At 46.4% G+C, this 46,789-nt stretch carries 34 protein-coding genes; 17 read left to right on the forward strand and 17 right to left on the reverse strand.

Going from position 1 to position 46,789, the window contains the following annotated elements:
- Nucleotides 1-187 (forward strand): hypothetical protein (locus IS446_RS15435; RefSeq protein ID WP_235996452.1); only part of this gene is annotated, 187 nt, incomplete at its 5' end.
- 151 nt (nucleotides 188-338) lie between these two features.
- Here IS446_RS15435 and IS446_RS08690 read toward each other — a convergent pair.
- From IS446_RS08690 to IS446_RS08715, 6 genes are all read right to left on the reverse strand, one after another.
- A complete protein-coding gene (locus IS446_RS08690) occupies nucleotides 339-3,599 on the reverse strand; it encodes a VCBS repeat-containing protein (RefSeq protein ID WP_203059887.1) in 3,261 nt (1,086 codons plus the stop codon).
- 458 nt (nucleotides 3,600-4,057) lie between these two features.
- On the reverse strand, nucleotides 4,058-6,043 hold the full coding sequence (locus IS446_RS08695; protein ID WP_203059889.1) for a putative porin: 1,986 nt from the start codon (nucleotides 6,041-6,043) through the stop codon (nucleotides 4,058-4,060).
- Nucleotides 6,044-6,170: 127 nt separating this feature from the next.
- Nucleotides 6,171-7,586, reverse strand: coding sequence for a RagB/SusD family nutrient uptake outer membrane protein (locus tag IS446_RS08700; RefSeq protein ID WP_235996453.1), 1,416 nt, complete (start codon nucleotides 7,584-7,586; stop codon nucleotides 6,171-6,173).
- Between the two features lie 17 nt (nucleotides 7,587-7,603).
- Nucleotides 7,604-10,723 carry a SusC/RagA family TonB-linked outer membrane protein gene (locus IS446_RS08705; protein WP_203059893.1) on the reverse strand — a complete coding sequence of 1,040 codons (3,120 nt, stop codon included), beginning with the start codon at nucleotides 10,721-10,723 and terminating at the stop codon, nucleotides 7,604-7,606.
- Nucleotides 10,724-11,332: 609 nt separating this feature from the next.
- A complete protein-coding gene (locus IS446_RS08710; protein ID WP_317192190.1) occupies nucleotides 11,333-12,844 on the reverse strand; it encodes a RagB/SusD family nutrient uptake outer membrane protein in 1,512 nt (503 codons plus the stop codon).
- A gap of 9 nt (nucleotides 12,845-12,853) precedes the next feature.
- Nucleotides 12,854-16,075, reverse strand: coding sequence for a SusC/RagA family TonB-linked outer membrane protein (locus IS446_RS08715; protein ID WP_203059895.1), 3,222 nt, complete (start codon nucleotides 16,073-16,075; stop codon nucleotides 12,854-12,856).
- Nucleotides 16,076-16,650: 575 nt separating this feature from the next.
- Between IS446_RS08715 and IS446_RS08720 the strand changes: the two genes are divergently transcribed.
- Both IS446_RS08720 and IS446_RS08725 read left to right on the forward strand, forming a co-directional pair.
- Nucleotides 16,651-17,247 (forward strand): ribonuclease HII, encoded by a 597-nt coding sequence (locus IS446_RS08720; protein ID WP_203059897.1) that lies wholly within the window; start codon nucleotides 16,651-16,653, stop codon nucleotides 17,245-17,247.
- A gap of 31 nt (nucleotides 17,248-17,278) precedes the next feature.
- The gene (locus IS446_RS08725; protein WP_203059898.1) at nucleotides 17,279-19,717 is read left to right on the forward strand and encodes a ribonuclease HII; all 2,439 of its coding nucleotides are present in this window, start codon (nucleotides 17,279-17,281) and stop codon (nucleotides 19,715-19,717) included.
- A gap of 17 nt (nucleotides 19,718-19,734) precedes the next feature.
- On the opposite strand, the gene lipB is transcribed toward IS446_RS08725, so the two are convergent.
- A complete protein-coding gene (lipB, locus tag IS446_RS08730) occupies nucleotides 19,735-20,448 on the reverse strand; it encodes a lipoyl(octanoyl) transferase LipB (RefSeq protein WP_203059900.1) in 714 nt (237 codons plus the stop codon).
- A 312-nt stretch (nucleotides 20,449-20,760) separates the two neighbouring features.
- The gene (locus IS446_RS08735; RefSeq protein ID WP_203059902.1) at nucleotides 20,761-20,919 is read right to left on the reverse strand and encodes a YqaE/Pmp3 family membrane protein; all 159 of its coding nucleotides are present in this window, start codon (nucleotides 20,917-20,919) and stop codon (nucleotides 20,761-20,763) included.
- Between the two features lie 187 nt (nucleotides 20,920-21,106).
- On the opposite strand from IS446_RS08735, the gene lysS reads away from it, so the two are divergent.
- Nucleotides 21,107-22,789 carry a lysine--tRNA ligase gene (lysS, locus tag IS446_RS08740; protein WP_203059903.1) on the forward strand — a complete coding sequence of 561 codons (1,683 nt, stop codon included), beginning with the start codon at nucleotides 21,107-21,109 and terminating at the stop codon, nucleotides 22,787-22,789.
- A gap of 800 nt (nucleotides 22,790-23,589) precedes the next feature.
- On the opposite strand, the gene IS446_RS08745 is transcribed toward lysS, so the two are convergent.
- The 3 genes from IS446_RS08745 to IS446_RS08755 all read right to left on the reverse strand — a co-directional run bounded on the left by IS446_RS08745 (nucleotide 23,590) and on the right by IS446_RS08755 (nucleotide 26,335).
- Nucleotides 23,590-24,210, reverse strand: a complete 621-nt coding sequence (locus tag IS446_RS08745; RefSeq protein ID WP_203059905.1) for a hypothetical protein — start codon at nucleotides 24,208-24,210, stop codon at nucleotides 23,590-23,592.
- 367 nt (nucleotides 24,211-24,577) lie between these two features.
- Nucleotides 24,578-25,198 carry a hypothetical protein gene (locus tag IS446_RS08750; protein WP_203059907.1) on the reverse strand — a complete coding sequence of 207 codons (621 nt, stop codon included), beginning with the start codon at nucleotides 25,196-25,198 and terminating at the stop codon, nucleotides 24,578-24,580.
- Between the two features lie 516 nt (nucleotides 25,199-25,714).
- The gene (locus tag IS446_RS08755; protein ID WP_203059908.1) at nucleotides 25,715-26,335 is read right to left on the reverse strand and encodes a hypothetical protein; all 621 of its coding nucleotides are present in this window, start codon (nucleotides 26,333-26,335) and stop codon (nucleotides 25,715-25,717) included.
- Between the two features lie 190 nt (nucleotides 26,336-26,525).
- Here IS446_RS08755 and IS446_RS08760 point away from each other — a divergent pair, with 190 nt between their 5' ends.
- Nucleotides 26,526-27,008 (forward strand): hypothetical protein, encoded by a 483-nt coding sequence (locus tag IS446_RS08760; protein WP_203059910.1) that lies wholly within the window; start codon nucleotides 26,526-26,528, stop codon nucleotides 27,006-27,008.
- A gap of 45 nt (nucleotides 27,009-27,053) precedes the next feature.
- Here IS446_RS08760 and hemL read toward each other — a convergent pair whose 3' ends face one another.
- Genes hemL through IS446_RS08780 form a run of 4 tightly spaced genes read right to left on the reverse strand, consistent with a single transcriptional unit; the run spans nucleotide 27,054 to nucleotide 30,423 of the window.
- Nucleotides 27,054-28,331, reverse strand: a complete 1,278-nt coding sequence (gene hemL, locus IS446_RS08765; RefSeq protein ID WP_203059912.1) for a glutamate-1-semialdehyde 2,1-aminomutase — start codon at nucleotides 28,329-28,331, stop codon at nucleotides 27,054-27,056.
- A gap of 23 nt (nucleotides 28,332-28,354) precedes the next feature.
- Nucleotides 28,355-29,164 (reverse strand): glucosaminidase domain-containing protein, encoded by an 810-nt coding sequence (locus tag IS446_RS08770; RefSeq protein ID WP_203059913.1) that lies wholly within the window; start codon nucleotides 29,162-29,164, stop codon nucleotides 28,355-28,357.
- A complete protein-coding gene (locus IS446_RS08775; RefSeq protein WP_203059915.1) occupies nucleotides 29,161-30,054 on the reverse strand; it encodes a 1-aminocyclopropane-1-carboxylate deaminase/D-cysteine desulfhydrase in 894 nt (297 codons plus the stop codon). The genes IS446_RS08770 and IS446_RS08775 overlap by 4 nt, the downstream gene beginning before the upstream one ends.
- A gap of 30 nt (nucleotides 30,055-30,084) precedes the next feature.
- Nucleotides 30,085-30,423 carry a hypothetical protein gene (locus IS446_RS08780; protein ID WP_203059916.1) on the reverse strand — a complete coding sequence of 113 codons (339 nt, stop codon included), beginning with the start codon at nucleotides 30,421-30,423 and terminating at the stop codon, nucleotides 30,085-30,087.
- A gap of 74 nt (nucleotides 30,424-30,497) precedes the next feature.
- Here IS446_RS08780 and IS446_RS08785 point away from each other — a divergent pair, with 74 nt between their 5' ends.
- From IS446_RS08785 to IS446_RS08815, 7 genes are all read left to right on the forward strand, one after another.
- Nucleotides 30,498-30,662 (forward strand): DUF5522 domain-containing protein, encoded by a 165-nt coding sequence (locus IS446_RS08785; RefSeq protein WP_235996454.1) that lies wholly within the window; start codon nucleotides 30,498-30,500, stop codon nucleotides 30,660-30,662.
- A gap of 193 nt (nucleotides 30,663-30,855) precedes the next feature.
- Nucleotides 30,856-32,856 carry a urocanate hydratase gene (locus IS446_RS08790; protein WP_203059918.1) on the forward strand — a complete coding sequence of 667 codons (2,001 nt, stop codon included), beginning with the start codon at nucleotides 30,856-30,858 and terminating at the stop codon, nucleotides 32,854-32,856.
- Nucleotides 32,857-32,926: 70 nt separating this feature from the next.
- Nucleotides 32,927-33,493, forward strand: a complete 567-nt coding sequence (locus tag IS446_RS08795) for a DUF4136 domain-containing protein (RefSeq protein ID WP_203059919.1) — start codon at nucleotides 32,927-32,929, stop codon at nucleotides 33,491-33,493.
- Nucleotides 33,494-33,596: 103 nt separating this feature from the next.
- Nucleotides 33,597-34,181: a DUF4136 domain-containing protein gene (locus IS446_RS08800; RefSeq protein ID WP_203059920.1), complete on the forward strand. Its 585-nt coding sequence runs from the start codon at nucleotides 33,597-33,599 to the stop codon at nucleotides 34,179-34,181.
- A gap of 133 nt (nucleotides 34,182-34,314) precedes the next feature.
- Nucleotides 34,315-34,881: a DUF4136 domain-containing protein gene (locus tag IS446_RS08805; protein WP_203059922.1), complete on the forward strand. Its 567-nt coding sequence runs from the start codon at nucleotides 34,315-34,317 to the stop codon at nucleotides 34,879-34,881.
- 1,010 nt (nucleotides 34,882-35,891) lie between these two features.
- Nucleotides 35,892-37,652: an aromatic amino acid hydroxylase gene (locus tag IS446_RS08810; protein WP_203059924.1), complete on the forward strand. Its 1,761-nt coding sequence runs from the start codon at nucleotides 35,892-35,894 to the stop codon at nucleotides 37,650-37,652.
- Nucleotides 37,649-39,382 carry a hypothetical protein gene (locus IS446_RS08815; RefSeq protein WP_203059926.1) on the forward strand — a complete coding sequence of 578 codons (1,734 nt, stop codon included), beginning with the start codon at nucleotides 37,649-37,651 and terminating at the stop codon, nucleotides 39,380-39,382. The genes IS446_RS08810 and IS446_RS08815 overlap by 4 nt, the downstream gene beginning before the upstream one ends.
- A gap of 6 nt (nucleotides 39,383-39,388) precedes the next feature.
- Here IS446_RS08815 and IS446_RS08820 read toward each other — a convergent pair whose 3' ends face one another.
- Together IS446_RS08820 and alaS are read right to left on the reverse strand one after the other, a co-directional pair.
- A complete protein-coding gene (locus tag IS446_RS08820; protein WP_203059928.1) occupies nucleotides 39,389-40,339 on the reverse strand; it encodes a GSCFA domain-containing protein in 951 nt (316 codons plus the stop codon).
- Nucleotides 40,340-40,395: 56 nt separating this feature from the next.
- Nucleotides 40,396-43,005 carry an alanine--tRNA ligase gene (gene alaS / locus IS446_RS08825; protein WP_203060220.1) on the reverse strand — a complete coding sequence of 870 codons (2,610 nt, stop codon included), beginning with the start codon at nucleotides 43,003-43,005 and terminating at the stop codon, nucleotides 40,396-40,398.
- A gap of 116 nt (nucleotides 43,006-43,121) precedes the next feature.
- Here alaS and IS446_RS08830 point away from each other — a divergent pair, with 116 nt between their 5' ends.
- From IS446_RS08830 to IS446_RS08850, 5 genes are read left to right on the forward strand one after another with little or no spacing between them, the layout of a single operon-like run.
- Nucleotides 43,122-44,099, forward strand: a complete 978-nt coding sequence (locus IS446_RS08830; RefSeq protein WP_203059930.1) for a M23 family metallopeptidase — start codon at nucleotides 43,122-43,124, stop codon at nucleotides 44,097-44,099.
- Nucleotides 44,099-44,428, forward strand: a complete 330-nt coding sequence (locus IS446_RS08835) for a MerR family transcriptional regulator (protein WP_203059931.1) — start codon at nucleotides 44,099-44,101, stop codon at nucleotides 44,426-44,428. The genes IS446_RS08830 and IS446_RS08835 overlap by 1 nt, the downstream gene beginning before the upstream one ends.
- Before the next feature lie 18 nt (nucleotides 44,429-44,446).
- Nucleotides 44,447-45,046, forward strand: coding sequence for a LemA family protein (locus tag IS446_RS08840; RefSeq protein ID WP_203059933.1), 600 nt, complete (start codon nucleotides 44,447-44,449; stop codon nucleotides 45,044-45,046).
- Nucleotides 45,047-45,054: 8 nt separating this feature from the next.
- Complete coding sequence (locus IS446_RS08845) at nucleotides 45,055-45,492, forward strand: TPM domain-containing protein (RefSeq protein ID WP_203059934.1); 438 nt, start codon at nucleotides 45,055-45,057, stop codon at nucleotides 45,490-45,492.
- Nucleotides 45,493-45,521: 29 nt separating this feature from the next.
- Nucleotides 45,522-46,301, forward strand: a complete 780-nt coding sequence (locus IS446_RS08850) for a TPM domain-containing protein (protein WP_203060222.1) — start codon at nucleotides 45,522-45,524, stop codon at nucleotides 46,299-46,301.
- Nucleotides 46,302-46,789: the final 488 nt, after the last annotated feature.

Raw genomic sequence — 46,789 nt, forward strand, 5'->3', positions numbered from 1 at the left:
TCCCCTGGCAGGGGAAGAGGATCGTTCGATAATTACACAGACGTTGAATTTGAGGAGAACCACCCCGCCTACACCAGGCAGATTGCCGCGTCGGCCTTCAGCCTCCCTGCCTGTCGTTAGGCAGGCTCGCAAAGACACCCTTGCTTCTCGATACGATCGCTTCGCGATCACCATACCTTCCATATGAGCGCATATTTTCGGTAGACAAGCTCGAGGTGACACCAACTTTACCTCTTTACCTCTTTACTTCTTCCCCCCCTATTACCTGTAACTTTCGCGAATAAAAAAAGCCCCTCATAACTATGAAGGGCTTTACATATCTTATACAACCGATATCTTTATTCGGGAATACTGTAATAGCGCGGCTCTCCATTATTGGACACGACCACCATAAGCTGCCCTTGCTTTTGACCCACAACAGGCGTAGCTACCACCCCGGTATCGAAAGGCGCCATGCCCCAATCTGCTACATTCAAAGCCTGGCCTCCCGCTTTTAATAGAAGTCCTTTTAAAGAAGCATACCCCCCGTGATAGGTATTCACTCCAAACCAGTTTCCGGCCACCAGGAGATGAGGCTCATCATTAAGCATAAAATGCTCAAAAGATCTAACAGGTGCTTTTTGAAATTCTTCAGCAAAAGGCACGAATACTGAAAAATCGCCATTGCGGTTCTCCAGATATCCGGAAGCCAGGGTAGCAACCTCATAGATCACCGCCCTTTCAAGAGCTGCCTCCCCGATAATATCCGGAACGGTTTGCATGGCAAACTCCTTATGAGAAGGGTATTTTTTCTGAATATAATTCATTTGAGACGCCAGCTCCATCTTGGAATGCAGCGGATAATAACCACCGTCAAGATCATAGGCAATAATGGTCTCGGTTTTGCCATCGGCATTAAAGTCGCCATAATACATACGCAACGGACGCTGTTCATCGGCATAGAATCGGGTATTCAATCCCCAGTTACCGAGTACGACATCCTGATCGCCATCGCCATCGACATCGAAGAAATCAACCTGCTGCCACAAGCCAGCGAGGTCTGCCGACAAAGGAGACAGGGTTAACACCCCTTCTTTGTTCATATATAATTTTGGTGTATCCCACTCGGTTGTTACCACCAGGTCAGGATAACCATTACCATCCAGATCATTCCAGGCAGCATCGGTCACGTGGGCCGTGAGTTCGAAGCGCTCATCTGCACGGAACACTCCCTTACCGTCATTCACCAAAAGCATTGAACCAACGGACTTTCCAAAATCTCCCGGAGCCGACAGGTTCCCGACAAAAAGATCGAGATCCCCATCCTTATCGTAATCGGCAGCCTCAACAGTAGTTGTATTCAGGGCATTATCGGGAATCATCCCTTCTGATCTTTTAAAAGATCCTTTATCGTTTATATAGAGTCTATCACTCGAAAAACCTGCCAGATCGAGGCCCTGTATTCCCGTAGCCACATAAAGATCGAGATCTCCATCGCCATCAGCATCAAAGAAAAGCGCATCATTATCTTCAAAAATAGCATCTTCGGCTATAGCCTTTAACGACCCATCTTGCAATTCGCTTCCTGAATTCATCAGGATCGATCCCGGTTTCCCGGAAGCGTTACCAAGGTAAAGATCTTCATATCCGTTACCATCAATATCCCCTACAGCCACAGCAGGACCGAGAGCAGAGACCCTGTAAGGGATAAGCTTTTCATTGTGAAAATCGTCAAAGCCATCTTCCTGATGCACATAAGAAACATTCATTTGCCTGGCGACAGCCAGGTTATTCAGAGCGGTATTCTGCGAGGTTAGCTGCGGAAGACCTTCGCTGTATTTCACGGTAAGCAGGGTATCGATCTGCGGACTCATTACAGTTTGTACGGAGTTATCAGGCCACACGATACGAACTGAATCGATCTTCGCTCTGTCTCCGATCCCAAAATGCAACCTGGCATCGGTAGCCGATAAAAATCCGCGGGAGGTATGAAGTTGTTTGAACTGAGTCAGGCTATCGGCATAAACCGTTGCCTTGGCTCCGATCCCGGAAGCATTTCCTCCTGCGTAGGAAAACTGAAGCCCAAAATAATGTTTACCTTCCTTATCTGTATTATTCCTGTGAATCTCTGCCTCACCATTCAGGTTATTGAGTACCAGATCCAGATCCCCATCGTTATCGAGGTCTGCATATAGCGCACCATTGGTAAGCGTAGCCTCATCGGTCATCCAGTTTCCAGTCTTACTTTGAAAGCGTTTTGAATCGCCCATAAAGATCTCATTAGCGACGTCTCCTTCAGGCATATTATCCTTCGCATTATAGAGCCACTCCACCCCTTCTTTTTGCGACCTGTTTCTAAAGGCACTCGATACATAGTTTTTAAAGTCCAGGTCGTTGGGACGTCTCAGGATCCCGTTAGCGATAAAAAGGTCCTGATGGCCATCATTATTAAAATCGGCAAACAGTGGCCCCCAACTCCAGTCGGTCGCCTCCACTCCATTAAATATAGCCTCTTCGCTAAACACGTTATTCCCCATATTTACCTGAAGCATATTACGTGCATACTGATCTTTATAGCCCAGTCTGTTGAGGCGCTTTTGCATGTTGTACATAGCATCATCCCCTTCACTTTCCTTAATGACTCTCTCATTTTTAGGGAGCATATCCAGGGTAATTAGATCCAGGAGTCCGTCATTATTAATATCGGCCACATCACTACCCATAGAAAAACGGCTGATAGTCGCAAAAGACCCCTCCAGCGACTCGGTAAAAGTACCGTCTCCATTGTTCAGGTAGTAATAATCGTCTTCATGAAAATCGTTACACACATAGATATCGTCCCATCCGTCATTATTGAGATCGGCAACAGAAGCACTAAGTCCGTACCCATTCACCCCTCCATAGATCCCTGACTCCTCACTTACATCGATGAACTTACCATTGTCATTTCGAAGCAACACATCGCCCACCAGTGGCACCCTGTTACTTCTCACATCGGCTTTACCATGAGAGAGAGTGGTATGAATAGCGTGGTTTACGATATATACATCGAGGTCGAGATCCTTGTCGTAGTCGAAGAAATAGGCCTGGGTAGAAAACCCTTTATGATCCAGGCCGAATTGGGCGGCACTTTCGGTAAATGTACCGTCTCCATTATTGAGGAATAATTCGTTCTTTCCTTCAAAATCGAGGAGTCCGGAAACGCTACACAGGTAAATATCCAGGTAACCATCGTTATTCACATCGGCCATAGACACCCCGGTATTCCAGCTTGATGCACTTTGCACATTGGCGGAAGCGGTGATATCTTCAAATTCCATACCTCCCTTGTTCAGGAACAATTTATTAGGCCCCATATTCGAAACGAAGTAGAGATCCGGCAGACCGTCGTTATTGATATCTCCCGCAGCCACACCTGAACCGTTGTAATAGTAGATATAATTGATAATGCTGTGTTGAGGATCTTCGGTGATCTCATTGGTGAAATTCACCCCGGTTTCCTCCGGAGGCAGTTTTTCCAGCAGGTAATCGGCCTTCGCCTTTTCTTGTTCATCAGATCCACCACAACCAAGGGTAAGTGCACCCAGAAGGACCGCAGTAATTCTCGCAGGTAAGTTCATTATTTGTTAAGCTAGTTAGGCCTCTAAAATATGGAGTTTTAGCAAACCCTTAAAAGAATAGGAGATAAAATTGTTGAGGGTGTATTGAGGAGGCGTTGAAGTTTTAAGCAACCCCTTCCGTCAGCACTTGTAGCGCTGACACCCCTCCTTGGGAAGGAGGGAAATAAATTCCGTATCGTATCAACTACCTCCTATTCCCTGGCAGATTGCCACGGCGGCTTTCAGACACCTCGCAAAGACGAAAGCATGTAATTATCATGTAAACCCTCCCTTACCTCTCGATACGATCGCTAAGCGATCACTCGAGGTGACACCTACTAAAACCTTTACTTCTTTATCCCTTTATCCCTTTACCCCTATTATCTGTTACCGGTCACCCGTTACTCTTAAGCATAAAAAGCCCCACGCAATTGCGTGGGGCTCAACTATATTTAGCAACCCAATATACAGGCAGTTGATTACGTAAAGAAGTTCCAAACGAATCCGAAGCGTATCACAAAGTCTCTGTACGGATAATTCGGTGCGGAATAGAAATTATATCCGGTAAAAGAGGAATTAAAATGTTCTGCTTTCAGGTAAAAACGCGTACGTCTCACCTTGGCATTAATAAAGAAATCCAGCATCGGAAAGTCTCCGATCTCTTCCTCTCCTTGCGAATAGAGCTCTCCAAGCACAGGATTATATCCGTTAAGGTAAAATGAGGTGAAGTACTTCAGCGTTATTCCTGTCTGGAGGTAAAGCGCCTTTTTAAACAAGTGATTCTCGTAATAGAGGGTATTTCTGGTCACCAGGTCCGGAACATTCATCACCGGCTGGTCCTGCTGCACATTTTGATACATGACCGTATTGTACAAGCCGAAGTGCCCTACGCGAAACTCATTTTCGAACTTCACTTTCAGATAGCTTATGGTCTCATCGAATTGATACGGCTTTACCACCATCTGCTCTTCCGGATTGAGCACATTCAGCGAATCGGTTGGATTGGTCGCAAAATAGGCCTTATTATCGATCAGGGAATACGAAGCTTCCAGGCGCCCCCACTTCTCAGAGTTCAGGGCTACACTAATCGTATTATAAGATTCCTTATCGAAGGTATCTGAATTCTGCCAGTTGTACTCCCGGTAATCACTTTGGTACAGGAGGTAATTAAAGTCGGCCATCCTGCTGGAGCGGTGCAGTGCCGCCTCCAGAGTCAGATCATCTGTCAGACTGAGCTCCATAGAAGCATCCAAAAGGTTTCCACCAAGGTCACCTGAGATATTCTGCATAACGCGGGCTTTTAACGAGAGCGGCCCCCAGGCCTTTGCCCACTGCCCACCTACCGCAACCTCGTTACCCTGAAGCTGATTATCGATCACCCCATCAGGAGTGATCACGACGCTATTAAAAAAATAGTTGTAATTATACCATCCTACCTCTGCGGTAATATCGCCAAGCGCTTTTGACTCCCACCCCAGGCGCAGGTTATTTCTCATCACCCTTAGTTTCGCAAGGTCACTAATGTCATCGGTAGTAAATGCATCCCCAAAATAATCCTCCGGACGGTCCTGAATAAAGGTGTAATTCTTTGTTTCGTAATTAAAGGTATGCCCGATTCGCACCCCTCTGTCGCTTACACTGTCTTGCGGACGGATCAACAAATAATCATGATCCAGAAAGTAGCGTTTTCCCACCAACTTATTCTCTGCATTCTCAAAAAGCAGATCGACACGGCCACGGTCTGTAAACTCTGTATCACCCGAAGTAAATTGCTCCGGCACGAGCAACCCACCATTCTCCTGATTGAGCACATCCTGAGAGGTCATATGCACCCGCGCACGATACCTTCCGTTCTTACCTGAATACGAGAATCCCGTTTGAAAATTACCATTACTGGCCAGGTAATGCCTGTACTTACCCAGTGAGCGCATTCCCTTATACCCGATAAACACATTGAATCGCTCAGAGGTATTCAACGTAAACAGGGCATCCATGGTTTGCCCTTGCTCCATTACGGTCTTAAAGAAGATCTCTGTGGTAGGTGTAGGTACGTGGTAGTAGTTGATATCTTCCACCTCAAGATATCCATTACTTTTGGCACTGGCCCCTAATTCGGGATATAGCCCTCTTCCGGAAAGTGGGGCTCCGAGTATGTTATAAGGGTGACCGACATTAGAAAAAGGTAAGAGTTCAAAATCGTCTCTCCTCAAGTAATTGTGTCGGTATTCTTTTTGTATGGTCAGGGTCGTATCGAAAACCGTTGTATCGCGACCAATACTTATGATCTTATACGCCTCTATTTCTGCAGCGATAAGATCCTTTGTTTTCTTCTTATCTCCTTTTTTTTCACCAAGGGCGATCGCTGTATCCTGCTGCACCCTTGGACGTCCTGAGAGCTTCACCTGAGCATTGATCACAGTTACGCCTCCGATAAAAAATAAAAGCAAGAGATATACGGGTCTCATTAAATAATTTTTGAACAGCAAAGGTAGAATATTCTCATAAATATCTTTACGCGAGCCAGGGCAATTCATAAAAAAACCCTGATCGGTCGATCAGGGTCTCTTTGTATGACAAAACGAACGGATATGCTTATCGATTCGCGTTAACAGAGTCGTCGATACTATCATTTGCATCGATCTCCGACTGAGGCACTTTCAGGAAGAAACGCTTATCGTCAGGAGCAAGATCTACAGAAACCCTGTGGTTTCCGGTTCTTGTAATTCCTCTTCTCAAACGTTTTGCATCAAACCATTCTACACCGATCTCAGCATAGAGCTCTTTTCGTCTTTCCACAAGGATCTCCTCAATAAGGTCCTCACCGGTATTTGCAGACCTAACCGCATTAGGGTCACGATCAGACTGCACCATGAAAAGCAGATCATGAGCCTCAGCTTCCTTACCCTGACGGGCCTTGGCTTCAGCTTCGACAAGCATGAACTCAGGAGTACGCATGATCGGGTGATCAGAGTCAAAGGCAAAAACAAACTTATTGGTCGTATAGTAGAACCAGTTGTCTTCATTTCCACCAACGGCACCTTCAACAAAGATATTTCTCACATCACTATCGCTAAACAGGTTTACAAAATCCCTGTTGACGTGGGTAGCCATATAACTCAAGGTGTTAAAATCGGTAAATGAGTGAGGGGCTCCCCAATAGTAGTTCGACTGATCAAGGGTTTGTGGCATAGCCCAGATCCATTCCGGATTCGCCATATCACTAAATCCGTCATCATATCCGTCGGCGTTAAGTACAAATCCCTCATAAGCGGCATTTGCAGCAGCTTCAGCCTCTGCCCAGTTCTCCATTACCAGGTGAACATTAGCAAGCATACCATTGATCACATTGATATTCACATACGACTTATCCAGACGGTAATCTGAAGCCATAGCTTTTGCAGTGTTCAGGTCGCTAAGGATCAGGTCGTACATTTCCTGTACTGTGGTCATCGGCTTCCCTTCAAGAGAAAGCTCGGTATAGATCGGAGGAGCCGGAAGGCTTGGATCGTAGCTATAGGTATGCTGGAACTCCATCACTAACTGGAAGTAGTAATAGGCTCTAAGCGCATGTCCCTGAGCAAGCAGGTAATCCTTATCTTCCTGCGCAAGATCACTGGCATTCACCCCGTTGATCAGGGTATTGGCCTGGTTGATCATAAAGTACGGAAACTCCCAGGTAAAGCGCACACGACGGTAGAAAGGCTCTCTGTTATCATGGGCGTAATCAAAGCGGAACCAGGAAGAAGCCTGGATCAGGTCGTTACCCTTTACATCTCTTGCAAAGAACAGCGAATTCAATCCACCTGTATCGGTAGCTTCAAATTGCCCACGGGTAACACGCATCATCCCAGAGATCAGGGCCTCTGCTCCTTCTCTCGAGCTAAATACCACCACATCGGTAACCGAATCGGTAGGTTGAGGCTCATTCAAAAATTCCTTGGTACACGAGGTCAGCATCAATACTGAAGCCAGACCGTAGGCACATATCTTAAATATTCTATTCATCATTTCTTCTTTTTGAGCGATTAAAATTTGGCGTTAATTCCCACAGACATGGTTCTCAACTGGTACGAACGGCTATCGGTTACCCCGTTAAGGTCCTGCTCAGGATCGATACCGTCGTGCGACTGCCAGGTAAACAGGTTATCTCCCTGGAAGTAAAAACGCACGTTTGAAAGTCCGATGGTCTCGGTTAACTCCTGGTTCAGGGTATACCCGATGTTCAATGAACGAAGGCGAACATAGTCGTTTGCAAAAAGGAAACGGGTAGACGATGCGTTCAGATCCTGGTAATTTGCTTCCAATCTAGGCACATCGGTAACATCTCCAGGCTGTTGCCATCTGTCGGCGATATCGGCGTGTGCCTGATCGGCGATCGTTGAGAATCCACCCATTAGCGACTGGTAGGTAGCATCGTAAACATACGCACCAAAGCTAAAGTTAAACAGGGCATTCATATCCCAGTTCTTATAAGAAAGACCTGTGTTAAATCCTCCGATAATATCCGGAAGCGAAAGCTTATCCTGGTAGTATCTTGTAGCTTCTCCGTAAAGCTTGGTTGTTTCACGCTCACCGGTTGGCTCGCCTGTAGCAGGATCAAGAATATCCTTATACCACATTGGCGCACCATCTTCTGGATCTACACCAGCCCACTCTTGCAGGTAAAAGTCGTAAAGCGAACGCCCTACTTCCCAACGCTTCGTTCCCTGGATCAGGAAGTCCTGGGTAAGCTCAGTGATCTCATTGTTATCCATAGAGAAGTTAAGACCAGCAGACCAGGTAAAGTCGGCCGTATCGATCATGGTACCGTTCACAGAGAATTCGATACCGTAGTTACGAAGGGCTCCGATATTGGTCAGGATCGATGTATTTCCTGTTGAAGGAGGTAGTGGCTTACCGAAGATCAGGTCAACAGACTCTTTGTCATACACCTCGAACGAACCGCTCAATCTACCGTTAAAGAGACCGTACTCTACCCCGTAGTTCAGGGAAGCTGTTTTTTCCCAGGTCAGGTTAGGATCGGCGATACCACCCTGGATCACCCCAGTGTTACCCAATTGGTTCCATCCGGTCTCGAATACATTCAGATAAGGGAAGTACCCGATACCTCTGTTATTACCAAGTTCACCGTAAGAAGCTTTCAATTTCAGGAAGCTAATGAAGTCAACATCCATAAGGAAGTCTTCTCTTGACAATACCCATGACCCACCTACAGAGAAGAAGTCACCAAAGCGCACATCCTCAGCAAAACGCGAAGACCCATCTCTACGGTACGATCCTTCAACATAGTATTTGTCGTTGTAGTTATAAGCCACCCTTCCAAGAATAGAGTTAAGCGTTTCTCTGGTTACAGAACCACCTACACTTTCGGGGGTAGTACTTCCGTCAAGAGCGCCAACATTAGGCAGGAATCCAACCCCTTGAGCAGAAAGTGCATCCAGCTTAAACTGGTAGGCCTCATAAATAAGGTCGGCGTTCAGGTTGTGCAAGCCAAACGACTTATTAAAATTAAGCGTCTGGATGGCGTTCATGGTCGTGGTCAGGTTACGTTGTTGCGAAACCCTTCCTTTTACGTTAGCCGCATACCCGTATTCATCGTCGATATACGAATACGAATCAAAAAGATACGCCTGGTAAGACAGGTTCGTTTTAAACTTCAGGTAATCTGTGAACTTGATCTGCGCATATCCTGCAAGGTCCGTATTGTATCTTGCAAATTTAAAATCGTAGTTGTAAAGTGCTCCAGCCCCGTTCTCACCACTAAAGATCGGACGGTTACCGTTTACCGGCTGACTGTTGTTACCGTAGTCATAGATCAGGTTTCCGCTACCATCATAGATAAGCTCTCCATTAGCATCTCTTCTGTAAAGAGGATAGATGTTCGGAACGCTGTAAAACCACTGTACAGCATTGTTAAATGAGCTCCCTTCCTGTTCAGGAATATTCTGATTCGAAGTCGTAAAACCAAGGTTTGCCCCGATCTTCAGCCAGTCGTTCACATCGGTATCTACACGAAGTCGGCTGGTTACCCTTTCAAAACGGGTAGTCTTCACATTACCTTGTTGGTTCAGGTAGTTCACAGATGCGAAATAGGTCGTATTCTCACTACCTCCGGAAACATTAAGTCCGTGCTCGGTACGAGAACCGTAGTCGCGAAGTAAGGCATCTTTCCAATCGGTATCCCAGATCAACGAAGCCCCATCAATGATATTACCATTCACGTCTACAGGCTGATTTACCCCGTAAGGATTATACCCCAATTCTGAGATCAGGTTCGCCGAGGCCGCAGCTGCCGCAGTAGTAGCATCATCACCACCGGCAATATAACCGTTTCTAAGACCTTCCCATGCATACTTCATAAAGTCTTCCGAACCAATGGTCTTATGGAAATCTACAGCATTGTTAGAGATACCACTAATGGTAGTCAGGTTAAGCTCAGGAGCCATGTTCTTACGACCACCTTTGGTGGTAATAAGGATCACCCCGTTAGCACCACGAGAACCGTAAAGTGCAGTTGAAGAAGCATCTTTTAATACCGAGATACTTTTGATCTGATCCTGAGAGATACTGTTCAGGTTTCCGTTATAAGGAGCACCGTCCACGATAATAAGCGGATCGGCACTTGCATTGATCGAGGAAATACCACGAATACGAATGGTAGGATTGGTTCCCGGAACACCACCGGCAGTCAGGATGTTCACCCCCGGAACACTACCCTGAATAGCTTGAGTAACTGTGGTTACCTGCTGTTGTTCAATGGTCTCTGATCCGATCTGAGCTACGGAACCTACAATAGACTCCTTCTTTTGTGCCCCGTAAGCCACAACCACAACTTCTTCAAGTGCTTGCGCATCTTCAACAAGTTGTACGTTGATCACACTTTGCGAACCAACTGTTCGTTCTTCGGTTTTCTGACCGATATAAGAAAACACCAATACATCACCAACAGCAGCGGTAAGTGTATAGTTTCCATCGAAATCTGTTTGGGTTCCGGTCGTGGTCCCCTTGATCATTACATTAGCACCAGGCAAAGGCATATCCATCCCGTCGGTGATCACACCGCTGATGGTCATTTCCTGGGCAAACGCAAACTGCATTACAAACGCCGAAAGCAGCGTTAATAAACTCGTTAACTTTAACCTCATATTGTAATTAATTTGATTTTAGCGAACTGCGAATAAAACCAATAATCACAAGTGAGTCAAACAAGCCACCCCCCGTCTTCCCGTTAAATATTTATCACCTTTTAACGAAAAACACCTAATTTCCTATGCATGCATAACATATTACCATAAAACATTGCAAATAATGATCCCGCAAAGGTTTTCGGATGCTGTTCTCACTAAAAGTTTACTTTTTATTAACATACAGTGGTGTTTTCTGACTTCTCACATCTCAAAACCTCTAAAAGAACAGATTTAAAGTAAATTATCCGAATCGACCTCCTATTTTGCCCTTCAGGATTCATCCTACCATATTATCTACCTCCTAACTAAGGCCACGCGAAAAGTGAATTTTATAACGCATAGCCGCAATGGTTGTTACTAATACAACAATGAAACTGTTAAAATTCAAAAGACGGCACCTTGATGCGCCCGGTATACTCCACTACCAGACATAGAAATAAGCTCAAAAGTAAGCACCTGACAAGCCGGTAAAACACCCCGGAAGCTTTTTGCGATCAAAAGCTTACAAAAAAAAAAGCTGCTCCCAAAAGGGAGCAGCTTCCTGTATATTCGTCTAACAACTATGTATTAGTTCTGATCGGTAATAAAGTTGTTATCCTGAATTTCCTGTTGTGGAATTTCGAAGGTCATACGCTCATCGTCAAAACGAATTGGCTCTCCTACGAAAGAAAGGTGGTTAGGACCTCTGGTAGCAGTTTCTTCGAAACGCTTAAGTGCGAGGTACGCTTTACCTTCTCCCCAAAGCTCGAGACGCGTTTGCTTGTAGATCTCATCGATAAGCGCTTGTCCGCTAAGACCGCTTACAAATGAAGCATCAGCTACACGAGTTGATACGAAATCTGACAACATAGACACCGCAGCACCTTCATTTCCAGATTTAGCCAAAGCCTCGATGTGAAGCAATAGTGGCTCTTCGTAACGCATGTAAACATAATCTGCTTTTACGATCTGAGAAGTTCCGAAGAACTGACGGTCAGAATCGTAGAACTTGTTGATAGGCTGAAGGTGATTAGCGGTACCAGGACCTACGAAGAATTGGTTTCTACGGATATCGTCTGCAGGCATACTCTCGTAAAGTCCTTCATCGATAGATTTCGAATCACCTACAGCAGCATAGCTATAAGAGAAGTAATCTACCTGACCCCACCAAGAGATAAGGCCAATTCCGGTATCTTCATTCAAGTCAACACCCCACATCCAAGATCTTGAACGCAGTTCGTTGAAACCACCAAGGATACCATCAACGGTATCGTCGGCAGTAGCAGGCGCAGCAGAAGTACCTGCCAAAGCATCTGCAGTTAACGTAACTACATCAGACCAACGATCTCTTCTTGATCCAAGAACGTAAGCCAGGATCGTTTGAGCGATAGGCTTGTTTACCTGAACCTTAGAAGGACGCTCGTAACCATCGAGAAGTTCGATCGCTCTGTTAAGGTCAGCCTCCATTTGGTTATAGATCTCTTCTGTAGTCGATTTAGCAGCACCTACAATTCCCGGCTCAGTATAGAGCGGAAGGGTTGGTTGCGTCCATGAAGCTCTTACATCGTTGATCATGTACTGCGTAAGGTAGAAATAAGAGTGCGCTCTCATCGCCAACGCTTGTCCAAGACCAGCACGGTTAGCAGGATTCTCAGGATCTGCATCGTTACCACCAAATCCCTGGATCACAAGGTTAGCAGTGTTGATGATCCTGTAGTAGTAACGCCATACCTGATAGTTATCGGTAAAGGTAAAATCCTGTGGCCCCTGGAATTCGGTAATACTTGAACGGTACCATCCGTAAGTACTTACAGAAAGCGCCATGTCACCGGAAAGCATATCTCCAAAGATATCATAGGCTTTTTGCCCGAAGTCATCGTGTCCACCGGTACCACCTGTTCCGGTTTGGAACATGGTCGTATAGATACCGGTTACCGTAGCCTCCCCGATCTTGGGGTTCAGTTCGATCGCGTCTGACAGCTGCTCGGAGGTAATAGTCGCTCCGGTAGGCTTCTCTACGAGGAAGTCATCCCCGCAACTTGCAGTGAGCAGCAGGACTGAAGCTGCTCCGAGAATAGTTTTTATACTTCTTTTCATCATAATTTTTATTTAAAATTTAGCTCTCAACCCGAAAGTGAAGGTTGTTAAAGGCGCATATAATCCTCTTCCTGAGTTACCAGACTCACTAGTAGTTGGGTTGAACCCTTCTCTGGCACCTTTAAAGAAGAGATTATCTCCAGAAATAAACACATTTAATCCTTGCATTCCAAATTTTTCTGTCATGGAATCAGCAAAAGTATATCCTACAAGCAGGTTATTCAATGCGAGATAGTCTGTGCTGGTAATGAAACGCGTAGACTGAGAGTTAACGTTGGTGATCACACGGTCTGCGATTAATGGAACGTCGGTAATATCACCTGGCTCTCTCCATCTGTTTCTCACGTCTGTGTGACGGTTGGTAGCAGTAATACCACCATTGTTGTCGTGCATCAACTCAGCGTACTGAGCGTCGTAAGCATACCCTCCAAGAGAGTACGTAAACTGAGCCGCAACATTGAATCCATAGAAGCTAGAGCTCAGACGGAAGGCACCGAATACATCAGGGATCGCAGAACGATCTACGTATTTCTGAGTTGCAGCAGCATAAGACTTAGTCGTCTGGCTAGCGATATTTGCATCCGGATTGTCAACCAGGTAAGGAGTAAGCGATGAGATAGCAACATCTCCGTCGTCAAAGATTCCGTCACCGTTAACGTCATCAAAGTACTGATTCCACATCGGGTATCCATCTTCAGGATCAACTCCGGCGTACTCTCTCATGTAGAAGTCAAAGATAGAACTTCCCTCAGAATATCCATAACGCCCTACGTTCTGGAATGCCGCAGGCTCTCCTGTTTCAGGATCGATAGGCATAGTTTTGATCTGGTTGTCGGCAACAAGACCGTTAACAGTAAGGTCTAAAGTGAAGTTCTCTGATCTTACTAAGTGACCGGTCAGGTCAAATTCAAGACCACTGTTCTGAAGTACCCCGTCGTTCACAGTAATGATCGCAACCCCTGTAGAAGGAGCAATTCTTCTTTCAAAGATCAGGTTATCAGTTTGTTTGTTAAAGTAGTCTATCGTACCATCAAGGAATCTTCCCAAAGAGAAGTCGGCACCTACCTGCCACTGCTTAGCAGTTTCCCAAGTAAGATCAGGGTTAGCAAATGTAGAAGGAGCTACCGCGAACTCACCACCAAGGTTAGTTACTTCGAAAGTGTTAAGACCTGTATAGAATCCTACACCACCTTCATCACCGGTAATACCGTAAGAAGCTTTAAGCTTAAGGAAGGTAATAAGATCATTATTCGCAAGGAAATTCTCATTACTCATTACCCAAGCAGCACCAACAGATCCAAAGGTATCCCATTTGTTAGTAGCGAATCTTGACGATCCGTCACGACGAACAGTACCGGTAAGGAAATATTTGTCTGCGAAATCATAGTTCACCTGAGCGAAGTAAGACTCCAGTGTTCTTGTATTTCTGAATCCTGTAGGTTGCTGAAGGTTAACAATGTAGTTGTTAAGCTCTTTCCCACCAGGAATAATAGCTTTCGCTTTAAATTGCGTGTTGAAAGTCTGGTTGAACTCATTTGATTCGTGAGCTGCAAGAACCTCAACAGAGTGCTGTCCGAAATCTCTCTTATATCTCATTAACTGTAAGAAGTTGATGATGAAAGACTCAGTAGACTGACGGAAAAGGTCACCTTCGTTACCTACAGATACACCGTAGAACTGGTTTCCGATAGAACGGAAGATGTTGTTCGAGTACTGAGAACCGAAAGTAGACTCAAAAGTAAGTCCTTTAGCAAGGTTGATCTTAGCGTTAAAGCTGGTTACAACTTCGTGACGATCGTTACCGTTGAAGTCGTAAAGCGCAGAAGCAATAGGGTTCAGGTTGTTCGAGTTAGGTCTCGCTCTGAATCCTGAAGCAGAACCATAGTCATACTGGAAACCTCCGAAGATCGGATCCGGCACTTTATCACCGTTGTCATCACGAAGGAATACAGGATAGAATGGGTTCATTTTATCTGCAAATTCGAAAAGGTTCTCCGCACCGTCGGTCTGTCCGTTATTGATACTCTCTGAGTAGGTATAACCGATGTTAGCACCAACGTTGAACCAATCTTTAACCTGAGAGTTCAGGTTCAAACGAGTCGTATATCTCTGATACCCGGTGTTGATCGCAATACCGTTATCATCAAGATAACCAACAGAAAGGAAGTACTTAGTTCTGTCGCTTCCTCCACCCATACGAACGTTAGCTTCTGTTCTGTATGCCGTATCAAAGGCAGCATCTTCGTAGCTCATTGGAGTGTACTTTCTGGTAACTCCGTCTCTTACCATTCCTGTAGCAGGATCGATAAGCTCAGCTCCATTAGCCACATTCCACATGTTATATCCCGGAAGGTAGCTTGTGAAAAGTGCATCGTTAACAGTTCCTACAGGATCAGGATTTCCAGAAAGGATCTCTCTGTTTCTCTTCGCTTCCCAAACAAGTCCGATGGCCTCTTCCGGAGAAGTGATCACATCGTAACGTGGAAGCAACTGTACGTTAACCCCTGATTTTACATCAACCTCGATGTAATCCTCAGCAGCAGTACCATTCTTAGTCGTGATCAATACAACCCCGTTAGCACCACGAGAACCGTAGATAGCCGTTGCAGATGCATCCTTAAGAATAGTAGTACTCTTAATATCTGCAGGGTTGATCGCGTTCAAACTTCCTGAGTAAGGAACCCCGTCAATTACGTAAAGTGGATCTCTGTTACCGTTGATGGAACCGAAACCACGAATACGAATAGTAGAAGTTGTACCAGGCTGACCTGAGGTGTTAATTACTGCTACACCAGCAGCCTCACCAGCAAGTGATTGCGATACGTTAGAGTAGTTTTTCAACTCAATGTCTTCAGCTTCGATAGTTGTTGCCGTACCGGTAAAGGACTTTTTAGTTGTAGTACCATAACCTACTACCACAACCTCATCCAGGGTTTGTGCGTCAACTGAAAGCTGAACATTAACTACACCAGAAGCAGGAACTGCTACTTCTTGTGTTTGCATACCAATGTAAGATATAACAAGTACATCTCCTTCACTGGCCATGATGGAATAATTTCCATCAAAATCTGTTTGAGTACCACGCGCGGTACCCTGAACCAATACACTAGCTCCCGGCAAAGGAAGTCCGTCCTGGTCCACTACGGTACCAGTGACGTTTCTGTCCTGAGCAAACGAGAACTGCAGTGCGAACGCCATGATAAGCGTCAACATCCAAGTAAACTTTGATCTCATATTTAAATTAATTTTGATTTAGCGTGGTGCTAATCTCTTCAATTATTAAGAAATATGCAACCCGAACGCCAATATATCGACCAAAAAACCCGAATTAGCCCGGTAAATTGAGGTTTATTCAATTTTTAAGTGAATTTTAAGATATTTTTAAATTATTATCAGAAAAACCGCTCATGTGTGAAAGAATTCTTAATTACTATTTTCGATATACTGGCTTTCAAACCGTTGAAACGCACGATAAGCCAGAAAAACACTCCCTCAACTGCGAAAAACCTGCTTTTCCCATCTAAGGGACATCCAATTTTATTTTCAAAAAATTACGAATTCCTTTACATAGTTGCTTTTCACACTGCATTTCTCCCTCCGATCTACAGTGCCCCCCATTAAGAGTCCTTATATATATACCCGCCCTAAGATCACACCCTCCAACCATCCTGGAGCCGCTAAAAGAGCAGATACTCCAAGTACGGTCAAACCTAAACTATTAAGTTTTCCATAGTCCTAATATAATAACCCCCTGAAAGCACATCATTTTTGGCGCATTTTCTTAATTTGCATACACTAACCCGTATCCTGTGAAAAACCAATACAGCGAGATCCACCCCGAGGCCGGAACCGATGAAGCCGGTAGGGGATGCCTGGCAGGCCCCGTTACTGCAGCTGCAGTAATTTTACCTCCTGACTTCAGCAACGACATCCTTACCGACTCTAAACAGCTCAGCAAAAAGAACCGCGACCAACTCCGAACCATTATAGAAAAAGAGGCCATATGCTATGCCGTTGTACACACCTCACCTGAGGAGATCGATCAAATGAACATCCTTAATGCCTCTATAGAAAGTATGCACCGGGCACTTAAAGCCCTAAGTACTCCTCCAAAGTTCATTGCGGTAGACGGCAATAAATTCAAACCCTTTGGCGATGTGCCTTATGAATGTGTCGTAAAAGGAGACGGTAAATACCTCAACATTGCTGCCGCCTCCATCCTGGCCAAGACCTACAGGGACGAACTCATGGAAGAACTGGACAAGACATACCCCCAATACGACTGGAAAAAGAATAAAGGCTATCCCACCAAAACCCACAGAGCCGCTATTGTAAAACACGGCACTACACCACATCATCGAAAATCTTTTCGGTTAATTCCCGATCAATTGTCTCTTGACCTTTAAAATTCTATTTTTGTATCAAACCTCAAGACTTATGAATCGCCAATTCTTACTGCTCGCCATGGCCCTGGTGCTTACCTTCTCCTGTACAAAAGAAGCGAATACGCCCACCGACCTTATCGCCATGGTTCCCGAAAAAGCCAGCGCAGTAGTCCGCATCAATAATTTCGAAGGATTTAAAAATGAGCTTAGAAATAACGAGCTTATCAACACCTTCGGTGAAAGCACGATCTACCGTGATGCAGAACAGTTGGTTAGCTCCCTGCAGTATATAAGTCCGCAAGGCGAAGCCCTGCTCTATTTTTCGGAGATCGGGAAAGACAACTTTGAGTATACCCTCATCACCGAACATCACGACGATCTGTTCGTGATCGATTCCACCCTTAGCCCGGCTCTTGAGACCATGACCTATGACAATAAGACCATTAATAAGATCCAGGTCGAAAATCACCCGATCTACACGACGAGCATCGGAAAGTTCTTCGTGGCGTCGTCTTCACCCCTTCCGGTTGAAGATCTTATTCGCTCAGGCAGCAAGATGAGAGGGGTTCAAGGCCTTATAAAACTTTACGAGGTTGCCCAACCCAGGGCTTCAGCCACCCTGTTCATCAACAACAAGAACAGCAACCATTTACTTTCCAAGGTGCTCAACGCGAAAACCGCCAATGCCTTCCGCGCCATGTCTGAGTGGAGTTCGCTGGACCTGGAGATCGACAAAAACCTGCTTAGAGGAAATGGTATTGCCGTAGGAGGCGACAGCATTCCGAACATCATCAATCGCTTTAAAGACCGGGATCCCGGACAAACCACTATCGCTGATCTCGCTCCGGCCACCAGCCCTTATTTTGTGGGACTCCCTAATACGAAAGGTCTCATAAAAGACCTTACCAATCCTAAAGACACCCTTTTTACCGAAGCTATCGAAGCAGGATTCATCAAACTTGGCAACAGCTCGATCTGGACCATGGTCTACGAAAAAGATTTCCCACTGGAAGACCTTCTAAAAACCCACACCGAAACGGCAGAAGACTACCGCGAACATAAGCTCATCACCCTTAATAATACAGAACTGATCAAGAAACGTTTCGGATTTCTAAAAGGTGATACGCCTTCTGAGTACGCTGCCATAAGCAGCCCTTACTTATTTATTTCCGACAGCAAGGAAGCGTTAAAAGACCTCATAGCAAATATCCAAAACCATTCGGTGGCCAGCCGACTTAAAGGCTACAAAGATCTGAGATCTGACCTGGCAGACGCTTCTTCCCTGGAACTTTACATCAATATCGAAGCGCTTAATAAAACTGCCGAGACGGTCAATGAAGACCTCAAGGCCTCTCTTAAGAATTTGAAAGACCATCAAATGATGGCGCTGCAATACGTTATGGAAGGCGACTTTGCACATATGAACCTGCTCACCAAGAAGGTTACCGAAAACCGAACCAATGACCGTCTGATCACCCAACTCTACAACACCACCATTGACGCGCCCGTACAGGGCCAACCTCAATTTGTTTACAATCACCGGTCTAAGAAAAAGGAGGTTGTGGTTCAGGATGCCGAGAACGGACTCTACCTGATCTCAACCGCAGGAAAGGTCTTGTGGAAAAAACAACTTGAAGGTCCCATTCTCGGTAAGATCACCCAGGTAGACCTTTATCGCAACGGCCGGTATCAGCTGGCCTTCGCCACTCCCGGAAAAATGCATATCGTAGATCGCAACGGAAATGATGTAGCCCCCTTCCCTATTAGTCCGAAGCAAGCCATTACCCAGCCTCTTGCCGTATTCGATTACGATAAGAACAAAAATTACAGGTTCTGCCTCACCCTGAACAACCAGGTTGTGCTCTACGACAGACAAGGTAAAAAAGTAACCGGGTTCAACATGGCATCTACCTCAAGTGCTATAGCCAATGCACCAAAACACATCCGTATAGCGAACAAGGATTTTATCGCGGTAAAGGAAACCAACGGCAAACTCCACCTGCTGCACCGCACCGGAGAGCCACGCATAAAGATCAAACAAAACCTGGGCTTATCTGAAAATGAAGTGTACCTGTACAACAACAAATTCACAACTACTGCTGCTTCAGGAGACCTGATCACTATAGACGCCAAAGGGAATATCAACAGGACCAAGAAACCTTTTGAAGCGTCTCATAAGATAGACGCCAGCCTGCATACGCTCGCAGCCATCTCCAATAATATGCTCTATATCAAAGACAAAAAAGCAGAGCTGGATTATGGGATGTACACCCAGCCAAAGATCTTCTACCTCTACGATAAGATCTACGTTGCGGTAACCGACAAGCAGAGCAACAAGGTATATTTGTTCGACAGCCAGGCAAAGCTCCTGGAGAACTTCCCTGTTTATGGTGCCTCTGCAGTAGACATAGACGATATTGACAACGACAGAAAGGTCGAGATCGTTACCACAGGAGACCGCAACAGCATTGTTGTTTACAGTCTTAAATAAGGAGTTTTAAATCAGCTTCAGACCGAAGCCGCACGTACCATTTCGGCTTCAAAGAGTTCGGCGAAGTGACGCAGGATATGCGCTTTGACCTCAGCCTCATCGACCTTGGCTATCCCCAACTCTACGTTTAGGGAGGTCACGGTCTTATCGCGTATGCCGCAAGGAATGATATTGTCAAAATACCCCAGATCGGCATTCACGTTCATGGCAAAACCATGCATGGTGATCCATCGGGAAGCCCTAACTCCCATCGCACAGATCTTACGGGCAAAAGGCGTACCCACATCCAGCCATACTCCTGTTTCGCCATCCGAACGTTCACCCTTTATCCCGTATTCGGCCATGGTACGGATAATGGTCTCTTCGAGGAGTCGTAAGTACTTATGAATATCGGTAAAGAAGTTTTCGAGATCGAGAATAGGATACCCCACGATCTGCCCGGGCCCGTGATAGGTAATATCACCCCCGCGATTGATCTTATAGAAAGTAGCCCCCTTCTCGGCTAACTGCGCCTCATTGAGCAAGAGGTTCGACAGGTCGCCACTCTTACCCAGCGTATACACATGCGGATGTTCTACGAATAGAAAGTGATTGGGCGTAGGATCATTGGTCTCTTCCCGCCTGTTCTTTACCTTCAGCTCGAATATCTCTTTGAACAATGCTTCCTGGTAATCCCATGTCTCTTTATAATCACGGAGGCCCAGATCTTGTGTGATAACCTTTTTATTCATGGGGCAAAGATACAGAGAAGTTATGAAGTTATGAGGTTATGAAGTTATGAGGTTATGGGGTGATGCAGTGATACGGTGATGCGGTGATGCAGTGATGCAGTGATGCGGTGATGCAGCCTTATAAAAGTTGTAATTTCTCCCTTCCTTTCCAAGAAGGGGTGGCCACGTCTATGACGTGGTCGGGGTGGTTACTCAGTTATCTGGAAGCTATAATCAAGAATTCAAAATCCAAAATTTAAAATCCACAATCCACTTCACCCCTTTACCTCTTTACTCCTTTACCTCTTTACTCCTTTACCTCTTTATCCTATTTTACCTATTCGGGTTATTCAAAATAACCAGTGCGGCGATCACGCCGGGCACCCAGCCGCAAAGCCATAGCAGAAAAACAATAATGATCGAGCCACACCCCTTATCAAGAACAGCAAAGGGCGGACAAATAATAGATAAAAGGACTCTCCAAATACTCATTTCAGTTCACATATTAATTCGGGTACCACATCATGGACCTTTTTTGGTGTTCAATATATAGGACGCCAAATTTCGGATTTGTTACACGTATAACAAACAAAATTCTTCCGTAGTCTTAAAAACAACTTGGCTTTGATTGATTATCAAATACTCACTATCTTTGCAGGCTTAAATGTAAATAGAAACTATGCAACTTTCTGAACAGGAATTGATCCGTAGAGAGAAACTTTCGAAGTTAAGAGCGATGGGCATTAACCCATACCCCGCAGAACTATTTCCGGTTGACCACACTTCAAAACAGGCTAAAGCCGAATATGAAGAAGGAAAAAAGGTGATCCTTGCCGGACGCCTGATGTCGAGAAGGATTCAGGGGAAGGCGTCGTTTGCCGAGCTCCAGGACAGTGAAGGTCGCATTCAAGTATACTTTAACCGCGATGAGATCTGCGCGGGAGAAGACAAAACCATCTACAACGAGGTGTATAAAAAACTTCTCGATATCGGTGACATTATCGGGATCGAAGGAGAACTCTTTACCACCAATGTGGGAGAGAAAACCGTGATGGTTAAAGATTTTAAACTCCTCAACAAATCTTTACGTCCGCTACCCCTTCCTAAGGTGGACAGCGAAGGTAAGGTATACGACGAGTTCAACGATCCGGAACTCAGATACCGCATGCGTTATGTGGACCTCATCGTAAATCCGCACGTAAAGGACACCTTTATAAAGCGAACAAAGATCACCAACAGTATTCGTGAGTTCTTTAACGACAAGGGATATCTTGAAGTGGAAACACCTATTCTCCAGGCCATTCCCGGAGGTGCCGCTGCACGTCCGTTCGTAACCCACCACAACGCACTAAACATGCCGCTTTACCTGCGTATTGCGAATGAGCTCTACCTCAAGCGACTTATCGTGGGCGGATTTGACGGGGTTTACGAATTTGCAAAAGACTTCCGTAACGAAGGGATGGACCGTACCCACAACCCTGAGTTTACCGTCATGGAGCTGTATGTAGCCTACAAGGACTACAACTGGATGATGAACACCACCGAGACATTGCTCGAGAAAGTAGCCACCGACGCTACCGGTTCTTCAGAAGTTAAGGTGGGGGAAAACACCATCAGCTTCAAAGCACCTTATCCGAGAGTGCCGATCCTCGAGGCGATCAAGGAACACACCGGATTCGATGTTGCCGGAATGGACGAGAACGAACTTCGTGAAGTATGTAAAAAACTGGATATCCCGGCAGACGATACCATGGGGATCGGAAAACTTATCGACGAGATCTTCGGAGAGAAATGTGAGCACCACTACATTCAACCAACATTTATCACCGACTACCCTAAGGAGATGAGTCCGCTTACCAAAGAGCACCGTGAGAACCCAGCCCTTACCGAGCGTTTTGAGCTGATGATCAACGGAAAAGAAGTAGCTAATGCCTATTCTGAGCTTAACGACCCTATCGATCAGCGCGAGCGTTTCGAAGAGCAGTTAAAGCTTTCTGAAAAGGGAGACGACGAAGCCATGTTCATCGATCAGGACTTTCTTCGTGCCCTCGAATACGGAATGCCTCCTACATCGGGGATCGGGATCGGCATCGACCGCCTGGTGATGCTCCTTACCGATAACGCTTCGATCCAGGAAGTGCTTTTCTTCCCTCAAATGAGACCGGAGAAAAAACCGCTTGCCATTAGCGATGAAGCCAAAGAAGTGCTATCCCTGCTTACCCAAAAGATGCCACTGAACGACCTTAAGACGGCTTCAGGACTTTCTAATAAGAAATGGGATAAGACCATTAAGGAATTGACAAAAAATCAAGCTGCCAAGGTTGAAAAGACCGAGGAAGGACTCTTTGTTGAAGCCCTTTAATACGTCTGTTCCTACAATGATATAAATGAAGGATGGCCTATCGGTCATCCTTTTTTTGTGCTTAAGATCGGTGACTAAACGACCACACACTATGCGCACTCACAAAACATATCATATACACCTAACAGCTCACTCCTAAGACACCAGACTCCATGTGCCGCATACAGGTATAGAATCACCAGAATATTTAACACTTATGATCACATCATAAATGCCGGGGATCCCTTGACTAAGAATGTAGTTTTAAAGTTAGTTCATGGAACCATGAACACATGTCACTTTAGTCTACTGTGAAAGAAATAAGTAAAACTAACAGAGAACATAATCCCATTAGGGATAATGCAACATAAACTGAAAAGAGGTTCCGAACGGAATGAAGATCAAAAGGATAATGCCTTCGGCTGAAAGTAAAAAGGAGGTCTGACTCCCTCTGTTACTTTCAACTTCAGAGCAACTGAACGAGCAGCGCAATAGAAAGCGCCAGGCTCGATAACGTAAAGGCCATGCCCAAAACGATCACAGGCACAGGGTTTAAGTAATTTTTATTCATAATTGTGACTTAGGGGTTTAACAAGTGAAAAATACGACCACAACAACTGTTAACCAACACTTTACCCTGGTTTGTTGTGAACAGTAAAAATACTGTGGTGAACTGCATCAGGAGCACTATCAAAAAAACAAAAAAGGCCCGTTCAGGGCCTTTTTATCTGGTATACAGAAGCTTAAAGCAATAGTATTTCACCCAAGCTTCCTGAGCTAACAAAAAATTCTAAGTCCGTACGACCCGCTTTAGGGGCAGCTTAAAAGAGTACTTCTACCATTTCGCTATGGCATTCGCAACTCCCGGCAATCAGGTCAAGATCTACGAACAGGATCTGATCAAGGTCCCCCAGGTGAGGATCAAACTTCTTTGGCAGATAGGCTATGGTGTCGAAACCAAGATCTATCGCTTCCTGCTCCTCTGCAAAAACAAGTGCGCTGTAATTTCCGATGTAGGCATCAAAGCCGGCAGGGAGGAATTCCCCGGTATCAAATCCCAGAACAACGGCTTCGGTCTCTGCCTTATAGTCTAATGCGTAAAGATCTTCAACATAAGGATCGAATCCCTTAGGAAGGTAATCGCTTACCGCAAATCCAAGCTCTACAAGCTCTGAACGATCCATTGCTTTAAAGTGCACACGATCGAGGTCTCCCACATGCGGATCAAAACGCTCCGGAAGGTAGCCTGCCGTATCAAAATCGAGAGCCACCTCTTCTTCCTGTTCAATAAAAACGATCTCGCTTAAAACCACTCTCGTATCCGGCGATTCCTGATACGTTTGGGTATCGATAGCTTGAAATTGGGTTAGACTCCCGGTTACCGTTTGAGCAGCCACATTCCATCCCAGAAGTAAACTGCCTGCCATGAATAATAGACTCATTCTTTGACTATTTTATGATCAAGATTGGTTGATATGAAGATACAAATAAGACGCGTTGTAAAACAGTTTGTTACGCCTTACGAAAACGATTTAGTAAATCTTCAACCGTTTAACCGGAACCTTAAAAAGAGTACTGCAACTTCCTTGAAAAGGATGCAAAATCGGCAAGATTTCAAGGAGAAATTCAACCTTTATGTAAGGCCATTTTATCACTTCAACCCTCCTACCCCTACTCAAACACAAAAAAAGACCCTCAACGGGTCTTTTTTGATACGGAGACAGACATATTAACACTTAAAGAAATGTGCCTGTACTCGCTCTGCTAACAAAATTCAAAGTATAATAAACTACTTAACCACTCTTTGTACTATGGTGCTGTCTCGGCAACTTCTTCGGCCGTTTTAAAGTTCTTAAGGAAGTGATAGTCCATTTCGATATAACGAATCTGATCCAGGTCGCCTACATGCGGGTCGAATTTCTCCGGAAGGTAGGTTGCAGTGTCAAAACCGAGCTCGATCGCTTCCTGAGCCTCCATATACGCCAGGTCATTATAATTCCCCAGGTGCGGACAAAAGCCATCCGGAAGGTACTGCGCCGTATCAAACCCCAGTTCGATAACCTCACTTTCTTCCACATAAGCCAGGTCATTAAGGTCTCCTACATGCGGATCAAATCCTTCAGGAAGGTAAGCTTCGGTCTCAAATCCGAGCGCCACTTCCTCTCCTTCCTCCATATCCACATAGGCCATATTTTCAAGATTCCCTACATAAGGATCAAATCCTTCAGGCAGGTACGCTGAGGTATCAAAGTCAAGGATCACTTCGTCCTCGTTCTCGATAAACACGATCTGATCGAGTTGGGTGCGAGCATCTTCTGCCTCACAGGTGATCTCATTAAAAACAGGTTGCTGGTTTGTTGTATCGTTGGTCGTTTGGGTAGCTCCATTCCATCCTAGAAGTAAACTACCTGCTATAATTAAACTGTTCATTTTTTGATTATTAAATGGTTCGTGTTGATGATTGATTTACTATTAAGACTACCTACAAATCAAATTGTTACGCGCTTTCTGAAGATTTTAACAAATGCCTCCTGTTTTTACATCTCTTTTAACATTAATAGCATGTAACAGGGGTAATTCATCATGAATTAGACAGCCTTAGCATAACTCCTAAGTGCCATCAGGGCACTTACCCGAACGACACTTCCGGAAGCCAAACAGGAGCATAACAAGATCTAAACCATGCCTTACCGCAACATCTAAATCAGGAATCTACGCGGAAATCTCTCCGGGGATTGTCAGGGCTCCCGGAAAACAATAGGACGATGATCCAGAAGCAAAGCATCTCTAATTGGGTAACAGCCTGCTTAAGACCATGGTCCTGCTGCAACCATAAAAAAAGTCCACAACGGGACCTTATAAAAAGAGAACAGGCACTTAAACTGATGAGGAATAGTGCCTGTTTACGGTGCTGATAAGAATTTGATATTCATATGCGTTTGTTGTTTATTGTACGATCTCTGCCAATACTTCTGATGCTTTAAAGTTTTTAAGGAAGTGGTAGTCCATTTCGATATAACGGATCTTATCCAGATCTCCTACGTGCGGATCGAATTTTTCAGGAAGCCAGGCTGCAGTGTCAAAACCAAGCTCGATCTCTTCTTCAGCTTCCACATAAGCAAGGTCGTTGTAGTTACCTAGGTGCGGACAAAAACCTTGAGGGAGGTACTGTGCCGTATCAAATCCTAATTCGATGATCTCTTCATTCTCTACATAGGCAATATCATTAAGATCTCCTACATGAGGATCAAAGCCTTCAGGAAGGTACGCTGCGGTATCAAATCCGAGAACTACATCCTCTCCTTCTTCCATATCTACATAGGCGATATCTTCAAGATTCCCTACATAAGGATCAAATCCTTCAGGCAGGTACGCTGCGGTATCGAAGTCCAAAACTATGACTTCCTCGTTCTCGATAAATACGATCTGATCAAGGGTTGCTTTGGTGTCTTCAACCACACAGGCTGCTTCATTAAAAAAAGGTTGATGGTCTGTTGTGTCGTTTACCGTTTGGGCAGCTCCGTTCCATCCGAGAAGTAAACTGCCTGCTAAAATTAAACTGTTCATTTTTTGATTATTTACTGGTTCGTTTTGATGATTGATTCACTATTAAGACTATCTAAAAATCAATTTGTTACGTCTTTTTTGAAGATTTTAACATCTCTCCTGTTCTTTAACATGATTTTTAACAATCCCGGTCTTAAACCAATGCAAAGGTGACCCATCTAAATAAACAGAACCTTAATTAAACATTACGATGATGAAGTATTTAGCAGCCGCATTGACATTCACAGGATGCATTGTCTTAACACAAGCACAAGCACAGACAGCGGAAAAGCACCACCAGGAGATCACGATGGCCCAACAGGCAGAGATCAGGAGTAAAACGCTCGCATTGCATCTTGACCTCAACAAAAAGCAACAGCAAATGATCATGGAACTTGAAAAAGACATGTTCACCAAAAGAAAGGCTATAAAAGAGGAAGCCCGGGCGCAGCGGGAAGATAACCGCTCAACAAGGGAAGGACGAAACCATCACAGGCCAAAACCCACCAGAAAGCATCACCTACCCCCGGAACTCCATATTAAGACGCTGGACCTGCAATTGGCCCATCAAGAGAAGATGAAGAAGATCCTGAGCGAAGACCAGTACCGACAATGGATACACATGAAACACCGAAAACACAGATCGGCACACCGCAAGCACAGCAAACAGCACGCGAAACCGGGAAGGAGATAAACGGTATTAAAAAAGGCGGAAAGTAGATCTTTCCGCCTTTGCTTTTTATTTCACGAATGCTGCTGTAGCTTCGATGGTCTTGTCCAGATCGCTATAACTCAGGGCGTCGTTCAGGAACCAACTTTCAAAGGCACTAGGCGGCAGGTAGATGCCGCTATCGAGCATATGGTGGTAGTACTTCTTAAAAGTGTCATTATTCCCTTTGGCAGCAGTGTCAAAATCAACCACTTCCTCTGTAAAATGCAGACTGATCATAGACCCCACCCTGTTGATGCAATAGGTTTTCCCGGAGGCCTTCATCACCTCATCGAGCCCCTTATGTAGGTAGGCTGTTTTTTCTTCCAGGCTTTTAAACACCTCTCTGTGATCATTAAGGTATTTCAACATGGTATATCCGGCAGCCATGGCCAGCGGATTCCCACTCAGGGTTCCGGCCTGATATACCGGCCCTTCCGGCGCCAGCATGCTCATCACCTCGTTGCGTCCTGCAAAAGCACCAACAGGCAAGCCTCCCCCGATCACCTTACCAAAGGTCACCAGGTCGGCCTTAACCCCCATAAGCTCCTGAACTCCTCCGGGAGCCAGCCTGAATCCGGTCATCACCTCATCAAAGATCAATAAGGTACCGTGGGCATCACAAAGATCCCTGAGGCCCTGAAGAAAGCCTTCCTTAGGAAGCACACATCCCATATTCCCGGCTACAGGTTCGAGGATGATGGCAGCCACTTCCCCTTCATTAGCTTTAAGCAATTTTTCTACCTGCTCTAGGTTGTTATAAGGTGCCAACAAGGTATCCTGAGCTGTTCCCCGGGTAACTCCCGGACTGTTAGGGCTACCGAAGGTCACCGCCCCACTTCCGGCCTGGATGAGGAACGAATCTGAATGCCCGTGGTAGCACCCTGCAAATTTGATGATCTTATCTCTTCCTGTAAATCCGCGCGCCAGTCGCACAGCACTCATACAAGCTTCTGTTCCGCTGTTCACGAATCTGATCTTATCAACATTGGGAACCATAGAAATGGCCAGTTCGGCGATCTTCGTTTCCAATTCGGTAGGAATACCATAGGAAGTCCCCAGCGCTGCCCTTTCTTTTACGGCCTCAACCACCGGGTCAAAAGCATGGCCCAGAATAAGCGGCCCCCAGGACGCGATAAAATCGATAAGGGTATTATCGTCTTCATCGGTTAAATAGGCTCCCTTGGCCCTTTTCACAAAAATAGGCTCTCCTCCAACGGCCCCGAAAGCACGCACCGGCGAGTTCACCCCACCAGGGATCACCTTTTGTGCTGCTGCGAACAAGGCACTACTTCTTTTGTAGATCATTATATATTTCGTGTTAAGTGTTCTTATTTAAAATAGAGCTCCTGCCCTACCTGAATATTATTTCCCTGGAGATTGTTGCGCTCTTTGATGGCCTCAACACTTACTCCGTATTTACGGGACAGCGAATATAAGGTATCTCCTTTTTTTACGCGGTATACCTCCTGGTTGGTGGTTTTGTAGACTACCTCAGGTTGTCTTTTTGCCCGTTTACCCAATACCATGGCATCGTACTTGTAAAGGCCATAGCGTTCGATAATAGAAATGAGCTTATTGGGGTATTTAGGGTCGGTGGCATAACCTGCTTTTTTCAGGCCTTTAGCCCATCCTTTGTAATCGTCCTTATCCAGATCGAAAAGGAAGGCATACCTGCTGCGACCGGTAAGAAATCTGGAATGGTCGGCATAGGAAGCCTCCGGATGCCTGTATTTTCTAAAGCACTCGTTTCGTTTATCGTCGTCATGCCTTACCGACGGGCCCGTCCACCCCTTATGGCATTTGATCCCAAAATGGTTGTTGGCACGACGCACCAGGTCGCCTCTCCCGGCACCACTCTCCAGGATACCCTGGGCCAGGGTAATACTCGCCGGGATCCCGAACTCCTTCATCTGGTCCATGGCGATCTCATCGAACTGATCGATATATCCTTTTACCACATCGGTATACACGGTGGTCTTTGAAGTCGACTCAAAGGTGTCCTGCTCCCGTTTCTTTTCAGGTTTACGAACTTCTACTTGCTTTCTGTCGGGGGATCTTTTGTTATAGGTGCGTTTGTGGCTACCACAGCTCGCCAATAATAGAGCGGTTAGGGTTAAGAGCAGGTATGCATTTTTCATTGTATTAGAGGTAGTTTTTTTCGCTTTAAAAATTCGTTCATCCCTTTGACACCTTGCAGGCCACCCGTATGAATGGCTAAAATACGTGTTTCCGGTTCGAAATACCCTTTTTCTGCAAGGGCTGCAATGCCGTACATCATCTTACCGGTATACACAGGATCCAGGGGAATCCCGGTTTTCTGTTTAAAGATATTGATAAAATCGATAAGTGACCTGTCGACCTTGGCGTACCCCCCGAAATGGTAATCGGTTATAAGGTCCCAATCACCGCCTGTGGTAAGCCTCGCGATTTCGTGTTTTAAAAAGTCCCCCTTCAAGGCGGGAAAACCCAGGACCTTTTGTCCTTCGGCTGCACCCTCGATCAGACCGGCCATCGTACCTCCTGTTCCGACAGCAGTGCACACCACATCAAAGGCTGCATCTTCAGGGTCAAGGATCTCTGCACAACCTTTTACGGCAAGGGTGTTGGTACCCCCTTCCGGCAATACGTAATACCCGGGAAAGGTCTCCTCCCAACGGGCTATCATCTCCGGGGTCATCTTATTACGATAATCCTCACGGCTCACAAAATGTAAAATCATATGCTGATCCCTTGCCCGTCCCAGGGTTTCATTAAGTGGTTGCCTCTCCAGCTCTTCCCCTCGAATAACCCCCACACAAGGCACTCCCGCCTCATTACAGGCGAAGGCCGTTGCAGCAATATGATTGGAAAATGCCCCGCCAAAGGTAAGCACCCCCTTATACCCTTGAGCCTTAACATGCTGCAAGTTGTATTTGAGCTTGCGGTATTTATTGCCCGAGACCACAGGATGTATCTGATCTTCCCGTTTTAGAAAGACCTTAAGGTCATGCCGTTGAAAAACTTCAAGATGTATGGGCTGATTGTGCAAAAGGGTTGTTTTCCGGCAAATTTAAAAAGTTCAGCTGTCTGCCGAACGGTAATAACGAAAAAAAGCCCACGGTTTTCTTTTCTGCAGGTATTCGAGGTTGCCTTCTTCGCTGTACGCCTCCTTTTCAAAGCTAATGGCGCGATAAGCCCTGTAGCCATCGCCCAGCTGCAAGAACCGGTAACACCACTCGAGAACGTACCAGATATAGAAGGGTAATACCAGCAATTCTAACTGTTGTCTCAGGTGAATACGCTCGTGATTGAGCAGCACGTCATCTTCCCTGAGTCGCGGACTCTTCAGGAGGATAAACGGCCATAGGGCAAGGCCCACGTAATTGCCGGTGAAGATGTATTTAAATACCAGAATCATAATGATATCAATGGGGTATAGATACGCTTTTCTTATATATTTGCAAAAAAAACCCGGAAAATACCCTGCTTAACATGATAAGAAAAAGGATCCCGCTTGAAGAGGGAGATTACTATCTGAGTCCGGAGGGCTATAAAGTTTTTACAGAGCAGTATCACCTTAAACGGGGCTATTGTTGTGAGAGTGGATGCCGCCACTGCCCTTATGGGTTTAACAAGAAAACCAACACCACGCGCTAGGCACATGAAAGCAGGAACTTTAGTATACCGCAACAGCATCGCATACACCCATCACCGGGCAGACATCCGCTATCCCTAGTACGGAACACTTATCCCGCTTTCCCAAATTTACCCGCACACCTAACAACCAGGCTTTGCCGTTACCGGCGAAGACACCGCTATACTATAGTTAAACAAAACACCAAACGACATCATGACGTTTCAAGAACAGATACTCGAAGGAATTCCTCAGATACTACCACAACCAAAACCTTACGATCCCGAAGTTAACCACGCGCCTAAGCGAAAAGCTATTTTAAGTGAAGACGAAAAGCTTCTGGCCCTGAAAAACGCATTGCGCTATTTTGAACCGGAACACCACGCCACCCTGCTTCCGGAATTTAAGGAAGAGCTCGACACTTACGGACGCATTTATATGTACCGGTTTCGTCCGGACTACGCTATGTATGCGCGTCCTGTAGATGCGTATCCCGGAACCTGTGCCCAGGCTAAGGCGATCATGCTCATGATCCAGAACAACCTGGACCCGGATGTAGCGCAGCACCCACACGAACTGATCACCTACGGAGGTAACGGGGCTGTTTTCCAGAACTGGGCCCAATACCGCCTGGTGATGAAATACCTGGCGGAAATGACCGAAGAGCAAACCCTGGTGATGTACAGTGGCCATCCGCTTGGACTTTTCCCCAGCCATAAGAATGCCCCACGCGTGGTGGTGACCAACGGAATGATGATCCCGAACTATTCCAAACAAGACGACTGGGAGAAGTTCAATGCTTTGGGTGTTACCCAATACGGACAAATGACGGCGGGGAGCTATATGTATATTGGTCCGCAAGGTATTGTTCACGGGACCACCATTACCGTGCTCAATGGATTCCGAAAGATCGGCAAGGCCAGTCAAGGCAGTGTGTTCCTTACTTCCGGACTCGGAGGGATGAGCGGTGCGCAGCCTAAGGCAGGAAATATTGCCGGATGTATCACCGTATGTGCCGAAGTGAACCCTAAAGCCATCGAAACACGTCACAGTCAGCAATGGGTAGACGAGGTGATCGACGATCTCGACGCCCTGGTATCCCGCGTTCGCAAGGCCAAAGCTTCAAAAGAAGTGGTATCTATAGCCTATGCCGGGAACGTGGTAGATGTATGGGAAAAATTTGACGAAGCCGATATACATATTGACCTGGGATCCGACCAGACCTCCCTCCACAATCCGTGGGCCGGAGGCTACTATCCCGCGGGACTCACCTTCGAGGAGGCCAACACCATGATGGCCGAAGATCCGGAGGAATTTAAAAAAGCTGTACAGGCTTCTCTGAGAAGACAGGTAGCAGCCATTAACCGTCACACGGCCAAAGGCACGTATTTCTTTGATTACGGAAATGCCTTCTTACTGGAATCGTCAAGGGCAGGCGCCGATATCATGGCCAGGGATGAAGCCGGAAATGAAAAGGAAACCTTCCGCTACCCAAGCTATGTACAGGATATTATGGGGCCTATGTGTTTTGATTACGGCTTTGGCCCCTTCCGTTGGGTTTGTGCCAGCGGTGATCCGGAAGACCTGAAAAAGACCGACCGCATTGCCTGCGAGGTCCTAGAGGAGATCATGAAAAACTCACCAAAGGAGATCCAGCAGCAAATGGCCGACAACATCCAATGGATCAAAGGTGCCCAGGAAAACAAATTAGTGGTAGGGTCTCAGGCCCGTATCCTTTACGCCGATGCCGAGGGACGTATGAAGATCGCTGCAGCCTTCAATAAAGCAATTTCGAAAAATGAGATCGGTTTTGTAATTTTAGGAAGAGACCACCACGATGTAAGTGGAACCGACTCACCATTCAGGGAGACCTCCAACATATACGACGGGTCGAGCTTTACGGCAGATATGGCCATTCACAACGTGATCGGCGATAGTTTTCGAGGAGCTACCTGGGTAAGTATTCACAATGGTGGTGGTGTTGGATGGGGCGAAGTTATTAACGGAGGATTCGGCATGGTTCTTGATGGAACTAAGGAAGCCGATAACAACCTGAGATCCATGTTGTTCTGGGATGTTAATAACGGGATCGCCAGAAGAAGTTGGGCCAGAAACCAGGAAGCCGTTTTCGCCATTAAAAGGGCGATGCAGGCCGAGCCAAGACTCAAGGTTACCTTGCCAAACTTTGTAGACGAGACCTTATTAAGAGGGTTGTAAAAAGGACTTTTAGATAGCACCACTGTAGTTTAAAGGTCCGCGGTATTTTTAACCAAAACAAAAAAACACTATGAAGACCATTAAACTTATCGCGTCACTATTTATGCTTGCCGTTTTTGCAGCAAGTTGCTCGAGTGTCAAGGTCACCTCGGACTACGATCGTATGACCGATTTCAAGGAGTACAAGACGTTTGCCTTTTACAAACCCGGAATCGACCAGGCCAATATTTCTGACCTGGATAAAAAACGTATTCTCAGAGCGATCCAGAATAAACTGGTGGCAGAAGGCTATCAGAAATCTTCAGATCCCGATATGTTGGTGAGCATTTTCACCAGCGAACGGGAAAGAGTAACCGTATACAACAACGCCGGCTGGGGCTGGGGTTGGGGCTGGGGCTGGGGCCCTATGTGGGGAGGAGCCGCTTTTGGCCCATCAGTAGCGACCAGTACTGAAGGCTCTCTGTATATCGATGTGATCGACACCAAGCGAAAAGAACTCATTTGGCAGGGTAAAGGTACCGGAGACCTCATCACCAATGGAGATATCACCAAAAAGGAAGAACGTATTTCCCTGTTTGTGAATGAGATCCTGGGAGTATTCCCTCCACCTGCGAAAATAGAAACAGCCCAGAAATAATCTTACGGAACTTCTTAGACCATTCCTCTTATTAGTATTGGAAAAGGGATCTTTGATCAAAAAAGAAATTCCCCCCCGAACCTTTTAACTAAAAGAAAGTTCTATGAAGACCATTAAACTAATAGCTTTACTATTATTACTGGCCGTTTACTCGGCCAGCTGTACCAGCATAAAGGCAAGTGCAGACTACGATACCAAGACCGATTTTAAAACGTATAAGACATTTGCGTTTTACACGGCCGGGATGGATAGCCTGAAAATATCAGACCTCGATAAAAAACGTCTCCTAAAGGAGATCCATAAAAACATGGTCGCTAAGGGATATAAGCACTCGAATACGCCAGATGTTCTGATCAGTTTCAGCCTGATCGCACGTGACGTGGTAACTGTATTTAAACAATTTGACCATCATTATCCATATGACCTGTCTCACAAAGGTGCTAACTGGACCTATGGCTGGGACTATAAAGGAGAAATATGGAAGATTGGAACCGTTCCATTGCAAAATAACCAGGCTAACAAAGTGTCCGGAACGCTGTATATTGATCTAATAGACAACAGTAATCAAGCGCTCATCTGGCAAGGTAAGGGTATCGCAAACCTGGTAGTAAACGGCGATATGGATAAAAAGGACGAGCGAATAACTATTTTAGTGAGCGAGATCTTCAAGGAACTTCCGGGATCATAGCTCTCAATCCCCCAACAAAACGATCTTACCGAACTTCATAGACGGAAACCTGTTCTCCAGGATGTTGAAAGGAACACAGATGTAAATATCTTATCTAACGTTCCGAATGAAATAAAATTGAAAACATGAAACTATGAAAGCCATCAAACACTTTACCCCCCTGATCTTACTAACCCTGTTTATTGCAGGATGTTCCAGCGGGAACGTCATGACGGAATACGACCGATTTACCGACTTCAACGACTACAAGACCTTTGATTTCTATAAACCGGGCGCAAAGCTTTCGGCTATGGAAGACTCAGAAAGGACTGCTACACTGGAAGCCATCGAAAACCATATGGCCTCCCAAGGTTATCAGCGGGGAGACAACCCTGATATCCTGGTAAGCGTTTTCACCAGTGCCGGTGAACGAAGCCATACACACAGCAATGCCAACTGGGGCCGTGAATGGGGCTGGGGCTGGGGACCCTGGTGGGCCGGAAACTTTCCGCCGGGCACACCGAACCCTGCAGAAGGGACCCTCTTTATAGACCTTATCGACTGTAAAACCAAAACACTGGTATGGCAGGGCATCGCAACAGAAGACGTCAAAAGCACAGATAAAAGTTCGGGTGAAGGCGATCACATAACGCGTATCGTTCAGGAGATCCTGGGAACGTTTCCACCACCTCATAAACGATCTCAACTTGCACAAAATTGAAAAAAGGCCTCCTCAGGGAGGCTTTTTTATGAGTAAAGAGGATCGAATAAAGACGGAATGACAGTGCTACCTCCCCTGTTCTTCAACATGCGCGTTCACCTAAACTTTAGTGGAGGTGAAAGCCTTAGCGAAGGTTGACATCACAGCATCACTACATCCTATGGTCAAACCACCCCGCCAGCGCTTAAAGCGCTGCCACCCCTCCTTAAAAAAGGAGGGGAATAAATTCATACCTCTAAGGGGGTGTAATGATAACTTACCCGACCTTTAAAAAAAAACATTCTCCTTCCCCTACCAGGGAGGGCCGAACGGCCATGGAAGGTTCAGAGAACCTTTCATAGTGAGGAGCCATATGGTGCGCAGGCATGCAACGCCCCAGGCGTTGATGGAAGGGGTTGATGGAGGTTTCAACTCTTCTCACCCCTTAATGAGATCGCCACGGTTTACTCCTTAAACCTACCAATGACGGATGGTAACTCTAAAACACAGGAATTATATGTTGTCAGTTCGAGTGCCACGCTAAAAGCGTGGTGTATCGGGAACAATTCGGGATCAAAGCCTCTCGATACGATCCCGCTTTGCGAGATCACTCGAGGTGACGCTCTTCATCACCCTCAACAAGAAATCCAATTTCAGCGGTCCTGTCTGCAGAAAGGCAGGCTCGCGAAGACGAAGGATGTATTTTTTTTTTACTTTATCACTACCCACCTACCTGTCTACCCGCTTACCTGGCTAATCCCTACTTCCCTACTTCCCTACTTCCCTACTTCCCCACTTCCCCACTTCCCTACTTCCCCACTTCCCTATTTCCCCACTTCCCTACTTCCCTACTTCCCCACTTCCCCACTTCCCCACTTCCCTACTTCCCTACTTCCCCACTTCCCTACTTCCCTACTTCCCCACTTCCCTACTTCCCTACTTCCCTACTTCCCCACTTCCCCATTTACCATTCTTTTAATAAAAATTTTCCTTACTCTTTTGTACATTTAACGGGAAACCAAGGCTTTAATATGAAACCACAATATCAGACCAACCCATTGATCGAAAGGCTACCGGAACACCTCAAGCAGTTCATCAAGCCTCAGAACTATGACGAATACACCCCCATCAACCAGGCGGTGTGGCGTTATGTGATGCGAAAGAACGTAGACTACCTCAGCAGGGTGGCACATGATTCCTACCTGGACGGACTTAAAAAAACGGGGATCTCCATAGACCATATTCCAAGCATGTATGGGATGAACAGGATCCTCAAGGAGATCGGATGGGCTGCTGTTGCTGTTGACGGATTCATCCCACCGAATGCTTTTATGGAATTCCAGGCATATAATGTTTTGGTGATCGCTTCCGACATTCGCCAGCTGGAGAATATCGAATATACCCCTGCTCCGGATATCATCCACGAAGGTGCCGGACACGCCCCCATTATTGCCAATCCGGAATACGCCGAGTACCTCAGACGTTTTGGAGAGATCGGCTGCAAGGCCATTTCCAGCGCCCACGATTACGAGATCTACGAGGCGATACGCCACCTGAGCATCATCAAAGAAGCCGAAGACACTCCGGAAGAAGCCATCGAAGCTGCCCAGCAAAAGGTGGACGAACTCCAGGGGAAAGCCGGAGAACCCAGCGAAATGGCACTGATACGAAACCTGCACTGGTGGACGGTGGAGTACGGACTCATAGGTACTCCTGAAAATCCAAAGATCTATGGGGCCGGGCTCCTTTCATCTATTGGAGAAAGCACCTGGTGTATGACCGAAAAAGTAAAGAAGCTCCCCTATACCATCGAAGCCGCCTACCAGGACTTCGATATCACCAAACCACAACCACAGCTTTTCGTAACCCCCGACTTCGCCCACCTGAGCCAGGTGCTGGAAGAATTTGCCAATACCATGGCACTGCGAAAAGGCGGATTACAAGGATTGCATAAGCTTATCGATTCCAAAGCACTCGGAACGGTAGAACTAAGCACCGGACTGCAGATCTCCGGGGTCTTCAGTAAGGTGATCGCCCACGAAGGAAAGCCTATTTATTTCCAAACCACGGGAAAAACAGCCCTGGCTCACAGAGAACGTGAACTGGTTGGCCATGGCACCCTTAATCACATCGACGGCTTTGGGAGTCCGACAGGAAAATTAAAAGGCATCAACCTCGCCATTGAAGATATGAGTCCGCGTGACCTTAAAGCCTATAACATTTACGAAGGTGAAAAGATCACCCTCGAATTCGAAGGAGGCATTAAAGTAACGGGAGAGATCATCACCGGAAAGCGAAACCTCCAGGGCAAGATCATCCTGATCAGTTTTAAAGGTTGTACTGTAACCTACGGGGACGAGGTACTCTTTGAACCGGAATGGGGTATTTACGATATGGCGGTTGGTAAAGAGGTAGTTTCTGCCTTTAGCGGACCGGCTGATGTGAACAGCTTTGACCTCATCACCCATGTACCTTCGGAGCAAACCATTAAGCAAAAGCGACCGGAACACATCCTCAGGCTCGAGCAACTCTACCTTCAGGTTCGTGAATATCGTGAAGGCACCAACCAAACCATTTCCCGACACAAGGTATTTGAAGAGCTCAAAGCGAACTATCCTAAAGACTGGCTGCTGTCTGTAGAACTTTACGAACTGGCTACAAAAGGAGGCGACCATGAGTTTGCTGAAGAGATCGAAGCCCACTTGCACCACGTAAAACTGGACCGTCCGGAAGTAGGCCATCTTATCGATAATGGTATTGCTCTGATCAAAGAAACCCAGGTAAATTCATGAGTTCACTCCCTCTAACCTTGCGCTTTCCGGGAATGTACCTGAGAAGCCGGTATGTTCTTATCCCTCTACTACTCGCCGGTCTCATGGCGTTGCATTCCTGCAAAGACCAACCTTCTTCTGAAGAGTTAAAACGGGAACAACAACGAGCGGATTCCCTCATGAGGGCTGCTGCTGAAGCTCAAAAACGACTGGAAACAGAAGAAGAGCTCGCCGAGCGCATCAGGCTACTGAAGAACAAGGGGTTTACAGGGAACGACTCTGTGTATTACGCTGCACAGGTTACAGCAAGACCCGATTCCTTACTAACCATTATTACCCTGAACGGAAAAGCTAATCGTGCCGGAAACATAAGTACTTTTAACCGCACGGCTGTTACCCTCGATGCACAGGTAGCCAAAGGCACCATGACCGGAACGTACTTTCGAAAGGATCTGCTGGGAGACAAAACCTACAGACTCTATAGTTATGACGACATTTCCGGGAATGTTTTTGCCTATATGATCACAGCCTCCGGGAACGCACTGAAACTAACACCAACAGCCCCCAAAGGAAATTACCGCTTCGACCTGCTGCAACAAAGCACATTTGAGCACACCATAAACAATGAAAGGCGATTTTTTAAGACCATCAGATCTTCTGAGATCACCGATGACCCCCTTCTGGATTCCCTTTTTAACAATGCGCGTATCTTTCGTGATAGCGAAGCTCTCCTCCCCGAGGGGGTGACAACGCCTTTTGAACGCCTTTGGCTGAACGGAGAACACGGCAGCAGCAATGTATTGCTCACACAGCCTACAGACAGTACGTTCAGCACAATTACCTTAAGTGGTAAATACGCGAACCCTGAAACGGAGATCGCTATCAGTTCGCGATTTATAAACGACTCGACCTGGTTGCAATCCACGGTAAAAGAGAGTCTTATTTACGACCACCCCCACCTGGTAGTGTATCAAAAAGATTCTGTAAACCGCACCTTCAGCTATGGCGCAGACTTCCATTTTCAACTGGTCAGGACAGACACCGTAAGCTCCAAACAGCCCTATCCGCAATACTACCCCAACCTAAAAGACAGCATCTTCGAAATACGAACCGACAAATTCTCCATGAATGGCAAAGAAGCGTACTGGCGTTACCGCCTGGGTTATACGAAAGGGTCAAAAGACCACAGGGTAACAGTCAGGGTAAATACCAAGGATCTCATCGATGCGGAAAACAACAAGCTTATTTTCCGGTTGCCTTCTGCGGGAACACCCCGTACGGCCCAACTTCCGGAGCTCCTCACTCCTCCTGTGCTTTTTAAAGGGACAGACCTGAACTTTGACGGAGCAGACGACCTAAGTTTCAGAAAGGGAACCGATGTGAACAATAATCCTATCTATATCGTTTACCTCTACGACAAGGGCTCGGGAAGGTTTATTCGCACACCAGACCTTGATGGCAGGTCGGTTTTTAACGGCATTATCAGAGACACCATACAAAAAAAATTATTGTACACGGGATATATTGACAACGGACAGATGAGTGTGAGTGTGATCACACCCGATGCGGTTGAAGTCAAGACCAGAGAGATCTATTGGACCACGGGGAATAAAAACAAACCTCAGGTACACTACCAGAAGTTGGTGAACAACAGCATTACCGATAAGCGATCGCCCATGTTAGATAGCCTGCCGCTAAACGGCTCCGACCTGAAAACGGCATTGACCCGGTATATCCTTGAACAAAACTAACGTGGACTAAAATTCCATATGAGGAAATTCGGTGGTGAGTGCGTTGATATCCTCCTCCAGCTTTTTCAGAAAATTGCGGTGTGCCTCCCCATCAGGATCAAAAGGTTTGTGCTGTTGCGCCCTGCGCACCCGCTCCACCCGCTTCATGACATCAAAGGCGTCTTCTGCGATCCAGGCATTTGAGAAACGCTCCCAGACCACATTTATCGCCACGTTTGACGGATGCAGCATGTCGTCGGCATAAAAACGGTAATCCCTCAACTCATCCATCAGGATCTCATAGGACGGGAAATAATGCCATTTTGCAGTGGTATCGATCACCTCGTGCAGGGCGGTGAGCAGGTGTGCTTTACTGCGTTGGTTCTCAACCATACCATCGCGAAGGTGCCTCACCGGAGAAACCGTAGCAATAATGGCACAATCCGGATTCACACTTTTCACCAAAGCATCGATCTTTTCCAGCTGAGCCCGTACCGTTGCCACATCGAGCAGGGTCTTTTCAAAAAGCACCTGTGGCTGCTTGTGGCAATTGGCTACAACACTCCCGCTTTCCTTTAGGGAATACACCCATGAGGTTCCCAGGGTGATCACCAGGTGAGAAGCTTCAGTAATATCTTTTCGCAATTTCAAAACCCCTTTATTCGCTGACTTTATCGCTATATCCCGATCGGTCCTGCTACAGTCAGAATGCAGCTCATACCCGTGCCAACGGCCATTGGCAAAGAAAAGATCGTCTGCAGTGAACAAACGCTTATTTATAGCACGCTCTACCAATAGGGCAATGGAGTAAGGATTAAAGATGATACCGAAAGGATTCACCAGATTTTGAAACTGGTAGTAGCCCATCTTTGCCCCTATATGGGTCACAAAGCAAGACCCCAGCAATACCGTTTTAGCATCGTAGGTGATGGCCGGCATCTGTCTGTCTATCGGCACCTTGGTTTGGAAATCCATCATGCTGAAATTTCGAATTAAAAGCAAAGATCCCGCTCTGGGCGGGATCTGATATAAGGTTATAAATACGATTTCACTTTTTCGAGCGCTTCCGGTATCCCTGCCGGATTCTTCCCTCCTGCTGTGGCAAAGAACGGTTGTCCGCCTCCACCTCCCTGGATGAATTTTCCAAGCTCCCGAACGATCTGTCCGGCATTGAGCTCTCGTTTAGAAGCGAGGTCTTTTGAGATAAAACAGCTCAAGGTCGCCTTGCCATTATCTTCGGCTGCAAAAAGCAGGAACAGGTCGTCCATTTCACCTCCAAGCTCAAAGCAAAGGTCTTTGATCCCCGCTGTATTAAGGTCTACCTTCTCTGCCAGGAAATTCACACCATCGATCGCAGTGATACGTTGCTTGAGTTCCTGCTTCAGGTTCCCGGCCTTTTCGCGCAAGAGTCCTTCCACCTGCTTTTTAAGATCGGTATTTTCCTCCTGCAACGAGGTAATGGCCTTCAGGGTATCGGCCGGTTGCTTCAATTGTTTCTTAACGGTTTCCAGAAGTTCTGCGCGATCCTTGAGGTATGCCATAGCCTTGTCTCCGGTTATAGCCTCAATACGTCGTACTCCGGCTGCAACCGCACTCTCTGAGGTAATGATAAAATGCCAGATATCTGCAGAGTTCTCGACGTGCGTTCCTCCACATAGCTCGGTGCTCTCCCCAAAATTAATGGTACGCACCTTATCGCCATACTTCTCCCCAAAGAGGGCAATAGCACCGTCGTTCACTGCATCCTGGAAAGCCACCGCACGCTTCTCTACCAAAGGAAGTTTTGCGCGGATCTTACCGTTTACAAAATCTTCAACGGCTTGCAACTCCTCATCGGTAAGTTTACTGAAGTGCGAGAAATCGAATCGGAGTCCGTCGCTGTTCACCATACTCCCCTTCTGCTCCACATGGGTTCCCAGAACGGTTCTGAGTGCCTGGTGCAACAAGTGGGTAGCCGAGTGGTTCGCTTCGGTCATCCTTCTTTTTGTCTCACTAACTACAGCTTTTAACGCTGCAGTTGGATCTTCAGGCAGGGCTTTAGAGAAATGAATGATCAGGTTGTTCTCTCTTTTGGTATCTACAATAGAGATCTTTTTACCTCCGGCATCTTCCAGATACCCCTGGTCACCAACCTGTCCACCACCTTCGGCATAGAACGGAGTACGATCGAGTACCATCTGGTACATAGACCCTCCTTTTTTACGTTCCACCTTGCGGTAGCGGGTAATACGGGCAGCAGCTTCAAGGGCGTCATATCCTACAAACTCCTCTCCGGCCTCCCCATCGATAATGGTCCAGTCGCCGGTTTCTACCTTTGTAGCTTCACGTGAGCGTTCTTTTTGTTTTTGGAGTTCCTCTTTAAATCCGGCCTCATCGAGCTTCATATTCCTTTCACTTAGAATAAGTGCTGTAAGGTCGATCGGGAATCCGTATGTATCGTATAATTCAAAGGCTTTAGCACCGGCAACGGTATCGCCTTTGGTTTGTGCAATGATCTGATCTAATAACTGCAGTCCTTGTTCGAGCGTACGCAGGAATCCGGCTTCTTCTTCCTTGATCACCTTTTCAACCAGGTTGGCCTGGGCTCCGATCTCAGGAAAGAACTCCTTCATCTGTTCGCTGAGAATGCTCACCAGATTGTATATAAACGGTTCTTTCTTATCCAGGAAGGTGAAGGCATAACGAATCGCCCTTCTCAGGATACGGCGTATCACATATCCTGCACCGGTATTCGACGGTAATTGTCCGTCGGCAATAGCAAAGGCCACGGCCCGCACGTGATCGGCGATCACGCGAATAGCGATATCGGTTTCTTCAGCTTTACCATAAGGCACTCCACATTCTGCAACGATCTTCGAGATAAGTGGTGTAAAAACGTCGGTATCGTAGTTACTCTGTTTTCCCTGAAGCACCATACAAAGGCGCTCAAAGCCCATTCCGGTATCTACGTGTTTGGCAGGGAGTTTTTCAAGGCTTCCATCGGCTTTACGGTTAAATTCCATAAATACGAGGTTCCAGATCTCCACTACCTGCGGATGGTCCATATTTACCAGAGAAGCTCCGGGCACTTTGGCGCGTTCTTCCTCTGAGCGGATATCCACGTGGATCTCCGAGCTGGGACCACATGGCCCCTGATCGCCCATCTCCCAGAAATTATCCTTTTTGTTCCCCATAAGGATACGGTCTTCCGGTACGATACCCTTCCAGATATCCAGGGCTTCCTGATCAACATCGAGTCCGTCGGCCTCAGCACCTTCAAAAACGGTTACATAAAGCTTATCCTTATCGATACCGTATACTCCGGTAAGTAATTCCCATGCCCAAAGAATAGCGTCTTTTTTAAAGTAATCGCCAAAACTCCAGTTTCCAAGCATTTCGAACATGGTGTGGTGATAGGTATCTTTTCCCACCTCCTCGAGGTCATTGTGCTTTCCACTTACGCGAAGACATTTCTGTGTATCGCATATACGGGTAGACTTAGGAGCCTTATTTCCCAAAAAGAACTCCTTAAACTGATTCATCCCTGCATTGGTAAACATAAGGGTTGGATCGTCCTTGATCACCATGGGCGCCGAAGGAACCACCTGGTGTTCGCGCTTCTCAAAAAATTCAAGAAATTCTTTCCGTATCTCCTTTGATGTCATCATAAAGTCTTAACTTTTTGCAAAAATACCCACAACTGCAAAACAATGTTTATATTTGTCTGTTTTGCAATTGCTCTACCTATCTTTTAGATGGCAAAAATAGAACATTTAAGCGAATGGCGAAGGTAAAATATTATTACGACTCGGACACCTTATCATACAGGCGCATCGAGCCTAAAAAGCGGAAAAAGTTTCTTAAGATCCTGTTTTTCCTCCTTGGTGCTTTCTTATTTGGCAACCTTGGACTTATCGTTTTACTCAACACCAGCCTGGTCAATACCCCTAAAGAGCTTTCGCAGGCCAGGGAACTCAAGAACTACGAATTACAATTCCAGCTCCTCAACAAGAAGATGGCACAGATCGAAGATGTTCTGGCCAATATTGAAGAGCGCGACAATAATGTTTACCGACTGTATTTTGAGGCAGACCCAATTCCAAACGAGCAGCGCACTGCAGGTTTCGGAGGGGTAAATCGCTACAAGGACCTTGAAGGATACAACAACTCTGACCTGATCATTGGGGCGACCCAACGTTTGGAAAAGCTCCAGAAGCGCCTGGTGATCCAATCGAAATCACTGGATGAGATCACCGATCTTGCCGAGGAAAAAGCCAAGCTCTTATCGGCCATTCCTGCGATCCAGCCGGTACGTAACAAAGACCTCAAGCGTATGGCTTCGGGATACGGTTGGCGTTCTGACCCCTTCACCAAGGTGAGAAAGTTTCACTACGGTATGGATTTTACGGCGCCAAGAGGTACACCTATCTACGCTACCGGAGACGGTAAGGTGATCCGTGCAGACAACAGGGCAACCGGTTTTGGAGAGCACGTTCGCATCGATCACGGATTTGGATACAAGACCATTTACGCTCACATGAGTAAATACAACGTACGCAAAGGTCAGCGCGTAAAGCGTGGAGACATCATAGGCTACGTTGGTAGTACAGGACGTTCTCAGGCTCCACACCTCCACTACGAAGTATGGAAAGACAAGAAGCGTATTAACCCTATCAACTTCTACTACGGCAGTTTATCGGCCGCAGAATTCGAAGCCTTACTGAAAGCTGCGTCACAAGAAAACCAATCCCTCGATTAATGCATGTAAACCTTCCCGATAAGCTGTATTACACCATAGGAGAAGTAGCCAATGCCTTTGGCGTGAACACCTCCCTGATACGCTTCTGGGAAAAAGAGTTTAAAGAGATACGCCCCAAAAAGAACGCCAAGGGCGATCGACGGTTCAGTAAAAGCGACATCGAGACCCTCGAATTGATCTACCACCTGGTAAAAGAACGCGGATTCACCCTGGACGGAGCAAGAACGCACCTGAAGGAACACCGCAGTCAAACCCTTAACAATTACGAGATTATTCGTAAATTAGAGGGAGTAAAAGCAGCGCTTTTACAGATCAAAGATCAACTTTAAACACTAAAAATTCATCTTATGAAAAAATGGCTTATCCCCCTGATCATCATCGGGGTACTCGTGTTTGCGATCGGTAGCTGGGTTGCCGGCGTCTATAATACCGCAGTCGACAATGACGAGAACGTAACAAAGGTATGGGCTAATGTGGAGAGCTCTTACCAAAGAAGAAATGACCTTATCGGTAACCTGGTAAAAACCGTTCAGGGTGCCGCCGATTTTGAAAGAGGAACCCTGACCGACGTGATCGAAGCGCGATCTAAAGCCACCCAGGTACAAATAGACCCTACTAACCTAACACCCGAAAAATTAGCAGAGTTCCAACAGGCACAAGCCGAAGTTTCTTCAGCCCTCTCGAGACTTCTGGTTACCGTAGAACGGTATCCCGAGCTCAAGGCCAATCAGAACTTTTTGGAGCTGCAGTCACAACTGGAAGGCACAGAGAACAGGATCAATGTAGCCCGGGATCGATTCAATGAATCGGTCAACATCTACAATAAACACATCAGGATCTTCCCGAACAATCTCGTCGCAGGGATGCTCGGATTTCAGACTAAATCACCTTTCGAAGCTGCAGAGGGCGCAGAACAGGCCCCTGATGTGGATTTTGATTTCAATTAACAAGGGTCATGTCTGAAGTCGAAGAGTTTCTATCCCACGAAGACGAGCAAGAGATCGTAGAAGCGATAAGGATCGCCGAGAAATACACCTCGGGAGAGATCAGGGTGCACCTGGAATCGTCTACCGATGAAGATCCTTTAAAGCACGCTGCCGATGTCTTTCACAATCTTGGGATGGACAATACCGAAGCGCGAAACGGGGTGCTCATCTATATCGCTGTAGAAGCGCACCGTTTCGTGATCTTTGGCGACAAAGGCATTTACGAAAAGGTACCTCATGACTTCTGGGACATTACCCGTGACCAGATGCAGGAGTACTTCAGAAAAAGATTGTTCAAGCAAGGGATCATAGCCGGGGTACTTAGCGCCGGTGAACAATTACAAAAGTACTTCCCTTGGGAAAAAGACGATATTAACGAACTACCCGATGAACTCTCCAGAGGATGAATTTGCATAAAAAGCTCATAGCCCCCGTGATGTTGATCCTGATCCTCGTATTAGGATCAGCATCCGTGAGCGCTCAGTTCACCATACCTCCAAAACCCGACTTTCAGACCAGCGTATACGACTACACCAACCTGCTCTCGGGAGCAGAAAAGCGCAGCCTGGAACAAAAGCTCATCAGGTATTCGGACACCACATCAACGCAGATCGTGGTGGCTATTATCCACACGACAGAGGGCGAAAACATCAATTACCTGGGCGCCCAATGGGGACAAGCCTGGGGTATAGGCCAAGCCAAAGAAGATAACGGCGTGCTTATCTTACTGGCCAAGGACGACCGGCGCATAGCGATCAATACCGGCTACGGTGTAGAACACTTGCTTACCGATGCCCTATCCAAGCGCATTATCGAGAATGTGATCATTCCGCAATTCCGCCAGGGTGACTATTATGGCGGACTCGATCGCGGGGCCGATGTGATCTTCCAGGTCTTGCAGGGCGAATACCAGGGAAGCAGGCAATCCGACACCCCAACTATTGACATCTCCAACCTCATCTTCCTGGCTTTTATGATCTTCTTGATCATGATGGTACTCTCGAGAAATAAGGGCGGGCGAGGCGGAGGCAGCTCCGGTAACCGCGGCGGACGATTAAGTCCGTGGGATGTGATCATCCTCAGCAATATGGGCCGACGTGATTCCGGCGGATTCGGTGGCGGATTCGGTGGTGGCGGTGGCTTTGGCGGCGGTGGCTTCGGTGGAGGTTTCGGAGGCGGTGGCTTTGGTGGCGGTGGCGCTTCCGGTGGGTGGTGATGCCTTTACGGTGATGCAGTGATGCGGTGATGCAGTGATGCAGTGATGCAGTGATGCGAATTTAATGAAATCCAAAATTCATAATTCACAATCTATAATTCATCATCCATAATCCCCTCTTTACCCTTTTACACTCCGTAGCTTTAGCGAAGAAGTGCTTTACCATTCTTCATGAGATTGCCACGTCGTAGCTTCGCTCCTCCTCGCAAAGACAACGGCACCTTTAAGCTCGCTTTACCTCTTGATACTCTGAAGCTTTAGCGAAGGAGTACTTTACCCTTTCACACTCCGTAGCTTTAGCGAAGCAGTGCTTTACCATTCTTCATGAGATTGCCACGTCGCAGCTTCGCTCCTCCTCGCAAAGACAACGACACCCTTTAGTCCCCTTTACCTCTTTACCTCTTTACACTCCGCAGCTTTAGCGAAGGAGTGCTTTACCCTTTCACACTCCGTAGCTTTAGCGAACGAATGCTTTACCATTCTTCATG

Origin of the sequence: Robertkochia sediminum, assembly GCF_016786255.1 — a bacterium.
In the GTDB taxonomy this organism is placed as follows: domain Bacteria; phylum Bacteroidota; class Bacteroidia; order Flavobacteriales; family Flavobacteriaceae; genus Robertkochia; species Robertkochia sediminum.

Excerpts from the sequence above, each read along its gene's own strand:
- IS446_RS08690 (WP_203059887.1), bottom strand. The coding sequence starts at position 3,599 with ATGAACTTACCTGCGAGAATTACTGCGGTCCTTCTGGGTGCACTTACC.
- IS446_RS08695 (WP_203059889.1), bottom strand. The coding sequence starts at position 6,043 with ATGAGACCCGTATATCTCTTGCTTTTATTTTTTATCGGAGGCGTAACT.
- IS446_RS08700 (WP_235996453.1), bottom strand. The coding sequence starts at position 7,586 with ATGATGAATAGAATATTTAAGATATGTGCCTACGGTCTGGCTTCAGTA.
- IS446_RS08705 (WP_203059893.1), bottom strand. The coding sequence starts at position 10,723 with ATGAGGTTAAAGTTAACGAGTTTATTAACGCTGCTTTCGGCGTTTGTA.
- IS446_RS08710 (WP_317192190.1), bottom strand. The coding sequence starts at position 12,844 with ATGATGAAAAGAAGTATAAAAACTATTCTCGGAGCAGCTTCAGTCCTG.
- IS446_RS08715 (WP_203059895.1), bottom strand. The coding sequence starts at position 16,075 with ATGAGATCAAAGTTTACTTGGATGTTGACGCTTATCATGGCGTTCGCA.
- IS446_RS08725 (WP_203059898.1), top strand. The coding sequence starts at position 17,279 with ATGAATCGCCAATTCTTACTGCTCGCCATGGCCCTGGTGCTTACCTTC.
- lipB (WP_203059900.1), bottom strand. The coding sequence starts at position 20,448 with ATGAATAAAAAGGTTATCACACAAGATCTGGGCCTCCGTGATTATAAA.
- IS446_RS08735 (WP_203059902.1), bottom strand. The coding sequence starts at position 20,919 with ATGAGTATTTGGAGAGTCCTTTTATCTATTATTTGTCCGCCCTTTGCT.
- lysS (WP_203059903.1), top strand. The coding sequence starts at position 21,107 with ATGCAACTTTCTGAACAGGAATTGATCCGTAGAGAGAAACTTTCGAAG.
- IS446_RS08745 (WP_203059905.1), bottom strand. The coding sequence starts at position 24,210 with ATGAGTCTATTATTCATGGCAGGCAGTTTACTTCTGGGATGGAATGTG.
- IS446_RS08750 (WP_203059907.1), bottom strand. The coding sequence starts at position 25,198 with ATGAACAGTTTAATTATAGCAGGTAGTTTACTTCTAGGATGGAATGGA.
- IS446_RS08755 (WP_203059908.1), bottom strand. The coding sequence starts at position 26,335 with ATGAACAGTTTAATTTTAGCAGGCAGTTTACTTCTCGGATGGAACGGA.
- IS446_RS08760 (WP_203059910.1), top strand. The coding sequence starts at position 26,526 with ATGATGAAGTATTTAGCAGCCGCATTGACATTCACAGGATGCATTGTC.
- hemL (WP_203059912.1), bottom strand. The coding sequence starts at position 28,331 with ATGATCTACAAAAGAAGTAGTGCCTTGTTCGCAGCAGCACAAAAGGTG.
- IS446_RS08770 (WP_203059913.1), bottom strand. The coding sequence starts at position 29,164 with ATGAAAAATGCATACCTGCTCTTAACCCTAACCGCTCTATTATTGGCG.
- IS446_RS08780 (WP_203059916.1), bottom strand. The coding sequence starts at position 30,423 with ATGATTCTGGTATTTAAATACATCTTCACCGGCAATTACGTGGGCCTT.
- IS446_RS08785 (WP_235996454.1), top strand. The coding sequence starts at position 30,498 with ATGATAAGAAAAAGGATCCCGCTTGAAGAGGGAGATTACTATCTGAGT.
- IS446_RS08790 (WP_203059918.1), top strand. The coding sequence starts at position 30,856 with ATGACGTTTCAAGAACAGATACTCGAAGGAATTCCTCAGATACTACCA.
- IS446_RS08795 (WP_203059919.1), top strand. The coding sequence starts at position 32,927 with ATGAAGACCATTAAACTTATCGCGTCACTATTTATGCTTGCCGTTTTT.
- IS446_RS08800 (WP_203059920.1), top strand. The coding sequence starts at position 33,597 with ATGAAGACCATTAAACTAATAGCTTTACTATTATTACTGGCCGTTTAC.
- IS446_RS08805 (WP_203059922.1), top strand. The coding sequence starts at position 34,315 with ATGAAAGCCATCAAACACTTTACCCCCCTGATCTTACTAACCCTGTTT.
- IS446_RS08810 (WP_203059924.1), top strand. The coding sequence starts at position 35,892 with ATGAAACCACAATATCAGACCAACCCATTGATCGAAAGGCTACCGGAA.
- IS446_RS08815 (WP_203059926.1), top strand. The coding sequence starts at position 37,649 with ATGAGTTCACTCCCTCTAACCTTGCGCTTTCCGGGAATGTACCTGAGA.
- IS446_RS08820 (WP_203059928.1), bottom strand. The coding sequence starts at position 40,339 with ATGATGGATTTCCAAACCAAGGTGCCGATAGACAGACAGATGCCGGCC.
- alaS (WP_203060220.1), bottom strand. The coding sequence starts at position 43,005 with ATGACATCAAAGGAGATACGGAAAGAATTTCTTGAATTTTTTGAGAAG.
- IS446_RS08830 (WP_203059930.1), top strand. The coding sequence starts at position 43,122 with ATGGCGAAGGTAAAATATTATTACGACTCGGACACCTTATCATACAGG.
- IS446_RS08835 (WP_203059931.1), top strand. The coding sequence starts at position 44,099 with ATGCATGTAAACCTTCCCGATAAGCTGTATTACACCATAGGAGAAGTA.
- IS446_RS08840 (WP_203059933.1), top strand. The coding sequence starts at position 44,447 with ATGAAAAAATGGCTTATCCCCCTGATCATCATCGGGGTACTCGTGTTT.
- IS446_RS08845 (WP_203059934.1), top strand. The coding sequence starts at position 45,055 with ATGTCTGAAGTCGAAGAGTTTCTATCCCACGAAGACGAGCAAGAGATC.
- IS446_RS08850 (WP_203060222.1), top strand. The coding sequence starts at position 45,522 with ATGTTGATCCTGATCCTCGTATTAGGATCAGCATCCGTGAGCGCTCAG.